Raw genomic sequence first — 55,022 nt, 5'->3', positions numbered from 1 at the left:
CTTCAATTTCCCGACCACGGCCGAGTTCGATCCTGTAGCAACGGTGCCGGTGCTGATCGAAGGCGGACGCCTGCATCTCGGCGCCATCATCGCGCTTCTGGTCGTCGCTGGCGCATTCATCGTGCTGGGCCGGACCATCAAGGGGTTCGAAATCCGGGTGGTCGGCGCAGCGCCGCGGGCGGCGCGGTTCGGCGGCTTCAATGCGGACCAGTTGATCCTTCTGACCTTCGCGGTCTCCGGCGCCCTTGCCGGCCTCGCCGGCATCATCGAAGTGGCCGGACCTGTCGGGCACCTCCAGCCTGGCATTTCACCGGGCTACGGCTTCACCGCGATCATCGTTGCGTTCCTGGGACGGCTCAACCCGGTTGGAATATTAATTGCAGGATTGTTTCTCGCTTTGACTTTCATCGGAGGCGAGCAGGCCCAGATCACTATGAAGATCCCACTTGATGTGACGAAGGTATTCCAGGGCATCCTGCTGTTCTACGTGCTCGCCTGCGATTCCCTGATTCTCTATCGCTTCCGGCTCATCTCCGCGTCACGACAGGTGCACCGTGGAGCTGGTTGAGGCGATCATCCTCTCGGTGCTGGCGGCATCGACGCCGCTGCTGATCGCGGCCACCGGCGAGCTGGTCACCGAGCGCTCCGGCGTGCTCAACCTCGGTGTCGAGGGCATGATGATCGTCGGTGCCGCCTGCGGCTTCGGTGGCGCCTGGCTGTCCGGTTCGATCATCGTGGGCGCCCTCTGCGGCATTCTTGCGGGAGCCGCATTGTCGCTGATCTTCGCGCTGATGACCTTGGGGCTCGCGGTCAACCAGGTCGCGACCGGGCTCGCGCTCACCATTCTCGGGATCGGATTGTCGGGCCTGATTGGCGCGCGCTTCGTCGGCGAGCGCATCTCGACCGCGCCACATCTCCACATTCCCGGCCTTAGCGACGTCCCGCTGGTCGGCCGGATCCTGTTTGGCGAAGATGCCTTCGTCTATTTGTCGATCGCTCTGATCATCGGCGTCTGGTGGTTTCTGTACCGGACGCGCGCGGGCCTGGTCTTGCGCGCCTGCGGCGACAATCATGTCTCGGCGCACGCGCTCGGCTATCCCGTGCTGGGCATCCGGCTCTCAGCAGTGCTGTTCGGGGGCGCCTGCGCGGGCCTTGCCGGTGCTTATCTGCCGCTCGCCTACACGCCGTTCTTCATCCCGGGCATGACCGCCGGCCGCGGCTGGATCGCGCTCGCGCTCGTCGTGTTCTCGTCCTGGCGGCCGGCGCGCCTGGTGATCGGCGCCTATCTGTTCGGCGCGGTCACGATCCTGCAGCTGCATGCACAGGGCGCCGGAATCGGCATCCCCTCGCAATTCATGTCGGCCCTGCCCTATCTCGCGACCGTCATCGTGCTGGTGCTGCTGTCGCGGACGCGGACCGGCGGCTCGACCGCGCCGGCCGCGCTGGGAACCGTGTTCGTGCCGGATCGATAAACACTATTCGGAGCGCATGCGAACGGGGCTGCATGTGCTCTCCAAGTCCACCCCCGACCGTTTGGGAGATTGATGATGGCGAACAGACTTTTGGCGGCGGCTGCCGCGCTTATCCTTTCCGTTGCCGTTGGCGGCACGGCGCTTGCGGCCGACAAGCTGAAGGTCGGCTTCATCTATCTCGGCCCCATCGGCGATCTCGGCTGGACCTATCAGCACGAACTGGCGCGCCAGGCGCTGGTGAAGGAATTCGGCGACAAGATCGAGACCACCTATCTCGAGAATGTGCCGGAGGGGCCGGACGCCGAGCGCGCCATCGAGCAGCTGGTCCGCGCTGGCAACAAGCTGATCTTCACGACGTCGTTTGGCTACATGGACCCGACGTTGAAGGTCGCCAAGAAATATCCCAATGTGCATTTCGAGCACGCCACCGGCTACAAGCGCGACAAGAACATGTCGACCTATTCGGCCCGCTGGTATCAGGGCCGCTACATCCAGGGCCAGATTGCGGCGAAGATGTCGAAGGCGGGTGTGCTCGGCTATATCGGCTCGTTCCCGATTCCTGAGGTCATCTCCGGCATCAATGCCACCATGCTCGGGGCGCAGTCGATCAATCCGAATATCAAGGTCAAGATCATCTGGGTGAACACCTGGTTCGACCCCGGCAAGGAGGCCGATGCGGCCAAGGCGCTGCTCGACCAGGGCGCCGATATTATCATGCAGCACACCGACAGCCCTGCCGCGATGCAGGTTGCCGAGGAGCGCGGCAAGCTCGCCTTTGGCCAGGATTCGGAGATGATCAAGTTTGGTCCCAAGGCGCAGCTGACCTCGATCCTCGACACCTGGGCGCCCTACTACATCGCGCGCGTCAAGGCCGAGCTCGACGGCACCTGGAAGGAAGAGAACACCTGGGGTGGGCTCGATTCCAAGATGTTCGAGATGGCGCCTTATACCAATATGCCTGACGACGTGAAGAAGCTGGCGGAAGATACCCAGGCTGCCATCACCGCCGGCAAGGCGCATCCGTTCAAGTGCCCGGTCCTCGGGCAGGACGGCAAGGAAGTGGAGTGCAAGGGCGGCGATCACCTCGACGACAGCCAGATCCTGAGCATGAACTTCTACGTGAAAGGCGTCGACGACAAGCTGCCTGGAAAGTAGCGGACTAACAGCGTATGCCCGACCTCTCTCCGCTATTTGCGGGGAGAGGTTGGATTGTTTTTGGCGATGCGAGGTGTCACCAGATCATCTGCATCGAACTTCGATGATGCGCTACCCTGACACCATTGACAGCCGTAACACCCGATAGCAAGGTCGTGCAGGCGTCATTGGCGCGCCTGTGTCAACCGCCTCAACAGAATTCACTGGGAGTTCCAGCTGTGGACAGATCAATCCTGCTTGCTGCCATCTGCGCTTCGACGCTGGTGGCCGCTCCGGCCGCTTCCGCCAAGACTTTGATCTTCTGCTCGGAAGGCAGCCCGGAGAATTTCTATCCTGGCGTCAATACGACCGGAACGTCATTCGATGGTAATGAGCCGATCTACAACCGCATCGTCGAGTTCGAGCGCGGCAGCACGCAAGTGGTGCCGGGCCTCGCCGAAAAATGGACGATCTCGCCGGACGGCACCACCTACACATTCGACCTGCGCAAGGGCGTGAAATGGCATTCGACCAAGTCGTTCAAGCCGACGCGCGATTTCAATGCCGATGACATCATCTTCTCAATCGAGCGGCAATGGAAGGAAGACAATCCATATTTCAAGGTGACGAGCCCGAACCATTCCTATTTCGGCGACATGGGTTTGCCGAAATTGTTGAAGTCGGTCGAGAAGGTCGATGATTACACGATCAAGGTCACGCTCAATCAGCCGGAAGCCCCTTTCCTCGCCGACCTCGCGATGCCGTTCGCGGCGATCCAGTCGAAGGAATATGCCGATGCAATGCTGAAGGCCGGCACGCCCGAAAAGATCGACCAGGATCCGATCGGCACCGGCCCGTTCTATCTGGTGCAGTATCAAAAGGACGCCGTGATCCGGTACAAGGCGTTCCCCCAATATTGGGGCGGCAAGGCGAAGATCGACGACCTCGTCTATTCGATCACGCCGGATGCATCGGTTCGCTGGGCCAAACTCCAGAAGGGCGAATGCGACGTGATGCCCTATCCGAATCCGGCCGACATCGACACGATCAAAAAAGATCCGGACGTCACGGTCCTGGAACAGCCGGGCCTCAACGTTGGCTATCTGGCCTTCAACACGCAAAAGAAGCCGTTCGATGATGTGCGCGTGCGCAAGGCCATCAGTATGGCGATCGACAAGAAGGCGATCATCGACGCTGTCTATCTGTCGACCGGAATCGCCGCCAAGAACCCGATCCCGCCCTCGATGTGGTCGTACAACGACGACGTCAAGGACGACCCCTATGATCCCGAGGCGGCCAAGAAGCTGCTCTCCGAGGCCGGCTTCCCGTACGGTTTCGAGACCGATCTCTGGGCGATGCCGGTGCAGCGGCCCTACAATCCGAATGCCAAGCGCATTGCCGAATTGATGCAGGCCGATCTCGCCAAGATCGGCGTCAAGGCCGAGATCAAGACGTTCGAGTGGGGCGAATACCGCAAGCGGTTGCAGGCCGGCGAACATCAGATGGGCATGTATGGCTGGACCGGTGACAATGGCGATCCCGATAATTTCCTACATACCCTGCTCGGCTGCGCCTCGGCGCAATCGGCATCGGGATCGAATATCGCCAAGTTCTGCTACAAGCCGTACGACGACCTTGTCATGAAGGCCAAGACCATCAGCGATCAAGCCGAGCGGGCCAAACTCTACGCGCAGGCCCAGGTGGTCTTCAAGGAGCAGGCGCCCTGGTTCACCATCGCGCACGCGGTGCAGTTGAAGCCTATCCGCAAGCGAGTGGTCGACTTCAAGCTGTCGCCATTCGGGCGACACACCTTCTATGGCGTCGACCTCAAGGATTAGCGAGAGATGAGGGCGGAGCGGCGCGCGCTGCTAGCCTTTTATGCAAGGGCGGTAGGCTCCCTCTCCCCGTTCTTCACGGGGAGAGGGCTGGGGTGAGGGGCAGACGCCCGTACGGTGCAAGTGGCTAGACCTGTACCCCCTCACCCGGATGTCATCTTCGATGACATCCGACCTCTCCCCACAAGCGGGGCGAGGTAATCCCCCAGTCCGCGCGACATGTGTGCACCACGGTAGCCCTTCATGGGGCGATGACAGAGAACGGCATGCTCCGGTTTATTCTTACCCGGCTGAGCCTCGTGGTTCCGACTTTCATCGGGATCACGCTGCTCGTTTTCGTGCTGATCCGCCTGATCCCAGGCGATCCGATCGAGACGATGGCGGGCGAACGCGGCATCGATCCGGCCCGCCTCACACAATTGCGCAAGGACTACGGCTTCGATCAGCCGGTGCTGGTCCAATACGGCCTCTATCTGTCGCGGCTGGTGCACGGAGACCTCGGCCGCTCCATTGTTACCCACGAGCCGGTGATTGCCGAATTCCAGACCTTGTTCCCGGCAACGATCGAGCTGTCGGTTTGCGCGATCCTGTTTGCCGTATGTCTGGGATTGCCGGCCGGCATCATCGCCGCTGTCAGGCGCAACTCGATCTTCGATCACGGCGTGATGGGGATCTCGCTCACCGGATATTCGATGCCGATTTTCTGGTGGGGACTGCTGTTGATCCTGTTGTTTTCGGTCCAGCTTGGATGGACCCCGGTCTCGGGCCGGATCGCCGTGCAGTACTTCATCGAACCGGTGACCGGCTTCCTGCTGATCGATACGCTGCTGGCCGGTGACTTTGAAGCATTTCGTTCGGCCTTGTCACATCTGGTGTTACCTACGATCGTGCTCGGTACGATACCGCTCGCCGTCATCGCGCGCATGACACGGTCGGCTATGCTGGAGGTCCTGGGCGAGGATTACATCCGCACCGCCCGCGCCAAAGGCTTGCCGCGTTTCCGGGTGATCGCAATTCATGCGTTGCGCAATGCGCTGATCCCGGTGGTCACGGTGATCGGCCTTCAGGTCGGCGTGCTGTTTACCGGCGCCATCCTCACGGAGACCATCTTTTCCTGGCCGGGCGTGGGCAAATGGCTGATCGAGGGCATCAACCGCCGCGATTACCCGGTGCTGCAGGGCGGCACGCTCTTGATCGGCGCGATCGTCATGACCGTCAATCTGCTGGTTGACATCGCCTATGGGCTGATCAATCCGCGCATCCGGCATACAAGATGACCACTGAAGTCCTCGAAACCCGCGTCGACGCGGCGAAAGCGGACGCCCCGCCGCATCCGCTGTTGGAATTCTGGCTCGATTTCAAACAAAATTTCGGCGCCGTGGCGGGTCTTGTCGTGATCGCCATTCTCATTCTGCTCGCGCTCTCAGCCGATCTGGTCGCGCCGCATTCGCCTGTTCTGACCAACAACACGGTCTTTCTCAAACCGCCCTTCTGGCAGCAGGGCGGATCAATGGCCTATCCGCTCGGCACCGATGCGATCGGCCGCGATATCCTGTCTCGTCTCATCCACGGCGCGCGGCTTTCGCTGCTGATCGGCATCGCGGTGGTGACGTTGTCGGTCATATCAGGGACGATCCTCGGTCTGGTCGCGGGCTTTTTCCGTGGCGTGATCGAGATCGCGATCATGCGACTGATGGACATCACGTTGACGCTGCCGAGCCTTCTGCTCGCGATCGTGATCGTCGCGATCCTCGGGCCGGGCCTGATGAACGCCATGCTGGCGGTCGCGATCGTGCTCCTGCCGCACTATGTGCGGATCGCGCGCGCCGCCGTGATCAGCGAGGTCGCAAAGGACTACGTCACTGCGGCCAAAGTCGCAGGCGCCGGCCGGCTTCGCCTGATGTTCAAGGAGGTGCTGCCGAATTGCGCGGCGCCCCTGATCGTGCAGGCGACACTGGGCATTTCCACTGCGATCCTGGACGCGGCTGCGCTCGGCTTTCTCGGCCTTGGCGCGCAACCACCCTCGCCCGAATGGGGGACCATGTTGGCAGACGCGCGCGAATTCGTGCTGCGGGCCTGGTGGGTCGTCACGCTTCCGGGGCTGGCGATCCTCGTGACCGTGCTGGCCTTCAACCTGCTCGGCGACGGACTGCGCGACGCGCTCGATCCCAAGCTCAAACGATAATGGATCGAAGGCGATCGGATGCCGCTCCTCGAAATTGAAAACCTATCGGTTGCGTTTCCATCAAGAGCCGGAATACTGCGCGCCGTGGATGGCGTCAGCTTTGCGCTCGAGAAGGGCGAGGTGCTGGGGATCGTCGGCGAATCCGGATCGGGCAAGAGCATGGGCATGCTGGCCCTGATGGGGCTGGTGCCCTATCCGGGACGGGCCGAGGCCGACAGGCTGTTGTTCGAAGGGCGGGATCTGCAGACTCTGTCCGACCGCGAGCGGCGCGCCCTCAGCGGCAAGGACATCGCGATGATCTTCCAGGAGCCGACGACATCGCTCAATCCCTCGTTCACGATCGGCTATCAGCTGGCTGAGACATTGCGCATCCACGAGAGGATGGATCGCAAGGCGGCGCGGCGGCGCGCAATCGACCTGCTCGAGCAGGTCGGCATTCCGGCTCCGGAAAGCCGGCTGTCGTCCTATCCGCACCAGCTTTCGGGGGGCATGAACCAGCGCGTCATGATCGCGATGGCGATCGCCTGCAATCCGAAGCTCCTGATCGCCGATGAGCCGACGACGGCGCTCGACGTCACCATCCAGGCCCAGATCCTCGATCTTCTGCTCTCCCTGCAGCGCGATCGCGGCATGGCCCTGATCCTCATCACACACAACATGGGCGTGGTCTCGGACACGACCGAGCGAACAGCCGTCATGTATGCCGGCCAGATCATGGAGCGGCGCCCGAGCTCGAGCCTGTTCGCGTCGCCGCAGCATCCCTATACGGCCGCCCTGCTGGCGGCTCGCCCGGAGGCGAGCGACGGCGGACGGCTCGCCACCATCCCGGGCGTGGTGCCGGGCGCTTACGATCGCCCGTCAGGATGCCTGTTTCGTCCACGCTGCATCCATGCGACGCCGCTGTGCGACGATTTGCGTCCTGATCTGCGACCCTGGCGTGATGGCCTGATCCGTTGTCACTATCCGCTCGGCGATCCGACACGGGATGAACGCATCGCGGCCGATGGCGGAGCGCCGATCCTCAACTCCGAGGCCGTGTCATGACAGCGCTCGTCACCGCCACCGGTCTCAAGCGCAGCTACGAGATCAAGCAAGGCTGGTTCCGCGCGCCGGCACAGCTGCAGGCCGTGGGCGGCTTGTCGTTCGCGCTTGATGCCGGCAAGACGCTGGCGGTCGTCGGCGAATCCGGTTGCGGAAAATCGACTCTTGCAAGGCTCGTGACTCTCATCGAGAAGCCGAGCGCCGGCACGCTGGTTCTCGATGGGCTTGATGCGGTCAATCCTCCGGCTAGCGCTGCGCAGACATTGCGCCGTACCGTGCAGATCGTGTTTCAAAACCCCTACGGCTCGCTCAATCCGCGCAAGCGGGTCGGCGCCATCCTCGAAGAGCCGCTGATCATCAACACCAGGCTCTCGAAGCAGGAGCGGCGGGCGCAGGCGCTCGACATGATGACGAGGGTCGGGCTGCGGTCGGAGCAATATGGCCGCTATCCGCACATGTTCTCGGGCGGCCAGCGCCAGCGCATCGCGATCGCGCGCGCCTTGATGTTGCGGCCGAAGCTATTGGTTGCCGACGAGCCGGTCTCCGCGCTCGACATGTCGGTGCAGGCGCAGGTTCTCAACCTCCTGGTCGATCTGCAGCGCGAGTTGGGGCTGGCTTACCTGTTCATTTCGCACGATCTCGGCGTGGTCCGTCACATCGCAGATGATGTGATGATCATGTATCTCGGGATAGCCATGGAGCACGGGCCGAAGGAGCGCATCTTTGCGCAGGCCTTGCATCCCTACACACGGGCGCTGCTTGACGCAACGCCGGGCCTGGGCCGCAAACGCCAGCGCATCCTGCCGAAGGGCGAGTTGCCCTCGCCGCTCGATCCGCCGAACGGCTGCGTGTTCTCGACCCGCTGTCCTCACGTGACAGACCTCTGCCGTGCGCAGCGTCCACCCTTGCGCCCGCTCGACGAGCGCCTGGTCGCCTGCCATTACGCCGAGCGTTTCCTCGACACGCAGGCGGTGATCGGTTAGTAACACCGGCTCACCCTGCCTGCATCTTGCTTGCCGCGGCGCTGTGGCGCCGGATCAAGTCAGCGACATCGAGCCCCGGAATGGCGCCGTCGATGACGCGCCAGTGGCCGCCGACCATCACCCGGTCGGCACGGTACGCACCGCAGAGCACCAGCGCCGCAAGCGGATCGCCCGCACCCGAAAAACGCAGCTCGTCGAGCTTAAACAGCGCTAGGTCGGCGGCCTTGCCGACCGCAATCACGCCGAGCTCGGGGCGGCCGATGCAGGCGGCTGAGCCTTGGGTGGCCCAGCGCAGAGCATCCTTGTAGCTGACTTTTCCTACGCCATAGCGCGCCCGCTGCAACAGGAACGCGGCGCGCACCTCCTGCATCAGGTTGGACCCATCGTTGGACGCGGAGCCATCGACGCCAACACCGATCGCAACGCCCGCCTCTTCCATCTCGCAGACCGGACAGCAGCCGGAGGCCAGGAGCTGGTTGCTGCAGGCGCAGTGCGTAATGCTGGTCTTCGCCCGGCCCAGTCGCGTCATTTCCTCCGCTGTAAAGAAGATGCCGTGCGCAAGCCAGGTGCGCGGCCCGAGCCAGCCGCATTGTTCGAGATAATCGAGTGGCCGGCAGGCGTGGATCTCCTGGCAGAAGGCGTTCTCGTCCTCGGTCTCCGCCAGATGCGTGTGCAGGCGCACGTCGAGCTTCTCGGCGAGATCCGCGGTCGCCCGCATCAGCGAGGTCGTGACCGAGAATGGCGAGCATGGCGCCAGCGCAATCTGCACCATCGCGTCCGGTCCGCGCTGATGATGCTTGCCGACGACCCGCGCACTATCGGCCAGAATCGTGTCCTCGTCCTGCACCACGCTGTCCGGCGGCAAGCCGCCATCCCGCTGCGAGCGGTTCATGGAGCCGCGCGTCAGCGACACCCGCAAGCCCAGCCGCTTTGCCGCTGCGACCTCGATGTCGACGGCGTCCTCGAGCCCTGCGGGGAACACATAATGATGGTCGGTGGTCGTGGTGCAGCCGGACAGCATCAGCTCCGCCATCGCCAGCGTCACGCCAAGGTCGAGCGCCTCCGGCGTCAGCTTCGCCCACACCGGATAAAGGGCCTGCAGCCAGGGGAACAGTTCGCGGTCCATCGCCGGCGGGAACGCCCGGGTCAGCGTCTGGTAGAAATGGTGATGCGTGTTGATCAGGCCGGGGATCACGACATGCGCGCCGGCGTCGATGACCGCGGCACCTGTGGTCACAGGTTCGCGCCCCGCCCCAACCAATTCAACGATGCGGCCCTCATTGACGACCACGCCGCGTTCGGCGCCGTCGGCGAGAATGGCAAGAGGGTCCTTGATCCAGATCGGCTGCGTCTTGCCCATGCTCCAACTCTCGTTGCCCCCGCCTGTCGGCCGCTCACAGAAAATTACACCTGCACGTCAGGTTACACCTGCAATTGGAAGGCCAACACCGTCCTATTGCCAGTTGGCGCCGGTCTTGCAAGGATTTCGGCGGCAGTGGTCGCCTCACGAGCGTCAGTTGATCATGGATCTGAACACCATCACCGAAGTGGTTCGTCCGCAGAGCCGAGCAGACCTGCCGGCCTGGAAGGCTGGCGATGCCTGGCTCGCGGGCGGCACCTGGCTGTTCTCCGAGCCGCAGGCGCATCTGTCGCGGCTGATCGACCTCACCGATCTTCGCTGGCCCGCGCTGGTGGTCGGCGACACCAGCCTGACGATCGCCGCGACCTGCACGGTCGCCCATCTCGATGCGTTCCCCTGCCCTGCCGACTGGCAGGCCGCGCCTTTGATCGATCAATGCTGCCGGGCCTTTCTTGCCTCCTTCAAGATCTGGAAGACCGCGACCGTCGGCGGCAATCTCTGCATGTCGCTTCCGGCCGGACCGATGATCTCGCTGCTGTCGGCACTCGAGGGCATCTGCACGATCTGGAAGGCCGATGGCAGCCAGCAGAAGATGGCCGTTGCCGAGTTCGTCACCGGAAATCAGCGCAACATGCTTGGCCCGGGCGATCTGTTGCGCCAGATCGACGTGCCGCTTGCCGCATTGAAGCGCCGCGCGGCGTTCCGCCAGATCTCGTTGACGCCGGTCGGCCGGTCGGCCGCATTGGTGATCGGCACCATCGGACGCGACGGCGATCTGCTGCTGACTATCACGGCCTCCACCGTGAAGCCGGTCCAGTTGCGCTGGCCCACAATGCCCACGCGAGACGCTGTGCGTGACTCGATCCTGCGCGACATTCCAGATGGCCTCTATCATGACGACGTGCATGGCAAGCCTGCCTGGCGCAAGGCGATGACCCTGCGGCTTGCCGAACAGATTCGCGGTGAATTGACAGGTAGCGCGCAGGCATGAGCTTTGTGATCAACGGCAAAGACGTATCGGCAACGCCGCGCCCCGGTCAGTGCCTGCGTACTTTTCTGCGCGAGACCGGCCATTTCGGCGTCAAGAAGGGCTGCGATGCCGGCGACTGCGGCGCCTGCACCGTGCTGCTCGACGGCGAGCCGGTACATAGCTGCCTGATCCCGGCGTTCCGTGCCGAGGACCATGCGATCACCACGATCGAAGGCCTGGAATCCGATGGTGGGCTGCATCCGATGCAGCAGGCGTTCGTCGATGCGCAGGGCTTCCAATGCGGCTTCTGCACCGCCGGCATGATCCTGACCTGCGCCTCGCTCAACCAGGCGCAGCGGCAGGATCTCGGTGCTGCGCTCAAGGGCAATATCTGCCGCTGCACCGGCTATCGCGCCATCGAGGATGCGCTTGATGGCATCTGCAACGTCGAGGACGTGCCGGCCGGCGAGGCTTTCGGCCGCAGCCTGCCCGCGCCCGCCGGCCCGCAGATCGTACGCGGCCAGGCCCGTTACACCTTCGACACTGCGGTCGATGGCCTGTGCCACGTCAAGCTCGCACGCTCGCCGCATGCCCATGCGAAGATCGTTGCGATCGACAAGACCGCCGCCCTCGCCGTGCCCGGCGTGATCGAGGTGCTGACCCATGAGGATGCGCCCAGCGCGCTGTTCTCGACCGCGCGCCACGAGAAGGCCTGGATGGACCCTGACGACACGCGCGTGCTCGACGATATCGTACGCTTCATCGGGCAGAAGGTTGCGGCGGTCATTGCGGAGAGCGAGGCGGCGGCCGAGGAAGGCTGCCGGCGGCTCGTGATCACCTATGAGCTTCTGCCTGCGGTGGTTGATCCCGCCGAGGCGATCGCGCCGGGGGCGCCGGTGATCCATCCCGGCCGCACGCCGCAGGATCGCGTCGCCAACGCCGCCCGCAACATCGTCGCGGAAGGCCACGGCGAGTACGGCGATGTCGTGGCCGCGCTTGCCGCCTCCGCCGTGACCTATAAAGGCACGTTCACGACACAGCGGGTCCAGCACGCCGCGCTGGAGACCCACGGCGGGCTGGCCTGGCTCGACGCGTCAGGCGTTCTCAACATCCGCAGTAGCACGCAGGTGCCGTTCCTGACCCGGCGCGCGCTCTCCGACATCTTCAACCTGCCGCCGGAGACAATCCGCGTGTTCTGCGAGCGCGTGGGCGGCGGCTTTGGCGGCAAGCAGGAGATGTTCGTCGAGGATATCCTGGCGCTGGCGGCGCTGAAGACCGGCCGACCGGTGAAGCTCGAGCTCACCAGAGAGGAGCAGTTCATCGCCAGCTCGACGCGGCATCCGATGCGCGTCACGGTCAAGGCCGGCGCCGACAGAGACGGCAAGCTGACGGCGCTGCAGCTCGACGTGCTCTCCAATACCGGCGCCTATGGCAACCACGCTGGTCCCGTGCTGTTTCATGCCTGCGGCGAGTCGCTCGGCGTCTATAATTGCCCGAACAAAAAGGTCGATGCCGTCGTCGCCTATACCAATACGGTACCGGCAGGCGCCTTCCGCGGCTATGGCCTGCCGCAAAGCCTGTTCGCCGTCGAAGCTGCCATCGACGAGCTGGCGCATCAGCTCAACATCGATCCGTTCGAGATCCGACGGCGCAATGTCGTCAAGCCCGGCGATCCCATGCTGTATCCACCGGACAACGGCTATCGCGATGTGATGTACGGTTCCTACGGGCTCGACCAGTGCCTCGACCTGGTCGAGCGAGCAATGACGAACGACACGACCGAGCCTGATCTCTCCGCGGAATGGCTGACCGGCGACGGCATCGCGCTGACCATGATCGACACGGTGCCGCCGGACGGTCATATCGCCGACGTCGCGATCGCACTGCGAGACGACGGCGGCTTCGCTCTCACCGTTGGCACGGCGGAGTTCGGCAACGGCACCAGCACCGTGCATCGGCAGATCGCGGCGACGATCCTGGCGACGACAGTCGATCAGATCACTCTCAAGCAGTCCGACACCGCGCATGGCGGCCACGACACCGGCGCCTATGGCTCGGCCGGCACTTTCGTTGCGGGACGTGCCACCCAGGCGGCGGCGGAGCATCTGGCCAACGAACTCAAGACCTTCGCCGCGCAGCTCTGGACCGTCGATCCCAATGCCTGCGCGCTGGCGGATGGCAGCGTCATGCATGGCCGGCAGCGCCTCTCCTTTGCCGAGCTTGCGCGGCAGGCAGGAGCGGAAGGTGTGAGACTGTCTGCCACCGGCAGCTCGCAAGGCACGCCGCGCTCCGTCGCCTTCAACGTGCAAGGCTTTCGCGTCGCCGTGAACAAGCACACCGGCGAGATCAGGATCCTGAAGAGCGTGCAGGCCGCGGACGCCGGCCGCGTCGCCAATCCGATGCAGTGCCGCGGCCAGGTCGAAGGCGGCGTGGCGCAATCGCTCGGCGCCACGCTTTACGAGGAGATGGTGATCGACGCGACCGGCCGCGTGGCCAATCCCAAATTCCGCGACTATCATCTACCGTCCTTCGCCGACGTGCCGCGCACGGAGGTGCTGTTCGCCCAGACCAGCGACGCGCTCGGCCCCCTCGGCGCGAAATCGATGAGCGAAAGTCCCTACAATCCCGTGGCAGCGGCGCTCGGCAACGCGCTGCGCGCCGCGACCGGCATCCGCTTCACTTCGGTTCCGTTCAAGCCGGACCGGCTGTTTCCGCTGTTGCAGGAGAAGTACGGCGATTGAGCAGCGGCAAGACGATCAAGCTATTGCTTCGGCCTGCGGTCATAGGACAGACCGAACAGGCCCGAGCGCTCCGTCTCGGGCTCCGGCTCCGCGGTGGGGGCAGGCTTTGCCTCGGCCTGCGGTGCCGCTGCCGGCGCGGGCGGCTTCGGCAATGTCTCGCACTTCATCGAATAGACCAGCTTGCCGTCCTCGGTCCGTCCGATCGGGGCGCAATTGTCGGCGCGCTTGGCGGCATCCTTCGCGACCGGCTTCATCTGCGCCCAGGCGGGCTGCGCCAGCAGCAGCATGACAACAACCAGCTTCTTCATCGAACCGCCTCGTTTCGTCCTGGCTTATTGAACTTGATCGGACGCAGGAAGTCCACCGCCTGCCAACCGTACGACTAATGGAGACGATATGTGGGGATCGATCATATCGGAGTGGCTGAGCCTGATCTTCCGCTGGCTGCATGTGGTGGCCGCGATCGCCTGGATTGGCAGCTCGTTCTACTTCATCCACCTCGACCTCAGCCTGAAGCCGCGACAGGGGTTGCCCGACGGTGTGATGGGCGAGGCCTGGCAGGTGCATGGCGGCGGCTTCTATCACATGGTGAAGTATCTCATCGCGCCGGCGCAGATGCCGAGCGAGGTGACCTGGTTCAAATGGGAGGCCTACACCACCTGGCTGTCCGGCTTCGCACTGATGATCGTGGTGTACTATCTCAATGCCGACCTGTTCCTGATCGATAAGTCGATCCTCGATCTGACACCGCTGCAGGCCGGCCTGTTCAGCTTCGGCTCGCTCGCCTTGGCGTGGCTGCTCTATGAAGCGGCGTGCCGCAGCGGACTCGCGCGCCACGAACTGCCGTTTGCGATCGGCGGCTATGTCTTCCTGGTCGCGCTCACCTATGCTTTCACGCATGTTCTGAGCGGACGCGGCGCCTTCAACCAGATCGGCGCGATCATCGGCACCATCATGGTCGCCAATGTCTTCGCTTTGATCATCCCGAACCAGAAGAAGATCGTTGCGGCATTGCTGGCGGGCGAAACACCGGACCCCAAGCTGGGCAAGGCCGGCAAGGAGCGATCCGTCCACAACAACTATCTGACGCTGCCGGTCGTCGTGCTGATGATCAGCAATCATTATCCGCTGCTGTTTGCCACCCGCTACAATTGGGTGATTGTCGCGATCGTGCTCGCGCTCGGACCGGTGATCCGGCACTTCTTCAACGAGCGGCACAAGGGGCGGCCCTCGCCCTGGTGGGTATGGGGCATTGCCGCCGCCGGCATGATCGCGATCGCGCTGTTATCAGCCGCAGGTCCCCGCGACGCCAAGGGCGAGGCCAAGGCCGCCTCGGCGCCGGACACCCCCACTTTCGCGCAGGTGGAAGAGATCGTGCTGTCGCGCTGCAGCATGTGCCATGCCGCCGAGCCGGTCTGGGACGGGATCATCACGGCGCCCAAGGGCGTACTGCTCGACAGCCCCGAGCACGTCAGGCGCAATGCACGTCTGATCGCCCGCAACGCCGCCTGGTCGAGCGCCATGCCGCCCGGCAACATCACCGAAATCACGCCCGAGGAGCGCGCCGTGCTCGCCGCTTGGGCACCGAACCGAGATTGATCTGAGGGGCTTCGGCTTTGCCGGAACGGCAACGCCGTGAGCTAAGTCATTGAAAAGATTGGAGCGGGTGAAGGGAATCGAACCCTCGTATTCAGCTTGGAAGGCTGCTGCTCTACCATTGAGCTACACCCGCATCGGGCTGTCTCCCTAACACGCCGCAACGCCCGCCTCAACCTCTCCCGATGTGCCAGAGTGTGTCCTGTGGGAACCAGAGGCCGCTTCTGATCACCCACAGCACGCCGCCACCCTTTCCGCGCCGGGCTCGACCCCCTATATTCAGTATTCCATCAACAACGAAAGGAGGTGATCCAGTGTCTTTCACCAAGCGCTGTCACCTCGCTGGGATCGCCCGCTGAGCCTGTTTTGAGGGCATGATCCGTCCGGGATCATGCGCCGGCTCGGCCTACGGGGCGGTCTCGGCCCTGGACCAGCGAGTTTCAAGATCGGAACGCGGCGGGTGCGAGCCCGCCGCGTTTTGCGTTTGCCGTCAACCATCGTTGACGGAGACATCGTCCCACCCGGACTCAGCGCGCACGAAGCGCCGCGCCACCAGCCCGCCGAAGCCGAGCAACCAGCAATATTGCGCATATTCGGGAAGGAACGCCGCGATCACCGTGCCCGGCACGAACACCGAGATCGGAAAGATCGCGCCCACGACCTCGGAGCGCAGCCGGCCATGGCCAGCGATCCACCAGAGCAGCGCATTGAGCGTGGCGATGATCGTCAGGTGGGTGCCGTACAGCACCGCGACCGCGCTGCTCAACCGATAGTTGCTGTAGAGCCCGTTGGTGACCGGCAGCAGGACGATCGAGAGCAGAAAGAACAGATTGAGAATGACGGTCCCGCGGCCGGCATAGGGCTGGCGGGCCAGCCTGCGGTGATGGCTGATCCAGAATACACCGGCGATGATGAAGCTCAGGATCAGGCCGGCCAGCCGGCCGGAATAGACGTGAGCCAGATCGTCCCAAGTCGGCAGTTTGTCAAAACTGGCCTTCGGCATGTCATAGGCCAGCAGCGTCATCGCCACACCAAAAATGGTGTTGGACAGCGATTCGAGCCGGCGCATCTCGAACAGGTCGGACTGAGTGTCGCTCATGGTCGGACGGCGGAGTGTGCGCAGCAGACGTTCCGGCCGCTGCAGGGATGGGAGGCCTCACCCTATAGCAAACTGCGGCGCAGGCGCCGAAGCTTCACGCGGCTCCGCCATGATGTAGAGCTGGGAGAGTGGCCGCCGACAGCGCCTGCTTGCTTGGAGTCCCCGGAAGCGACTTCGCGCCGATTGTCCAGATATCATCGGAGGACTGAGGCGGTCTCATCCTTCACGCCATGCACCGCTGATCGCCTGTCAGCGGTGCAACCAGAACTGCGTCGTCAGCGCGGTGGCGAACGCCAATAGCGAACTGCCGATCAATGGCAGGCGTACATATGGCCGTCGTAGCCGAGATAGCTCTTGGTCGTCGGATTGTAGCTGCGGAAGTGGGTGCAGGCGGGACCGGCGGCCGCGGTGCGGAGCTTCGCCTTGCTGTCAGCCAGCTGCTTCACCGGCGCAGGCTGTGTCGTCGGTTTCACCATCGCCAAGCGCTTGGGTGCCGGTCCAGCTGCGGCCGGCTTGATGTTGCTTTCGCCCTCCTTCGCGGCGTGACGGCTCGCCTTCTTCGATCCTGCCGTTTGCTGAGCGGGCTTCTTCGCAGGCGGCGCGGCCGGCTTGTCGGCAGCCGGCTTCGCAGCCGCCGTATCCGTCGCAGCCTTGGAAGCCGCCGTTGCCGTTGTTTCTGTCTCTGTCGTGGAAGGCTTCGGCATCTCGGCCTTCGCAGCAGCCTCGCTCTGAAGCGGGGCCGGCTTCGCCTCGGGCGTGCTGGTCTCCGACGCTACAGCCGGCTTGTCGGCCACGGCGGGCTTGGCTTCGGCACCGACCTGCTTGTCGGCGGCAGGAGACTTCTCATCCGACGCTAGCGGCGTCTCCGCTGCCTTCTTGATGGCCTTTTTGCACTCCAGGGGGAAAACCAGTTCGCCGGACGCGGTCAAACCGATCGGCTCGCAACCGCCGAACGGACCGCTGTCCTTGGCCGTCTCGCCTGTCGATGCCGGCGCGGCCGCGGCGCTCGACGCATCTGCGGTCTCGGCCCACGCCGCCCCGCATGCAACCTTAAGTAGAATGATGCCGCCAATCACCCCGGCAAGGCCGGCCTTCGGACTCGACTTACGCATGACACTGTACTCAACGAATTGCCTGGAACCAAAGGCCATCACGGCATTGGGGCAAGTCTGTGAACGCAAGAATAAATTTGTGAGCCAGAATCGCGATCGGCAGGCACTGTGCTGTATCTGCAATAGCCATGCTGGCGTATGCTCTGCAACCCAGCGGACTAATCAGGGTAATATATTGCAGCTGCTATCACTGCGTGCCGCGGTCACCCCCCATTGCTATGGATGGTGACCTTGAGACAGCTTTCCTATCGCCCCGATATCGATTGTCTGCGAGCCTTCGCTGTCATTTCGGTGATTGCCTACCACTACGACATCTCGCCGTTCCGAAGCGGCTATGTCGGTGTGGACGTCTTCTTCGTGATCTCCGGCTTTCTGATTACGAGAATCCTGCGGACAGAGATTCTCGCCGGCACATTTTCCATCGCGAACTTCTACCGGCGACGAGTGCGCCGCATCCTGCCAGCCGCGTTCGCAATGCTGGGCACGGTTTTGGTCTGCTCGAGCGTCCTGCTTCTGCCGCAGGACACCGTCTCCGTCGCCCACCAGGCGCTGGCCGTCGTGACCTTTTCGTCCAACGTTCTGTTCTGGTCACAGCAGGGCTATTTCGACGCGGCTTCCATCACCAAGCCACTGCTCCACACCTGGTCGCTCGCTGTCGAGGAGCAGTATTACCTGCTGTTTCCGGCCGCGGCGGTGGCGGCGTTTGCGCTGCGCCGTTCGTTGACCCTGCTCAGCTTCGTGATCGCAGCTCTTGCTTCCTTTGCGATTTGCGTCCTGCAAACGCCCTTACAGCCGGCAAGCGCATTCTACCTGCTGCCGGCGCGCATCTGGGAGTTCGCGCTCGGCGCCCTGCTGGCGATCGAGGCGCTGCCGGAGCCTGCCATGGAACGGCTCAGGATCGTGGCGGCAGCCGCCGGATGGATTGCGCTCGGCGCGTCCGCGAACGTGTTCTCGCCGCGAACACCCTATCCGGGGGCAGCCGCATTGCTGCCTTGCCTTGGCGCAGCGATGGTGATCTGGGCCAATCCGACACCGAGCAAAGCCGTGCTGACGGCCACGAAGCCCATGATCACCGTCGGGCTCTGGTCCTATTCGCTCTATCTTTGGCACTGGCCGCTGCTGTCCCTCACCTATGCGGCGTGGGGTCCACCGACGTCAGGCTTCGACAAATTCGTGCTTGTCGCCTGCTGCACGGCTCTGTCGATTGCAAGCTACCATCTGATCGAACAGCCGGCCCGACGGGCAGAGTGGCGGATCACCTGGCGGTCGCTTGGCGCGACCGGGATCGCAGCGGTCGCCTTCGCTGCCGTTATGATCTGGTCCGCAGGCTTTCCGTTCCGCTTCTCTCCGCAGGAGCTGACGATCGCAGGCTTTCTCGACTACAACTACCGACCGGTTTACGAGGAGCGCACATGCTTCCTGGATCCGGCCCAGTCGGTCGAGGATCTCGCACCGTCCTGCGTCGCCCCCACCACCAAGCCCAACCTTTTCGTGTGGGGCGACAGTCACGCTGCACACCTGACCCACGGCTTGCGACAAGTCCTCCGGCCGGATGCCGTGCTCAGGGCGACCATGGCCGGATGTCTGCCCGCCCTGAGCTACGGTCAGCCGGCCCGATGTGCACCTTTCAATCGGCGGGTTCTCGCGCTGATCGACGAGATCAAGCCGGACGTGGTGTTGATCTCGGGCGACTGGGCCCGCTCGGTGGAAGCGCAGCAAACGCGTCAAAGCCTGCTCGCCGCGATCGGATCGATCACCGCGTCAGGAAGCCGGGTCATCGTGGTCGGGCCCGGCCTGCAATATGACGCAGCGATGCCGCGCCTTGTCGTGTCAGCGATGCATTTCGGCGCGGCGCCGGACAGCCATCTGCTGTCCTTCGTTCGGAGCTCGGACGATATCCTGCGCAATCTGCTCAAGGACATCCCGGAAACGGAGTACATCTCGCCGGTTCGGCTGTTGTGCCCGAACGCAACCTGCCCCACGCTGGCGTCAGGCGCGCCGATTGCGTGGGACCAAGGTCATTTGACGGCGCAAGGCTCCGTGCTGCTGGCAACGCAGATTGTCGAGACGTCGGCGAGCTTGAAACTGCTCCTGGAGCCCCCGCCGACTACCGAGTCCCCGTGAGGCTAATCGTCCGCGAGAACCCTTGCGAAGATGGCGCTGGCGCGCTCGCCCATGCGCTGCGCGCCTGCCACCGTGAAATGGCCGGCATCCTGGAATAGCCACACGCCGTGCTCGACGACCGGACAATCCTGGTCGCAATAGACCTCGGATGGCCTGAGCAGCTCGACCTTCGCAAACGGCCTGATCGCCTCCGACAACACCGCATCGATGATCTGATTGGCGGCGATCGCCTCAGTTTTCGGGACGGGATCGCACGGCTTGGCCGGCGCGTGCCAGCGTGGTCCCGGCAGCATGCGCAGCTGATCGAAGCCGCAGTTCACGGGCCGGACCTGTCCGCCGATGATGAGGAAATGCCGGCCCGGCCGGTCGAGCAGGCGGATCGTCTCGGCGAGATCCTCGGCCACGGCAGCATTGTGCGTCCGCGCCTCCGGCCCGTCGCCAAGGTCGAGATAGTGTTGCCAGGCTTGACCGATCACGACGAAATCGGCCTGCGACTGCTGGATGCGCGGAAGCTCGCTATCGCGTAGTTCCGCGCACACCTGGGCGCGCGGCCCCTTCGCAGTCAGACCGGCGAGCGTCGGACAGCCGCTCATGGTCGAGACATGGCCGATCATGCCACGCGCCTTCAGCGTGGTGTCGAGCGCGGCGACATATTGCTGGACAAAGGAATCGCCGAGCAGTTCGACCCCCCGCGTGCCATCGAGATCGCCGAACGCGCACAGACGGCCGACGGTCCGGCCACACTTGTTCAAGCCGAAGCCCTGCAGCTGGAAGAGCGCGAGCTGATCGGGCGGCAGCCGCGAGACGACGCCGTCGGCGAGGAACGTCGCGTGGGTGAGAGCGGCGCAGACGAGCAGCGCGGTCGCAAAGCCCGCCGCCTGGCTCCAGCGCGGCCAGGGCAGACGACGCAGCGGCTGCTCGACCAACGCGTACATCAGCGCGGTGAATGCCGCCATCAGCACGCATTGCAGGCAAAGGCCAGCGGCAGTCTCAGCCGCATCGCCAAAGATGAAACGGATGAAGAAGATGACAGGCCAATGGACGAGATAGAGCGAATAGGACACACGGCCCACGGCGCGTACCGGCTCTGACGTCAAGAGCGGTGCGGGTACGTTGGCAGCGATGATGATGACGGCGGCGATGCACGGCAGCAGTGCGGCGAGGCCGGCATAGGCCTGGTAGCGGCCGATGACGAGCAGGCTGCCGAACAGGACGGCGGCGCCGCAGGCGGCGGCAATGGAGCGTGCGCGAGGCAACGATCCGAGACGCGCTTCAAGCGGAATGGCAAGCGCGCCGAGCCCGAATTCGAACACCCGGAATGGGGTCAGGAAGAATACGGCTTCCGCATCGTGCGGGAGCCACACCGCGGCGGCAGCGAAGGAGATCAGACCGATCGCCGCGATGGCGCTGAACACATGCCGGCTCCGCCCAACCCACATCAGGACCAACGGCGCCAGCGCGTAGAACTGAATCTCCAGCGACAGCGACCACAAATGCAGCAGCGCCAGCTGATCGGAGCTGGGGGCGAAATAGTCGCTCGCTTCCCGCCAATACTGGACGTTGGCGATCGAGAGCAGCCCGTGTGTCGCCTCCTTGGCCAGCTGGCGCATGGCTTCGGGCGACAGAAAGAGCCAGCCGACGGCGAAGCTCGCCGCGATCGTCACGATCAACGCCGGGAGGATGCGCCGCGCCCGCCGCAAATAGAAGTCGGACAGCGAGAAGCGTTGCGCCACGACGTCGCGCAGAATCTGTCCGGTGATCAGATAGCCGGAGATGACGAAGAAGATGTCGACGCCGGCAAAGCCGGCTTCGAAGCCCGTGATCCTCAGATGGAACAGAACGACGATGACGACGGCGATCGCCCTGAGGGCATCGATATCGGCACGATGACTGCGTCCCAATGTGGTCCACCCCGCGCATTCTTCGAGGCGCACGAGATGCACAGACACGGATGGCAACAGCGGGAAACAGTCATGACGTCATCGGACCCATCCGGTGACGTCTGGCCGGCACTGGGGTGGCAGAATTGCTTCGACACGGCCCACAATGCCGACACGATCGCGCCCCCGATCGCGTGAGACCAAGCTCATCTGACGGCTGTTGGCTCGTGTTGCCGGCAAGGCGGATTGTGGAGACATCAGCAATCTTGAAGTCGGTTCTGCCTCCCGACTGCCAGGTCCGGTGACGCTATTCGCCCGAGAGAATCTTGGCGATGATCGCGCTGGCCCGTTCGCCCATCCGTTCCGCGCCGGCGACGGTGAAATGGCCGGCGTCCTGGAATAGCCAGACGCGGCCTTGCACCACGGGACAGTTCTCGTCGCAGTAGACCTCGGACGGTCTTAAGAGCATGACATTGGCATAGCGCGCGAGCGCCTCGGCAAGACTCTGGTCGATAGCGCCCCCATCCGCGACGGCCGAGTTCTTCGACAGCGGCTCGCAGGGCTTCGGCGGCCGGTGCCATAGCGGTCCCGGCAGCATGCGCAGACGATCGAAGCTGCAGCCGAGCGGGCGGACCTGCGCACCGATCACAAGAAAGCGGCGCCCCGGCCGATCGAGAAAGCGGATGGTGGCGGCCACGTGCTCGGCAAGTGCGGCAGCCGGCGTCAGCCCGTCCCGCATTCTTGAGACTTCAACATAGACCTGCCAGGCCTGACCAATCACCACGACATTGGCCGGCGATTGCTTGACGCGCTCAAGTTCGCGGTCCCGATACTCGGCGCATTGCCGTTCGCGCGGTCCCGGCAGCGAGACGCCGATCAGCACGGGGCACCCGCTGACCGTCGAGGTGTGACCCGCAAGCGCGCGCGCCTTCAGCGGCGCGTCCAGCGCCGCGACGTATTGCTGGACGAAGGAATCTCCCGTCAGTTCGAGCGAAGGTGATCCATTGATGTCGCCGAATGCGCAGTCGCGATCCGTCCTCTTTGCACATGCCTCCAGGCCGAAGCTCTGCAACTTCAGCAATGCAAGGCGGTCGGCCGGCATCCGCGCTATGACGCCATCAGCCCGAAAGCTTCCATAGGTGATCACCACGCAGGCGACGATCACGGCGGCGAAGCCGGCCGCCTGCTTCCATTTGGCGAGATGGAGCCGCCGTAGCGGCTGTTCGATCGTGACGAACTGAACAGCCGTGAGGACCGCCATCGCCGCGAGCTGCGCCGCAATCCCGCCCAACGTTTCGGCTGCGGCTCCGAAGATGAAGCGGGCAAAAAAGATCACCGGCCAATGCACAAGGTACAGTGAATAAGACGAGCGGCCGACTGCCAGCACGGCCGGATTGGCGAGCAGGCGCATCGGCCGGTTGGCCGCGATAATTGCCGCTGTTGCCAGACACGGTGGCAGCGCCGCGATGCCGCCCGCCCCCTGGAAGCGGCCGATGAACAACAGGCTGCCGATCAGCAGCACGTAGCCTGCTGCGGCGGCAATAAAGCGGCCCGCCGATGACGCTGCGAGTCGCCCTTCGAGCGGGATGGCGAGCGCCCCGAGCACGAACTCAAACACACGGAAGGGCGTGAGGAAGAACACGGCTTCAGGATCATGTGGCAGCCAGACAAGCCCTGCGAGCAGCGACAGAAGCCCGGTCAGCGCGATCGCCGAGAACACGTAACGCGTGCGGCTCAACAGGACCAGCACCAGAGGCGAAACAAGATAGAATTGCGCCTCGACCGACAGCGACCATAGATGCAGCAGCGCAAGCTGGTCGGCGCTCGGCGCGAAGTACTGGTCGGCCTCGCGCCAATATTGGATGTTGGAAATCGACAGGAGGCCGTGGGTCGCCTCCTTGGCGAGCTGGCGCAGAAACTCTGGCGCGAGATAGAGCCAGCCGGCAAGCAAGCTCAGCATGATCGTCGCGATCAGAGCCGGCAGGATTCGGCGCGCCCGCCGCAGGTAGAACGCGGCGAAAGAAAATCGCCGCGCGGCGATATCGCGCAGGACGTGGCCGGTGATCAGATAACCGGAGACGACGAAAAAGATGTCGACGCCGGCAAAGCCAGCTTCGAGTCCCGGGATCCGCAGGTGGAACAAGACGACCAAACCGACCGCGATCGCCCGCAGGCCATCAATATCCGCCCGATACCCGCGTTCCACGTCCCACCATCACGCATTGCAGCGCGGTGGGTAAGCACATTGAGATACATACAGCAATATCCAGATACAGTCTAACCGATCAGCGGCAGCTGCATACCGGCTGCTGCGGCGGGCTTACCGAGCACCGGTATCCGCCACGACGAGAGATTGGGGAAGCTTGGTCTAAAGCTGTCAGTAGGGATGGTGGGGGAGGCAGGACTCGAACCTGCGAAGCCATGAGGCGGCTGATTTACAGTCAGCTCCCTTTGCCACTCGGGACACTCCCCCGCTTCAACGGCATTGCCTGTCCTCCGCGAAAGCGGCGTACGGACCATCAGCGCCATCAAGACGGTAAGACCGCGGGGCCCTTGGAAGCGGGCGCGCGCGGCCGGGGCCGTTATGGTCGAAGGCGGCCCGCAAAGTCAACCAAGGGAATGGTCATTTTCCGCTCCCGCACTGCCAAATTGCCAGAATCTGGCCCGCATGACACAAGCTGTTTCATGAGCGAACGCGATCGAAGGTCCCCTGCCCGGCGTCCGGGCGGCAAATCGGCCGGCAAACCCTTTGGAAAACCGGGCGGTTTCGGCCGGCCGCCCGCCTGGCGGGAGCGCGAGACCGGCCACGACGGTCCGGTGATCCTTTATGGCTGGCATACGGTGACCCTGGCGCTCGCCAATCCGAAGCGGCGGATCCGCAAGCTTTACCTGACCGAGAATGCGGCGCGCCGGCTCGCCGAGGAACAGATCGCGACCCGGGTGACGCCGGAGATCGTCCGCCCCGGCGATATCGACCGGCAGCTCGGGCCGGACGCCGTCCATCAGGGCCTGCTTGCCGAAGCCGATCCCCTGCCCTCACCCGACATCGAGACGCTCGAGACGCACGGCATGATCCTGGTGCTCGACCAGATCACCGATCCGCACAATGTCGGTGCCATCCTGCGCTCGGCCGCGGCGTTCGACGTGAAGGCGATCGTCACCACCGCGCGGCACAGCCCCGAAGCGACCGGCGTGCTGGCCAAGTCCGCCTCGGGCGCGCTGGAGCTGGTGCCCCTCATCACCGTGCAGAACCTCGCCCGCGCGCTGACGCGGCTGAACGAACGCGGCTTCCAGACCGTCGGCCTCGACAGCGCGGGATCTGCGAACCTCGCTGCGATCGAGTTGCGCCAGCCGCTTGCGCTGGTGCTCGGCGCCGAGGGCAAGGGCCTGCGGCAGCTGACGCGCGAGACCTGCAGCGCCGTGGCCCGGCTGGATTTGCCCGGCGACATCAAGAGCCTCAACGTCTCCAATGCCGCGGTGCTTGCGCTCTATATCGGTGCGAGCCGCCTCGGGCTCTTGACCTGAACAGCAAAACGCCCGCTCGCAGCAAGCGAACGGGCGCAGAAGCCAAAGCGCGAAGCGCGATCAGTAGTAGCGGCGCAGCACCGGGCGACCATGATAGTAGCGCGAGTGGCCCCAGCGATAGGCGGTGCGATGGCCGTAGACGGCGGGACCAGCGACGCCAGCACCGTGATAGTAATGGGTGTAACCGTAGACCGGCAGCGCACTTTCCCGATAGGCCGGATAAGGCGCAAAGGCGCCGGGGCCGCTATAGGTCGGTCCCTGGTTCACGTAGTAGTATTGCGTGGTCGGCTCGACCAGCCGCTCGTAGGCCGCGCCGCAGCTCCCGCAGTAAGTGTAGGGATATGCTGGCTGATAAGTATAGGCGGGCTGATAGTAATAAGCGGGTGACCCGCATGGGGTATATCCGCAGGCCGCTGCGGGCGCAGCGCCCGCGACAGCCAGGCCGAGAACGGCAACGGCTCCTGAAATGATCTGACGCATTACTCTCTCCTGTTCGATCAGACTTTTTATTTTGGTTTGAACGTCTTTCGGCTAGCGGCGATGATCCGGGGACGGCCTACGGAAATCACGATGGTCTCCGCCTTCGCGCGGCGCCAGGATCACCTCCGGTGGATACATCGGCACTTGCGGCTGGGCCGGCTGCATCATGGACTCGGCGCCCCACGATCGATGATAGCTCTCGGCCGGCCTGGGAAGCTTGCGGTCGGCGGGTGGCTCGATCTCCATCCGTCCATAGCCCGGCTTCACTCCGAGGCTTGGGTAGTAGTGGCCGACATTGGGCTCGGCATCGATATAACGTCCGCCATAGATGGTCGGCTGCATCTGGTAGCCACGGCCAAGGCCGAATTGACCTTCCACGACGGCGTAGGACGCGTCGATGCCGTTGATGATCACCGGTACGCCGGGACGCATCGGAATGACGATCTCAAACCCTTCGCTGGCGAAGGATGCGGATGCCGTTCCAACAAGGATGGCCAGAGCTGTTGCGAAGCGCATGAAATTCACGTGGCGGTTGTCCCCTCACAATACCCGAACGCGCGCCGGCAAAGGTTAAAGCCACGCGTCAGTCTTCCGGTAAGCCTAACGCGCGCAGCATTCGTCTTCGTTAATGCCACCGATTGTCGCAGCAATCCGGTTGCCAGGTGATTGCCATGTCGATGAAACGTGGTTGCGACAATCCGCGGGGCTGCGCTCGTGGACGAACCGTCTCAGGCGAAGGCCGTCATCAGGATGGTGCGGACGCCGATCCCGATGGTGACGGCTCCCACCGCAGCTTGCAGGACATGATTGGCCACGGAGAGCCCACGCGCCGAAATCGCGAACGGCACCGCAATCACCGCCGACAGCGCCGCCATCCCGATCATCGATCCCACACCGAACAGCAGGATGTAGATCAGCCCGGCCGCCGGAGTCGGAGCCTCGGCGACCGCGAGCACCAGCAGGGCTGCGGATCCCGCCATGCCGTGCATCAAGCCAATGAACAGGGTCCGCCAACGGAAGCCGTGCGTGTGGGCGTGGACGGCGCGGGCATGCGGGAGTGTTTCGCCGGCGTGGCTATGGGCATGGAAATGCGCGGTACCGTCGCGATGGCTGTGCCGGTGGAAATGCACACGGTCGCGCCACAACCGCCATATCAGGTGCGCACCGAGGCCGATCAGCATGATCCCGACCGCCGTCTCGAGCCGGCGGGACAAGAGCTCCGGAATGACATGGCCGACCAGCAAGGCCGCGCCGGCGCACACGAACAGCGTCAAAGTGTGCCCCAGCCCCCAGGTCAGACCGTGCTTGACGATATCGCTGACGTCGCTCCGACGGGCTGCGATACTGGATACGGCCGCAACATGGTCGGCCTCCAGCGCATGCTGCAAGCCCAGCACAAACCCCAGTGACAAGATCGCCAGCATTCGCCCCGCCCGATATTCGCGACAGCCTAACACCTCGACCGTCCCCGGCAAGCCGAAGCGGGGCGGCATCGTGCGCCTTATGTTCCTGCGTCTCACGCCAGTTTGAATAACGGCGTACCGGTCTGTGGAACCCTCTCCCGATATCGGGCTTAGCAGGCGGGGCACAACAACGGAGTTTCCCATGAAAATGATCGCTATTGTTGGGGCAGCGGCAGTGTTGGCGACTGCCTTGTCAGGCCCGGCGCTGGCCAAGCACGTCAAGGGGCACCACGGCGTCATGCGTGAGCAGACGATGCCGCAGCAGGCCGACGCCGGCTGGAACAATGGCTGGAATAACAACGGCTGGGACCGCCGCAACAGCGGTTTCTGGCCGGGTGATGTCGCTGCGGGCGCGGTGGGCACGGCCGCCGGAATCGCGGGTGCTGCGGTCGGAACTGCCGGCGCACTCGCCGCCGCTCCGTTCAGCGCAGCCGACGCCTATGCCTATGATCCCGGCCCGTACCACTACAGCCAGCCGACGTTCGACCGCGGCGCGAACGGTTACTACGGCAATTGGGACAGCTATGCCACCCGCAACGGCATCTCCTGCCGACCGGGCACGATGTTCAAGGGCGCCGATGGCGCGATGCACCTCTGCCAGTAACGAGCATTCAACGTATTCAGCAAAGGGCGGCCTGCGAGCCGCCCTTTTTTGGTTGCCATTGCGCCCAAACGCAATCAACCGTCGTCGAAGCAACGCCTGCGCAGGCCCTTCGGTCAGAGCTTTCTCGATAGCGACATTTTCTCGACAGCGACGTGCGGTGGTGCCGGCTGAGGGGATTGAACCCCCGACCTTCGGTTTACAAAACCGCTGCTCTACCGCTGAGCTAAGCCGGCGAACGCATCGTCAGGATCGCACCGCCTGCCGGGCACGAATGAAGCTGACGGAGGCGCGCGGCGCCGTTCCTACCAGAGTTGTCCTGTCGAGGCTACTGCTGTCCGGCGCTCGGTTGCGTCGTTCGGAGCGCGGCTGCGAGACCTCAGCGGGCGCGCGCCTTGGTGGCCGTCGCGGCCGGCTGCCGTGACGCGGCCCATTCGGGGTCGGCAACGGGTCCTGCGGCATCGCCGGTTACGCCCACCAACTGCCCGATCGCCGCATCTCGCGTCTGTGTCCAGCTTTGCGTTGCGCAGAACAGCCCAAGCAAACAGCCTTTCACCGCCAATTGGCCCGCGCTGTCGCGCCACACCGAGACGCCATAGGTCTTGCCGTCCTCGGCATTGTACACTTCGCCGGCGTAGCGGCCGTCGGGTCCAGATTTTAGTCCCAGGAGAATCTGGTGGCCAAGCAGCGCCCGTGAACGCCTGGTCGGATCAGGATTGAGCCGATCGCGAAATGGCTGACCTTTGGCGTCCGCCATCTCCTTCATCCAGACGATGTAGCCGCAGATGCGCTCGGGCGCGGCGCCGCATCGCTCGACCCGGACCCGGGCGCGGCCATCTTCCGTCAGCCAGGTGCCGCTGGGATCGACAACCGTCGCGGCCTGCCCGCGCCCCTCGGCCACCGAGAGCAGCGTGCTCAGCACGAGGCGCAGCACCAGGCGAAACAGGAATCTCAATCTCATCTGGATGCACCTCGTCATCGTGTAAGCCTCCAGCCAAGCGCTGCCCCGCATGCAGGTCACCTGAGCTGCGCCACCAGGGCATCGGCCCCTTTGTCGATGCCTGCTTCTGCGGCTGCGAGCGCACCGACGCTGGCCTTCACGTCGTAAGGGCTAGGGTATTGCTTGCTGACAAAGGCGCTCAGGAGCCGTCCGCTCGGTGCATCGAGAACCTCGACGACGTAGAGCACCGATCCGGTCAGCAGCCCTTCACCGTCGCGCGCCGTCTGCACGCCGTTGTAGACCGCGCCCGCCAGATCGAAGCGGGACATGGTCCCCAGCACGGGCGTGTTGGTCACCGCCCCGGTCAGGGTGAGCCGCACGCGCAACGTGTTCGGCTGACGCTGGCCGACGACCGCAAACCGCGTGCTCAGGCTTTCCAGGAAGCGCGATCGCATATAGGCGGCAAGCTTCACCTTGTCCTGCTCGGACATGTCGCCGAACTGGTGGTCGCGGCCGCGATAGATCACGACCGGATCAAGCATGATCTTGTCGTAACTCCGCCAGTCGACCGAGCTGGCATAGCGATAAGGCACTCGTCCCGACGAATCGGATGTGTTCGGTGCGAGGTAGTGTGACGAGGCGACCTCGGAATACGCCACGGGCGTCACGGTATTGCATCCCGCAACGGCACTCGACCACAGCAGCGCCAGCACGCCGCGATGGTGGATCGGAAAACCCATTCTTGCCCTCCAGAGCGTAACGCCGTCCTCCCTGGAGGAGGCGTTCTGATGCAGCATAATAAAACCGACTAGACGGTTTGTAAAGTGGAGATGCAGACCGCTGGCGACAGGTCGGAGACATTCGAGCATCAGATCAGGTTTTCGAAGCCCCCTGAGGGACGGTCTTCCCTTCGGCCTGCTCCAAAGCAGCCCATCGGCTGTCGTCTGAGAGGCGCGCGAACAGCCGCTCCAGGTCGTCGCCGGCGATCGGAGAGATTCGGAGCATGGCCATCAGCGCCAACCCGCGGGCCGCGGCCCAGCGAAGGACAGCCAGATCCGGGTCGGATGCTTCCGCCTTGATCTCCGCAATCCGTTCAGCGTCGCCTGCGCGCGCATCGGCCAGCAGCCCGGGATCCTGGGCCAAGGCGCCCAGCATGGCCTGCGCCACCGAATATTGCTGTGCGATGAGCTCGCGCGAGGTCGCGATTTGCGTGGCGAGCTCAGGCTGATCCGAGGAGTTGGCCGTCTTGCTCCTGAATTCCTTGGAGAATTCACCGAAATGGACGAATTGCTGTTCGAGCAGCGCCCTCAGCACGGCTTCCTTGTTTCGGAATTGGTGCATCAGCCCGCCCTTGCTGAGCCCGCTTTCGCGCGCGATCGCATCCAGCGTCAATCGACCCGGCCCGTCGCGTGCGATGATGGTGAGAGCAGCGGACAGAGCCGCTTTGCGCGACCGTTCAGAACGGGAGGGATTATCCATGATCCAGCTTGGGTGGATGGCGGCGCATTCGTTGTGCGAACTTCGGATTCGAAGGACACCAGGGCCATAGGCGGAAATCCCGTTGCCCCTGTCAAGCCGCGACAGCCCGAGCCATTGGTGTCCCCCCGGCGGCGCAGGTTTGGACCTACGCGGACTCGCGAAGGTTTGATCCGATTGGGGTCGCTGGGCGGCGCAATCGAGGGCAAAATGCGGCAGTGGCGCTGTCGTATTTCATCCGCGACTTTCAATCATCCCCAGAACCCACTGGTGGCCCTACTTGATCTGGGTTGGGGACTTGCTGCAATCATTGGCGAGGGCTGAGGGGTAACGCGCCATGGGCTGGAAAGAAGAACGTGACGCCTTGATTGCGCAGACGCTGGCTTTCGTCGAGCAGGTCACGGGCAAGCCCGCTGATTTTTCCAAGCTGGCTCCCGCTCCGGCCGCCGCCACGCTGCCCGGAGCGCAGGGCACCCGCCCCTCCGCAATTTCCAACGCCGCACCGGCCGGCGCGAAGGATACCCACCCTGCCCTTGCCGCAACTGCATCCGACGAACTCGAACTCGAGCGCGACATCGCGCTCGCAGTTCTTTCCCTCGAGCCGGCCGCAAATGGGACCAGCGAGACGGCCTCTGGATCACCGGTGCAGGCGGCGGCAAGCCCGGTGGCAGAGGAGCAGCTTGGCCGGGCCGAAGACGAGGCGTCTCCTGCCAATTCATTTCGGGCAGAGCCCTTCAAGAGCGCCGTCTCGCCGGCTCTCGCCGCGCAGCTTGGAATGCAGCGGGACATGCAGGACGAGATCCGCACCCGCGTCGCGAAGTTTCGCGCCCATCAGGAGCGCTTCAATCGCGAGCGGCAGGAATATTTCAGCTCGACCTTGGCACGGCTGCGCGCCTCGATGGAGCGGACCTCGCGCGACGACAAATAGGCCGCGCGCCGCGCCGACATTCTCCCATCCCGGCGAGATGAACGAAGGCATTCCGCGCACCTAGAGCATGATCCGGAAAAGTGCGGGGCGGTTTTCCCTCGCGACAGACGCGGAACGCGTTTGCGCAGAGATCATGCTCAATCAAAACCTAGAGCCACGCGCACAGCAGCACCACATTGGCGATGAAAGCCAGCAACAGCCCAAAGCCGAGCACGAGCTGGATACACCCGCAAAAGATGTGGCGATCGGTCCTCATGGGGTTAACCATCCGGCGATTCTAGCCCCGGAGTCCCACGGATTCTTTTTTCCAAAGTTGAGGACTCGTTTACGACTCGCGGACGGAAAACGCCGCTTTCCTGCCAAAGGGCCGCCTGCGTCTCGGCGCAAGCCCTGTTCATCCTCGGTTCATCATCGAGTCGACTGGAGCCGTTCGGAATGCCCTACGCCCTGTTTTGCAACGATGCCAAATTGAGCAAGGCCTATCCGACCGAGGCCGACGTCTGGAGGCTGGCGCACCAAAGCGGGCTCGTGGTTGATGTTACGACGAGCGCGCGCCGCTCCGACGTGCATCTGCGTCTCGATAACGACTACGAGATCAAGCCGTGCGCGGTGGAGCCGGAAGAAGATCCCTGGCAGAACCGCGCCGATGCCGAGCGGCAGTTGCAGCTCGGCATCCTATTCTCTTCCTGAGCACTGAGTCCGCTAACAGCGCAGAGACGACTTTAACGCTCGCGGGCAGTGAGACTGCCCGCGATCAGTGGGTCGACCGAGGCCGCGCCTTATGGCGTCGCGATTGCAAGCGACGCCTGCTCGGCGGGAAGCGCCACACAGGCACGCTTGCGGCTCAAGCCCCGGATTGCGCCCGTCACCTTCAGCACCTTGCCCGACGGGCACGACGTGGTCTGAACGAGGGCCACCTCATAGGGCGCCAGCATCAACGGCTCGGACTTGAGGATGGTTTGAGCAGAGCACGGCAACGCCGCCGCAGATAACAACAGCACCGACACCAAGATACGCATGGGGGATCATCCAACCAGACCGGCGAACGCATAATAGCAATCGTGGGCGAAAGTTTCACGAAGCTTTGAAAATATTTTTGATCCGGTGAGTCCGCGATAGCGGCAGCAGACTGAGCAAATCACAAGCAGCAACACGCCCGCAATTGAGGCGGGCGTGTGCATTGTTTGAGCTTTGATGCCGCGCCGATCCGATGGCTCAGCGGTCGATCATCGCGATCTTGCGCGTCAGTATTTGCTGGCGACCGGTCCGCCCCAGCCGAAGCGGTAGTTCACCCCGACCTTGACCGTATGCTCGTCGCTGTTGAAGCGGCTGCCAACGATCGGCGCCGGGCCGGCCGTGAAGGTCGTGTTGCCGAAATTGTAATACTGATACTCGGCCTTGGCCGACCAGTTCGGCGCGAACATGTATTCGAGCCCGGCCCCCACGGTGTAGCCGTCCTTGTGGTTGCCATTGGTCGTGAAGGCCGCGGGCGTGCCCGCAACGGAGACGCCGACACCATTGCCGTCGCGCCAGGCGTAACCGCCCTTGGCGTAGAGCAGCGCCGGTCCCCAGGTGTAGCCGATCCGGCCGGTCACGGAGCCAAGCTGGTTGGCGCCGGTCGATGAAATCACGGTCGCGCCAGGGAAGCCGAAAGTGGTGGTGTTGCGATCCATCCAGCTATACTGGGCCTCGATGCCGGCGACCCAGCTCGGCGCGAACTGATAGTCGAAGCCGCCCTGGACACCGCCAAGGAAACGCCCGTTATTGCCTTCAAGGCTGTTCCCGCCGGCAAACGCGCCGCCGACGTGGCCACCGATATAGAAACCCGTCCAGTTATAGATCGCCTGCGGCGGGGTATAGACCGGCGCCTTGGTATAGGTGCGCGCGGGCATATCGGCGGCGAATGCCGGGGCTGCCAAAGCCGTAAATGCGACGGCGCTCAACAAAACTCGTTTCATCGAAGTCCCCGTTATTCAGTTGCGACATCTATCGAACATCGTGGCCGCATTTGGGTTGCCCGATGGCGCTGACGCAGCTGTGATTGGGCGGCGTCTGTCACCAGGGGGCAACAAAGGCCTTTTGTTCCATAGGCTTCCCGAATTTTTCGTGAAGCGCGCGCCTGGCCTTAGACCTTGCCTTAGATTTGGTCCGGCGAGGGCAGGACTTGTTCATCCCCTCCCCTAATTGTGATGGCACATGGGCGCCCGCAAGGCGCGAAGCTGCAAATCCGGGTCGGGCCGCCGACATCCGCAGACGAACCTCCCCAAGGAGGAAAGCGGATCTCGGCTCCGGAACTAGCGCGTCAAGGTTGCCAGCTCGGGAAAGGGTCCGTAGGCAACCCCGGCACAGAGCTCGCCCGCATCGTCGACGACGCGGTCGAGGCGTCCGTCGACATAAACGATGGCGCGCTCGCGCGCCGGGCGATAGGAGCCGTCGGTGTCCCGGGCGGCATACCTGATACAGCTGACATAGCGCAGCCGACCGCCCACCGTCCGCTGCACCGGCTCCGCCATTGCCGTATCGTGCAGACCGACCGGGTTGTTGAGGTAGGTCCGCATGAACGCCAGGATTTCCGTACGATAGTTGTTCGGGAACGGCTGAGCGGCAACCCCACGATCGGCGGTGAAAGAGATGGGGCGATTGTCCTCAGTGCTGAGGAGGTTCCCAGTGGCAGTGGAGCAGCCCGCTAGCGCAAGCGAGAGCAGTATCGCCAAGCACCCTTTCGAGCCCCCCTTCGAGTTCCCCACGGCCCTGCTCTTTCCGAAGTCCCACCAAGCATCGCCTTCTAGACAATTTGGAGCGCCGAGCAAGTGTGCCCGCGCGGTCAGCCCGGCGGCAGGCCCGCCTCCGTCCGGTTGTCTGCATGTTCGGCGCAGACAAGGCGGCAGGCGGGCCGGCATTTTCGCGGCTGAGCTTCAGCCGCGGCGCAGAGCGGGCGTGGTCCGCTTGAAGCTGACCTTCTGCACCGGCTTCTTGTGAGTGCTCTTGTTGAAGCCGATCTTCGCCTTCGGAGCGGCATGCGACTTCACCGAAGCGTGCATCGCCTTCACCTTCTTGTGATACCGATGAGCGTAGTGCCGATGGGCGCGGTGATGGCGAGTGATCTTGGCCGAGCGGAGATGCGACTTGGCAACCGTCGGCTTGGCTTCAGAAGTCTTGGCCTCGGAGGTCTTGGTCTTGGCCATCCCGGTCGTGAGCTGAGCGTTCGGCGTGCTCTGGGTCTGACCGGCGGACGTGTCCGGCTTCACTTTACCGCCGGCAGCGAGCGCAGGTGCAGCCAGAATCGACGCGGCGAGCAGGGCAACTGACATCTTCTTCAGCATGGTCATCTCCTTCGGATGGGATCTGGAGGGACCGGCCGATCGGCCGGCCTCGTCGATCATGTGAAGGAGCTTAGGGGCCGGGCGCTGAACCCATCCTGAAGCGAGTTCCAGCTTAGCGTTCATCTCGATGACTGACTTGTTACCTAAACGACCGTCCTGTCACCTTCCCGCCGGTATATTGCACAGATCGCGGCGCAAAATCCGCGCAAATGGCCGGGAATATTTTCGCACTGCGAAGGTTCAAGTCGCAGTTGTTACCGTTGGATCGCCAATCGAACTCGGGAGATATGAATGAACAAGTCTGCGATCAGGATTGCCACGCTGGCGCTGTTTTCGATGGCAGTGGCCTCCGGGCCAATGCTTGCATCGAAAGCTTTTGCCGCGGGCAGCGACACGCCGTCGTCGCCGCCGGCTTCTGATTCGACCAAGAGCAAGAAGAAAGGCGACAAGAGCTCGAGCATCGAGGATCCGAAATTCCTTGCCGCCTATCGGACTGCCTACACCACGATCTACGACCGCGGCGACTATGCCACCGCGATCGAGCAGCTCAAGGCGCTGCATCGGGAAGACGTCGCCGACGTCGTCAACCTGATCGGCTACTCCTACCGCAAGCTCGGCAACTACGAAGCCTCCAAGCAGTATTACGAGCAGGCGCTGGCGGACGATCCGAACCACGTCCGCACCTGGCAGTATTACGGCCTGTGGCAGCTCGAACAGGGCAACCGCGAACAGGCCCAGTATCACCTCGACAAGGTGGCACAGCTCGCCGGCACCAACAGCGCCGAATATCGCTCGCTCGCTGCAGCCCTCGAGAAGCAGCCGGGCACCGGCCTCGTCTACTGATCGGCAATCGCTCGATCATCATCTTGAAACAGAATGGCGCAACCTCCAGGGGTTGCGCCATTTGCTTTGGCGCATCATGATACCCGGACAATTGTCAAAAGCTGTTTTGATGGTGGGCTTCGGGGGAGGATTGCGGGGTGGACGCATGGCTTCGTGCTGCGCTTGATTACGTCCGTGACTGGCTGGAATTTCAGGTCCAGGTCTCGCAGCAGCCCGGCTGCATCATCGCCATCGCCCATCGCGGCGATATCGTTGCGGAGCATGCCTTTGGCCATGCCAACCTCGACACCGGCGAGAAGCTGACGCCTCGCCACCGCTTTCGGGTCGCCTCGCATACCAAGGCATTCACGGCGGCTGGGATCATGCGATTGCGCGAGCGCAAGCGCTTGAGGCTCGATGATCCCGTCGGACAATATGTCAGCAAGCTGCACCCGGACGTCGCTGCTTGCACGATCGCGCAAATGCTGTCGCACACAGCCGGCCTGATCCGCGACGGCGGCAACTCCGGCCAGTTCACCGACAGCCGCTCCTATCTCGCACCCGAGGAGTTGCTCGCCGAGCTTGCGCTACCTCCCGCGATCGATCCGAATACGCGGTTCAAATATTCCAACCATGGCTATGGGCTGCTCGGCCTGGTGATCGAAAGCATCGTGGGCGAGCCCTATTCCGCCTGGATCAGGCGCGAGATCATGGAGCCCGCGGGGCTGCGCGAGACCGTGCCGGATATCACGCTCTTAGCCAAGTCCGCACCATTTGCGCGCGGTCATTCGCGACTCGCGCCACTCGGCCGCCGCATCGTCATCCCCGGCGACAATCCCACCCACGCGATCATGCCGGCCGCGGGCATCGTCGCGACCGCAGCCGATACTGCGCGCTTCTTCGCCCAGCTCGCCCCTCACGCAAAAAACAGCGTGCTGTCGGCCGCGAGCCGGCGCGAAATGACTCGCCGGCACTGGCGTGTTCCGCAGGAGGTCGAGGAAGCCTATTACGGCCTGGCATTGGCGAGCGGCACGACAGCAGGCTTCGACTGGTTCGGCCATGGCGGCGGCTTCCAGGGCTATATCTCACGTACATCAGTTATTCCGGCGCGCGAACTCGCCATCACCGTGCTGACCAACAGTGTCGATGGCTGGGCGCCGGGCTGGGTCAATGGCGTCAAGTTCATCCTGCAGGCATTCGCGACCCATGGCGCACCGTCGCGCCGCACGCGTGACTGGACCGGACGCTGGTGGACGCTTTGGGGCGCGATCGATCTGCTCCCGTTCAACGAACGGGTGATGATCGCCAGTCCCTACCTCATCAACCCCTTCATGGATGCGGCACAAATCGAGGTGGCAGGCCGAGACAGCGGCCGGATCAGCGAGGCTGCCGGTTTTGCGAGCCACGGCGAGGCGGTGCGGCGCGTGCGCGCGAAGTCCGGCGCTGTCAGCGAGATCTGGCTCGGGGGTACGCGCGTCCGCCCCGAGCGCGTCGTCAGCGCCGAGATGGAGCGCAACTATCCGAAGGGCCGCACGCGCCGAAAAGGCGCGTGAGGCGCTCCGCCCTACTTCATCAGCGCTTCGACCTCGCTGCGGAAGGCTTTTCGCGAGTCGTCACGCGAATAGAACATGTGGCCGCCCGGGTAGACCACGAGCTTCGTTCGTGGCGGCTGCGCGAAGGCCGGCAGCTGATCGAGCTTGATCTTCGATCCGTAATAGGGCGTCGCGAGATCGAACAGTCCGTGACCGACCAGGAGCTTCAATTTCGGGTCGAGCGCAAGGATCTGCCGGAGCTCGCCGATCGATTCCGCAGGTCTCAGGCCGCGGCCGAAATCCCAGGCCTTGTTCACCGAACCGCTCAACAGTTCATAGGAGCCGTCCGGCCGCCAGTTGAGCTTGCCGGTGGTGAGGTCAACGATCGCGCTCGTCATCGGCGCGGTCAGCCCGTCGCCCGAGGGATCGCTGAAATGGTAGAAGCTCGAATCCGGATAAGGATCGGGTGCCAGGACCGAAGCGTCGTAGCGCCCGGTGATCCTGCCGTCGCGGCGGTCGAATTCGCGGCGGAATTCCGCGATGTCGAACCGGCCGGCAAGCCGGCGGCTGATCGACTGATCGATCCCGGTCAAGCTCGCAACCTTATCGGCGAGCCGATTGGTCGCCTCGACATCCGCCGCGCCCTTGACGAGATCGAGCAGGAAGTCACTGCTGGCGTAGTGCTCGACATCGGCGAGATCAGCGCGTGTGACCGGCCCTTTTTGCTGCCGCGCCACCGCCGCAAATGTCGGCAGGCTCGCGACATATTGCAGGAGGCTCGAGCCGCTATAGTCGCGGAAGTCGAGCACCGGTGAAATCAGGATCAGTCCGTTGACGCCGACGCCCTGCTCCATCTGCAGATTGCGCACGAGCTTCGGGCCGCGGATGCCACCATAGCTCTCGCCGACGACAAACTTCGGCGACGACAGCCGATCATGTTTCTCCAGCCAACGCCGCACCACAAGCGCCAGCGAACTGACGTCGCCATCCACCGAGAAGAACCTCTTGCGAGCATCTTCGTTCGTGGTCACGAAACGGCTGTAGCCGGTACCGACGGGATCGACAAAGACGAGATCGGTAAAATCGAGCCACGTATCGGCATTGGGCTGAAGCGTCGGCGGGCTCGATGGGGTGACGTTGTCCGCATTGATCGGCAGCCGCCATGGTCCGCTGTTGCCGAGCTGCAGCCAGGCCGAGGCAGCGCCCGGCCCACCGTTGAAGAAGAACGTGACCGGACGGCTGCCACGATCGGTACCGTCAAGCTGGTAGGAGGTGTAGGCGATATCGGCCTGCGGCTCGCCCTTGTCGTCAAACAGGCGGATCGAGCCCGCGGTGGCGGTAAAGGCGAGCGTGCGTCCGGGCAGTTCGACCGTCTGCTTGGTCGTGGAATCTGGCGGCAGTTTGTGCTGCTCGGCGGCGGCCGGCGATGCTGGCGTATTCGCAGCGCGGGCGCCGGTTGAGCCCGCGCGGGGTCCTGCCGGGGTGGTCGCCTGCTGCGGCTGGGGCGGCGGCGGTTCCTCCGCGCGGACGACGCCTGCCCAGGCCAGCAGAACACAGCCGGCGGCCGCAACACGCAACGAACTCAGCACTCTCATTCCGTCTCCTCCCACCGGCCGCTCGACCGCCACAAGGCTGTGCTGCGGCCAGAACTGACCATTTTTTGCGACACGAACATGAAGTCGCGCAGCCAACCTAGACCATGTTATCAGCGAAATGGTTCACATCGCGGCGAGTGCCTGTTCCGGCCAACTGTGCTATGCGCTCGAACCAATCGGCCCTCCGCTGCGTCTACATCAAGGGGGCATCGGGGACGCTGCGCCGCCACTCATGGAGTTCACGCATGAAGACACCACCGCTCATCGTCGCGGGATGGATCGCCTTGGCAGCGCCGGCATTCGCGGCGCCGCCGGTTGCATTGGTCGAGGAGATCCAGGGCGATGTGACCGGCGCGGAGCTGATGGACTACGTCGTCCCCGGACAGACGATCAGGCTGGGGCCGGACTCCACGCTGGTGATGAGCTACCTGAAGTCCTGCCGCCGCGAGACCGTCAACGGACCCGGCAGCGTCACCGTGGGCCCCGGCGAAAGCAAGGTCGAGGGCGCCACGCTCAAGAACGACGTCGTCAATTGCGATGCCGCGCATGCCCAGGCGACCGCACGGGAGACCAGCGAGGTTGCCGCCACCATCGTCCGTGGCATCGGGCCCGACAACCCGCCGGTTGCGCAGGCGATCATCTATGGCGCGTCGCCGATCTTTGAGGTCAGCGGTCGCGGCACGCTGGTGGTCGAACGGCTCGATCAGCCTGGTGACCGCCAGCAAATCGAGCTGAACGGCCGCCAGTTCAAGGGCAGGTTCTACGATTTCGCCGGCACCAGCCATCCGCTCACTCCAGGCGGCACCTATGTCGCGAGCTTCGGACCCTCCCGCGTGGTCTTCCGTGTGGATGCGCAGGCCAAGGCCGGTCCCGGACCTGCGGTCGGCCGCCTGCTGCGGATGAATTGATTGGCAGCGCCGTGACGATCGGGCGACGGACGCGCGACGCGCTCGCCGTTCTTGCGATTGCAGTCGTGAGCGCGGCCTTGTTCGTCTCTCCTGCATTCGAGCGCGGCCGTGGATTGTCGCTGGACATCCTGACCTGGCTGCGCTTCGAGGCGTTCGGCAATCGGCAGGCGCCGGAGCAGAGCCCGACGGTGGTGGTCGCGATCGACGAGGAAAGCTACGCGACGCCGCCGTTCAACGGCTCGCCGCTCCTGACCTGGACCGGCGAAATTGGCCGCGTGCTCGGCGCCGTGCTGGACGGCGGCGCGAAGGTGGTCGGCTTCGACATCGTGTTTCCGACCTCGATCGAGCAGTCCGAGATCCCGCTGGGCGACAGCACGCTGGGCGACAAGACCCGCGGTTTCGATCGCGATTTCCTGCGCGCACTCGCTGCAGGCGCCGCAACCGGCAAGGTCGTGCTCGGCGAGGTCTTCGCCGAGCAGCCGGTCATCCCCGCGCCCGGCCAGCGCATCGCCGTCCGACAGCAACAAAATTTGCGTCCGCTCAACACCTATACCGACAGCGACGACGTCGTGCGTCGTCATCCCCTCACCGTCGCCGTCGATGGCCACCCGGTGCCGTCAATGGCGCTGGAGCTCGCCGCACGCGCGCGTGGCACCCCGCTGACGATCGATCCGGACGGCACCGTGCGGTCCGACGACATCAGCACCGCCGGTCGCATTGCGAATACCGTCACGCTCAATTTCGACGGTGGGGCCGACGACATCCCGACCTATTCCTTTGCCGACCTGCGGGCCTGTGCGGTCAAGGGCGACAAGGACTATTTCCGTCGCGAGTTTGCCGGCAAGGTGGTTCTGATCGGCACGGTCGGCATCGAGGACCGCCGGCTGACCTCGAAGCGCTTCGCCACCCGAGCCGAGGGCGCGCGACGGCCGCGCTGCGTCCTGGGCGAACGAAAGACGACAGCAGCATTCGCGCGCAGCACCATTGCAGGCGTGTACATCCATGCCACTGCCATCAACAACCTGGTCAGGCACGACGCGGCGATCGAGCTCGGATGGCGTGCGACGGGCGCACTCGCCCTCGCCTTTGCGCTGGCCGCGGCGACGCTCGCGCGGCTCGCCAGGCCTGCCACCGCCGCGGCAGCACTGCTGGCGCTCGCCCTGCTCTACACGGGCCTGGCGACGGTGCTGTTCAACCAAGCCTTCGTGTTGCCGCTGGGCGAGCCGCTCGGCGCCGCGGCGCTCGCGCTCGCCGCCACCATCGGCTATCGGTTCATGGTCAGCGACAAGGACCGCAGGCTGCTGCAGAAGGGCTTTGCCTATTACCTCGCGCCGCATCTGATCGACCGCATGCTCGCCTCGCACAAGCTGCCTCAGCTCGGCGGCGAGACCCGCGACATCACGGTGTTCTTCTCCGATATCGAAGGGTTCTCGGAGATTGCCGAGCGGATGACGCCGTCAGCGCTGATGGCGCTGACCAATGAATATCTGTCGGCGACGACGGACGTGATCGAGAGCCATAGCGGCTATGTCGACAAATATATCGGCGACTCCGTCGTCGCCGTGTTCGGCGCGCCCCTCGACGATCCATTTCACGCCACCAATGCGGCGCGTGCAGCGCTTGCGTGCAAGGCCCGGCTCACCGAGCTCAATCGGACGTCAGCAGCGTTCCAGGGGATCAAGGTCGCCCAGCGCATCGGCATCAACAGCGGCGAGGCGCTGGTGGGTAATTTCGGCTCGCAGCGCCGCTTCAACTATTCCGTGATGAGCGATGCGGTCAATGTGGCCTCGCGCCTGGAAGGCGCCAACAAGTTCTATGGCACGACCATCATCGCCTCCGACAGCACTGTCGCGCGGGCCGCCGATGAGTTTGCCTGGCGCGAGCTCGACACGGTCAGGGTCAAAGGCCGCGAGCAATCCTTGAAAATATTCGAGCTGCTGTGCCTGACAGAGGAGCTCGCGCCGGACCAGCAACGCGTGCTCACCGACTATGCGGAAGGCCTGGCGCTTTGGCGCGCCGGTAAATGCGAGGCGTCCGCGGCGTGCTTTGCGCGCGCGGCCACAATGGACCGTCCGAGCGCCCTGTTCGCCGAACGGGCCCGGGCCGCACAGCACGACGCCCCCTCTGCGGCCTGGGCGGCGGTACGGAGCCTGCAGGAGAAATGACGAGCGTGTAACGAGCTCATCGCGCCGCCACCGGCCTCGCACCCTGGGCAGCCCAACATTCCGCAACCCAGCCTCATTCCCGGCCAGCAGGCCACGCAATACTGCCCGATGGTCGTGAAACAACGATTCGCAAGCCGGTCATCTCGACAACCGAGGCCAAGGTCGGTTAGACGAAACTCCGTACCGCCAAAAGCCGACCAATTGAGCCTCGCGACTGCATGACAACGCCCAAGCACTATGATCGGATCGCCTTTGTCGCGAGCCCGAGCGCCGAGGCCCAGGCTGCGCTGAAGCAGCTCGCCGAGCTCTACGGCAATTGCAATCCCGCCACGGCCGATGTGGTGGTTGCGCTCGGCGGTGACGGGCTGATGCTGCAGACCCTGCACGACCACATGCGTTCGGGAAAGCCGATCTACGGCATGCATCGCGGCACGGTCGGGTTCCTGATGAACGAGTTCAGCACCGTGGACCTGCGGGAACGGCTGGGCGCGGCGCAGGAATCCCTGATCCATCCGCTGCTGATGCGCGCAACCGACGTGAACGGCACCGTTCACATCCACCACGCCATCAACGAGGTCGCCCTGTTCCGGCAAAGCTACCAAGCCGCGCGGCTGCGCATCCTGGTCGATGAGCGCGAGCGCATGCCTGAGCTGGTCGCCGACGGCGTGCTGGTTGCGACGCCGGCGGGCTCCACGGCCTATAACCTCTCGGTGCAGGGCCCGATCTTGCCGATCAATGCGGCGCTGCTGGCAATGACACCGATCAGCGCCTTCCGGCCGCGGCGCTGGCGCGGCGCCCTGCTGCCGAACACCGCCTATGTGATCATCGAGGTGCTCGAGGGCGACAAGCGTCCGGTCGCGGCCGTTGCCGATCACGACGAGGTGCGCGACGTCCGCCGCGTCGAGGTGCTGTCCGACAAGACCATCTCGATGCGGATGCTGTTCGATCCCGGCCACAGCCTGGAAGAGCGTATCCTGCGCGAGCAATTCGGCTATTGAGCGTAAGCCGCTTTCCTGGCCGGCAGCAACCGTTCCTTAACCCGCAAACCTTTATGGTTAATGCAGGTCTACCGCCTCAACCGGTGACCCCTGCAGGCCGGCTCAATGTACCGCATCGATTTCAACAAGCTGCGTTTCCTCGTTTGCGACGACAATCCGCACATGCGGCGCATCCTGCGGACGCTGCTGCATTCGTTCGGCGCGCGCGAGGTCTATGAGGCCGAGGACGGCGCCACCGCGCTCGAAATGTACACCCACTACGTCCCGGACATCGTCATCACCGACTGGGCGATGCCGATCTTCGACGGCCTCGAATTGGCGCAGATGATCCGCCAGCCGGAAGCCAAGGGCAATCCTTACGCGCCGATCATCATGCTGACTGGACATTCCGAGAAGCGCCGCGTCACCGTGGCGCGGGACGCCGGCGTCACCGAATTCCTGGCCAAGCCGATCTCGGCCAAAGGCCTCTATCAGCGCATCCTCAACGTGGTCGCCAATCCCCGGCCTTTCATCAAGACCAAGACCTATTTCGGTCCGGATCGTCGCCGCAACACCAATACGGCCTATATCGGCCCCGAGCGCCGCGTCGGCGGCGAAGCCGAGATCGTGCAGCAACCGTCACTTCTGGATAAAGCGCGTTCCGCGGTTTAGCGCTGAACCAGTGAGGGCTCATTAACGCAAACTGGGAATCGGCGCTCCCGCGTCGGCGTAACTCAGATATCAGGGTACGAGCAGTCGAACGCGTTCTTGGAAGACGCAGCGCAGGAAATTCCGATGGCGAAACAGAAAGCTCCGGCGGTCGAAGTCACGGCTTATGCCAATCATCACGTCATCACCCAGCCCAATCCGCTGAAGAAGGTGCTGCGCCACGCCGACGACAAGGATCTCGACGATCCCGTCGCCCGTGCGGAAGCCGCACTTGCGGACCTCTCCGGCGAGTTCAAGTCCTGGATGGTCGTGGAAGCCGAACGTCTGTCGAAGGCTTACGCGATGATCCTGGAGGACGGCTTCCACCAGGAGGCCTGCGACGAGTTGTTTCGTGCGGCCCATGACATCAAGGGCGATGCAGCGACCTTCGGCTATCCGTCAGCCGGTGCAGCCGCCGACAGCCTGTGCCGGATCATCGAGCACGCGCCGGATCTCGACAGGGTGCCGCCGGAGCTGTTCACGCATCATATCAACGCCGTCAACGCCATCGTGCACGATCACACCAAGCTCGACAGCGTCACCGTGGCCCGCCAGCTCAGCCGCAAGCTGCGCAAGGTTGCCGACGAATATCTGATCCACGTCAACCGCGATCGTCCTGAACATCTCGAAGCGCTGCTGGCGCCGAGCATCGTGCCCGGCGATCAGCCCTGAGCTGGCCTCCGAACGGCACGACGGCCATTCCCGATCAGTCGCTTGATCGCTTGTAGCGGAAGTCGCAACGGGGCGCGCCCTGCATGATCGTCTGCGACCGCGCCAGATCCACGTCCGAGCCGAATCCCTCGATCATGTCGAAGTCTGCGCTGCAGACCAGCAGGAAGCCTAGCTCCGGCTCGCCCAATTCCTGGTAGAATTCGGCGTAGCGGCATCTGGTGACGTCGATCGCGTAGCTATCCGCCGATTGCTCGACAACCTGATAGTCGAGCGCGTCCTCGCGCGCGTAAGTCGCGAATGCCGACGCCATCGCCTGTCCCAGGTCGTTCTCGCGCCGCGTCCGCCGGAACGCTTTGCCTTGCGCGCGATAATGCGTCCCGAGCGCCTTTCGCACCAGCGCATTCGCGCGCGCCTCGCCGAGCTCCGCCTGCAATACCTTGATGAGAGGCACGAGGACCTGCGCCTGAATCCTGGCCTGCTCGATCACGGAAACGCCCATGGCATCCTCCCTGGTCTTGAGGGAGGATGATAGCAGCTCCAGCGCGGCCGTGCCGGGCTCGATTGCTTAGGCTGCGATCAGCCCGAACTCGATCCCGGCAACGAAATCCTCGGCCATCACCTCGTCGCAGAGCATACGAGCCTCTTCACGCGCGGACTCAGTGGCAAACCGGCGCAGCAGGATCAGCAGCGGCTCGGCCGCGTCGCGATCCGTCGCGCAATGGGTGAGCACCCGCTCCACCATCCGCCGCCGCAGCCGCGCCGCGCCGCTCGCCGTATCGGCAAAACCGGTCTCGTGGCAGGCGTCGAGCGCGACGCGGAAGGCATCGAAGGTCGTCTCCGGAATACCGGCCCGACGCAGCAGCGCGTGCAGGCTTGCCGTGCCGCGGTCCTTGAGCAGGCCGGACACCCGCGCGCGCGGCAGGTCGGCGAGTTCGGACAACGCCGTCTCGAACAGCTCGACATTGCCGGACAGCAGCGCGCGCAGGATCAGGCCCGCGGTGAGCTGCGACGTCGTTCGCAGATGCTGCACCAGGCCGCGCAGCTCTTCGCCGCGCGAGCGCGAGGCGATATTGATGGTCGAACGGTCGCGCGCTTCGCAGGCGACCTGCCCTGCCCGGTCGGCGCTGAGCCAGTTCTTGGCAACGACGAACTGCGCCAAGGTCTCGGAGAGTTTGTCGACCAGGGCGGCGCGCGTCGCAGCCGGCAGGTCGTCGAGCACGAGCATCGCTTCCCGGATCGCGGCAAGATGGCCGTGACGTTCGACGATGCGATCCCAGGAAAAGGGCGCCAGCTCGGCATAGGGATTTTCGATCAGCTCGAGCGCGGCCGCGGCGCTGCCGACTTCGGCGATGGCGGCGCACACCGGGGCCGGCACCTTGATGCGCCGGGCGATCGCACATTGCGTGTCCGAATTGCCGGTCGCGACGATGTCGACGAGGTCGGCATCGATGAGAAGCGGCGAATGTTCGAGGATCGGCGCTGCGACCGAGGGCTGGTCGGACGACAGCGCCTGAACGATGGCGGCCGGAGCGTCGTTCGACCGGGCAAAGACCTCGGCCATGGCCTGCCGCACCAGCGGCGAGGGATCGTCCAAGAGCATCAGCAGCGCGCCTTCGGCGGCGCCCCGATCCTCATCCGTAAGGTCCGAGATCAACCAGGCCCGCGCCAGGGCCCGGGTGGCGTCGGCCCGCTCACCGGCGGGTGCTGTCCTAACCCAACTAAGAAACTGCCGAACGATCATGGTCTTTCCGGCTTACGCAACTGTCCAATGAGACCGACCTGGTCTCAACAGCACCGAAAATAAACCACGACGCTTAACAAAGCGTTCACCATAAGTGACTGGGATTATTGATGTTTTGTTAAATCAGCCGCATTTATCTGTATCCAAATACCAGAAGACCGTCACTTCTACGCACTAATACGGGCAAAGGGCGACCAGCTCGCGCACCCTGGTACGCCGGGCAGCGCAGGGCCGTCAGCGAAAACGCAGCTGCCGAAATGACGAGGGATGCGGCCGATTCGCGGGCGTCAGCCGGAGAATGTCCCGTTGGGATCGCTGAACAGATCAAGCGGGCGCGCGCCGCTGCCCTGCCCGGCCGGCGAGGTGCTGGCAGCGGGCGAGGTGCCCCACAATTCGCGCACTGAGGATGACACGACCTGCGGCGACTGACCGTCGACCTGGAACAGCGAGCGGAACATCGGATCGGCGGAAGCGCTACCCGTGCTCGCATTGTCAGCGGTGGTGGTTGCGGCCTGCGCGGAGTTGCGCACGTCGGGGAACATCGACAGGAAGGTCGCCGTATCCGTCGCCGGCAGCGTGCTCGAGCCGCCAGGGGTGGATGACGAGCCCCCATAAAGCGCGAGCGCGCCGCGCGTTGTCGACGAGTTGGCCGCGCCGGAATAGCGGGTGGTCAGCACCGAATAGACTTCGGACACGCTGCGGGCGCGACCGTCGTGGTCGTAGAAGATGGGGCGATTGGCGGCAGCGGCGTTCGGAAACAGCCGCGCAGCGGAGGCTTGTGGGCTGTCCTGCGCGCTGGTGATCAGCCTGGCTGCCCCACCGACCCCCATGAAATGGGCCATATAGAGCTCGGCATCGCTCGGCCGACGGCCGATCATGCCGGTGAGCTGGAAGCTGTTGGACTGGGTCAATGCAGCAGCCATCGCGGATGCCGCCTTCGGATCGTCGCGCAGCTTCATGATCGACTGGCGCATCGCGGGATCGCTGACCGTGTAGTCGCCCGACGATGTCTTGGTAATGGAATCGGCATAGTCGCTGTAGCCGAGCTGGGGACCTGCCTCCTTCACGGTGCCGAGCCAGGTCTGGTCGATGAATTGGTACAGGCCGCGCGCCGAGGAGGTCGAAGCGCCCGCGCTCGGATTGAAATCCGACTCCATCTTCGCGGTCGACAACAGATATTCAAAGCTGGTGCCGACCGTATCGGCAGCCTGCTTGATGGCGCCGGCGACTCGCGCCCGGACCGTATCGAGGACTCCGGTGGATGAGGAATTGGATGCGTCGACCGACATCAGGTGACCCGCTTTTCGCAGAGAATCTTGGCAGACGAACGCGCCGGAAATGTCCGGCAAACTGCGACGGGTATGGTTAACGGGGAGTTAAGATTGCCCTCACAGCAGGCCAATGACCGAGCGGCCGCGGCGCGCGCAGGGAGGGCATTGGCTTACTTGCGATAGACCTCGGCGGGATCGAACAGCCGTTCGGCGTCGACAAAGGCGAGCCGCGCCGAGCCGTCGCCAGCATTCTCCACCTTGCGATAGAAGCAGGAGCGGCGGCCGGTATGACAGGCGGCCCCACGCTGCTCGACCCGCAGCCAGACCGCGTCCTGATCGCAGTCGGTGCGCATCTCGACCACGCGCTGGGTCTGACCCGATGTCTCACCTTTGCGCCACAAGGCGTTGCGCGAGCGGCTGAAATACCAGGCCTCGCCGGTCGCCACCGTCCTGCGCAGCGCCTCGTCATTCATGTGCGCGACCATCAGCACCTCGCCGGTCGCGACATCCGTGGTGACGCAGGTGACGAGGCCGGAGGCGTCGAATCGCGGCTGGAAGGAGAGCCCCTCCTCGCGCTCATTATGATCTGACATCGCGAACCCGGAAAGCCTGCCAACGCATTGGCACTAGTAACGTTGTGGCGCACGCACCATGGACAGGAAGCGCGCCTGCTCGGCCGGATTGTCCCGGAACATGCCGGTGAAGCGGCTGGTGAAGGTCATGGCGCCGTGCTTGGCGACGCCGCGCACCGACATGCAGGTATGCTCCGCCTCGATCAACACGGCCACGCCGCGGGGTTTGAGCACCTCGTCGATTGCGGCCGCAATCTGCGCGGTCAGATGTTCCTGGGTCTGCAAGCGACGCGCGAAAATATCCGTCAGCCGCGCGAGCTTCGACAGGCCCACGACCCGCTCGACCGGCGTATAGGCGATATGCGCCTTGCCGTAGAACGGCATCATGTGATGCTCGCATTGCGAAGTGAACTCGATGTCGCGGACCAGCACGAAATCGTCATAGCCCGCGGTCTCGCCGAAGGTGCGGTCGAGCACCTCGGCGGGGCACTGGTGATAGCCCTGATAGAGCTCGTCGAAGGCCTCGACCACCCGGCGCGGCGTGTCGAGGAGGCCCTCGCGGGTCGGCTCCTCGCCGATGTAATTGAGCAGCGTATAGACGGCCGCTTCGGCTTCCGCGCGCGAAGGGCGCGCGCGATCGGCCCGCACCGCGGCTGCAAGGAATTCCGTCGGATCGAGCTCGGCGGGACGGGCCTCCGGCAGTTTCGCCTCGGGTCCCTTGTTGTCTTGCTTGTTGGTTCGCAGGGTTTTGATCAAAGCGTCCATCTCAACTCCGTTCGACCGGTCGGCAATCCGACCGGAGTGTCACCGGCAGACGGGGCGCCTTGGCGCCGGACGCCTGAAGGATATGGCTGGTTTTTCCGCCAATCGTTTCCATATAGTCCCAATATAGGGCGATGAAACCGGCCCGCCAAGGCCGCCTTACATGGGTATTCCGGGACGGAAGGCACATGCTGAACGACATCTACAACAAGCGAATCATCGAGCTGGCCGGCAACATTCCGCGGCTCGGACGGCTGGACAACCCGGATGCCAGCGCCACCGCTCATTCCAAGCTGTGCGGCTCGACGGTCAAGGTCGACCTCAAGATGGATGGGCCGGTCGTGACCGATTTTGCCCATGACGTGAAGGCCTGTGCACTGGGACAGGCCTCCTCCTCGATCATGGCGCGCCACGTCGTCGGTTCCAACGCGCAGGAGCTGCGCGAGTTGCGCGAAACCGTGCGCAAGATGCTGAAGGAGAACGGCGCGCCGCCGCAGGGCAAATGGGCCGATATCGCGCTGCTCGAACCGGTGCGCGACTACAAGGCGCGCCATGCCTCGACCCTGCTGACCTTCGACGCCGTAGTCGATGCGATCAACCAGATCGAGGCGAAAGCGACAGAAGGCAGAGAGCCGGCGGCCGCTCAGGGCTGATATGATCCCGGCGCTCGATGGCGCCGGGTCGAAGGCCGGCTATTGTGCCGGGGTCGTTGCGCCCGTGCTGTTCGTCGCCGTCGCCTCCGCGGTCCGCGTCGACTTGGCCGACGGCTTGTCGCCTTGGTCGGCTGCCGGAGCGAAGCGCTCCTGTCCCTTCGGCGCAAGCTCAGCCATCGGAATTGCCGGCTTGGCCTGCGGCAGCACGTCGGCGGCGACCTCCGTGGTCACGAGGTTGGTCTGCCCGAGTTCGCCGCGCGACAGCTCATGCAGATCCTCCCACGGCGGCACGTTGAGGGCGAGCGACAGGAGATCGCCGGCGCCGCCCATGTCGAAGGTGTATTTGGCAAGGCGGCCGATATCGCGCTCGACGATCATCATGTCCTGCGCCGAATAGCTCGCGGCCTTGGCGTCATCGGCGCGATCGCCCATCCAGATCTGATGCACGCGGACATGCGCCCGATCCGGCACGTAGCGCGTGGTGCCGCCGAGCAGCAGGAACACGCACATCGATTCGCAATAGGCCTCCGGCGCGATGCGCGCCGATTCGCCCGGCCGGCGGGCGCGAAGGCTGATGCCCACCGTGGTCCGCAGCTTCAGGTCCCGGAAACGACGGCCGAGCGTGATCGCGTCATTGACCGACCCGCCGCTCGAATCCAGCACCACGGTGGCGCCGCTCAGATCGCGGCTTCTGGCGAAATCCTCGAAGTCCTTCGGGCTATCGCCGGTGATGATCCCGACGGCGCTGATCCAGCCGCAATTCGGCTCGCAGGCGACCCAGCCGAAGCGCATCGGAAGTTTGCGCTCCTCAAGCGAGGACCCGGCATGGGCGCTGTTGGAAAATGAGAGGATCGCGCCGCCGAGCGCGGTTCCGATCGCTGCGACGCCGAGAAGCGTCCAGCGCAATAGTCGCGACCGCAGCAGCTTCACCTCCAATTGTTCCCCCTACCCAACCTCAGATCCAAGACGCGCCGTGTGATGCGTGGCCAGTCAAGTCGTGGCAAGCTTTGCCTCAATGCATTATTATTCTGTCATACCGTCGTCAGGAAAAACTATCCGGGCAACTCCCCACCGTCCAGGTACGTGTCGCTGCACTGCGCCGAAAAACGTGTGATAGTTGCATCACCTTGGCACAAAAATGCGCGAGCACGGGTTCCCCGCTCAGGAACCGTGCAGCGCTCCGCCCACCACTCCAGCATCCGCCCATGAAGCACGCATGTTCTCATTCTCACGTCCACCAGGTGCCGGCGGCGCTGTCCCGTTTGCCGCGCCGCCTGGCCCACGGGCTGATCTGGATCTATCGGCACACGCTGTCGCCACTGGTCGGGTACAACTGCCGTCATCTGCCGACCTGCTCGGCCTATGCTGACGAAGCCATCGAGCGGTTCGGCCTGTGGGCCGGCGGCTGGATGACCTTAGCGCGGCTGCTGCGCTGTCAGCCGTTCGGCACCTCCGGAATCGACAATGTTCCGCAGACCGCGCCTGCAGGCGCAACCTGGTATCTGCCCTGGCGCTATGCGCGCTGGCGCGGCGTCAACGCCGAGAGCTGATTCTATCTTCTCTCTGCTGCGGCGCACCTCGGGTCGCGAGACGGTAGGCGGAACCTCGCTGTTTCGTTCGCATTAAGTTGATACTTCCCGCTGGGAGGAAAACAACAATGCGCTGGAAAATCAGCCCCAAACATTGGCCCGGCAACCGCGACGCGAGACAGATCGATCTCATCGCCATCGCCGCTTTGCTGATCGTGATCGTTGCTGCATGGCGTTATCTCGACGACTCCACTGCCCTGCCCCCAAGCAGCACGGACTTCATCGTCCCCAGCCAGAGCACGCATTGGTGAGGCTTTCCCAAAGACCTTTTCGTCACCACCCTGGCCAGAACCAGAATCCGCCGCGCCGTGGCGGTGGGTAAGCCGGGATCGGCTCCGGTGGCCTCGGCCCCCGCCGCGCACGCGCAGGCTGGTAAGCCGGTTCGGCCGGAAGCATGGCTTCAGCCGACGATGTCGCATCTGCTGCTGGCAGCCTGACCGCGAGCAGCAGATTGGATTCCCGCGTGCGCCAACGATAGCCGATGCCGAACTCCAGCGGCTCGGCACGCTCGAACAGGTCGGCGTAGCCGTACTGATACATACTGGGGAACTTGTCGATCGGACCGGCATAGCGCCCGAACGGGAACAGCCGCCAAGCCTTTGAACCAAAGCTGGCAAGCGGGACTCCGGAATCGTCCTGGACGATGCTTGCGCTGTTCTTCAAGAGCCAGCTGCGTACGACCGAAAAATTGCCGGAGTGCAGCAGATAGGATGCGCTCTTGAGCAGGCTGTTGCCGGGCGCCAGCGGCTCGCAGAATTTCAGGAAGCCGCTGGTCTTGACGCCGGAATTCGAGAGGTCAGTCGAGAAGTAATAGAGCGTCCTCTCCACACCATCGCTGCCGGCGAAAGTGATGCGCGCCCCGCGCGTGGCATTTGGTGGCGGCGGTTCGGCCGCCTCATGCAGTCCGCCATTGTCGTCGAGCCAAATCAGCCCCGCATCGTGGACCGTCTTGCCGCTCCGCGCCAGGAAAACGTAGAGCAGCGGCAAGCTGCCATCGATGTCGCCCTCGTGCAGGTCGACCTTCATCTGCTTGGTGATAAAGAACGAGAAGCTCAGGATCGATTGCAGCGAGCGCTCGACATAGGAAAGCTCCGGACCCACGCTGCCACGCGGCAGCCGTGTCAGGTCGGGTATCGGGCCGGTCGGTTCGAGTGCGGCCATCACATAGGTGGTCGCCTTGGAGTAGAATGCGTCTGCGTACAGAAAATCCGGTCCGGAGAAAAAATAGAACATCGTCGGCCGCGGCGCCGCGAGATTGGTGTCCGACCAGGCATGTATCTTCGCAAGCTGACCCTGCTGCAGCTCGCCGAACGCGTGATCGAAGAATTTTGCGTGGCGCTGCCACGACGGATCCTGCGTCAGGGCAGCCAGTGGCGAGCCGGCCGAGGGCTGCATTCCCGCAAGGACCCGCGCGGTGTCATCGGGGGTGGCCGTTTGCGCAAGCGCAGAGCCGATCGTCAGAAGAGCGATCCACACTGCCTGCATCAGCATATTGGCAAATCGCGACATCTCAATCTGCACCTGGCAATGCTGTCGCGGCGCTCCGGCCCGGCCGCTTGTGAGCGATGAGATAGATCAGGACGCCGGACATCATCGCCGCCGCGCCGAGGCCGGCCTGCAGCGGCCGCTCCGCAAACAGATAGGACATCATGAAGCCGGTTACGAGCAGGAACAGCAAAGGCGTCAGCGGGTACCCCCACGCCAGATAGGGCCGCGGCAGCTCCGGCCGTGTGACGCGTAGTTTGAACAGGCCGAGCACGGTGAGGAACGAACACGCGAGCAGCGCGAACTGGATGAAATCGAGCACGGCCTCGAAGCTCTCGGTGAACAGCATGAGATTGGCGATCGCGAGCTGGAACAGGATCGCGTAGACCGGCGCGCCGTTCTGCGACCTGCGGGCAAACAAGGAGAGCGCCGGAACATCTTCGCCCATCGTCATCAAGACGCGCGGACCGATCCACATCATCGCCGCGATCGAAGGCACCAGACCGATGCAGATCATGCCGGCAACGATGCGTCCGCCGGCGGTGCCGAAGATGTAGCTGCCGGCGATGCTTGCGACCTGCAGCTGACCGGACAGCCTGTCGATCGGCGCGGCAAGCAGGAACACGGCATTCAGCGCGACATAGAGCGCAAGCACGATCAAAGTGCCCGCGAGCAGCGCCCGCGGCAGCGTTCGTTGCGGCGTATGCAGCTCACCGGTGATATAGGTGGCGGCGTTCCAGCCGGAAAACGCGTACATCACGAAGACGAGCCCGATCGCAAACGGTCCACTGATGACGTAGCCGATATCGGCCCTTGAGGGGACAAAGCTCACAGGCTGCGGAGAGGAGACTGTGAAGCCTGCGACCAGGAAAGCGACGATGAGCCCGACCTTCAGCAGCGTCGAAATCAGTTGAAAACTTGAGGACAGCCTGATGCCGCGAAGCTGCACCGCGGTGACGAGCCAGACCGCGCCGACCGCGAGCACTAACGACGGTGCGCCCGGGAAGACGGCCCTGCCATATTCGCCGAACGCCATCGCCGCGAGCGCAACCGGCGCCGCGAAGCCGACCGTTGCGGACACCCAGCCGGCCATGAAGCCGAGCGCCGGATGAAAGGCGCGCGAGAGGAAATTGTACTCGCCGCTCGAACGCGGAAACATGGCGCCCAGCTCGGCGTAAGAAAAGGCGCCACACAGCGCCACGACACCGCCGATCGCCCACAGCAGCAGGATGGAAGAGCCGGAAGGAATATCCTTCACCTGGAAGCCGAGACTGGTGAAGACGCCGACGCCGATCATGTCGGCCACGACGATCGCAGTGGCGACCAGCACGGACACCGAAGGAGCGGCGCTCTCGAGCAGCCGGCCGGGCCAGGACGCATCGTGTGTTTCGGATGCAGCCATGTCGCATGGGGGCGCCCAACGCCCCTTCCCTTCGCTCCGGCCCAAAGGTCTCGCCTAAGCTCCGGCCCTAGGTTTCCAGGCAAACCATTCAAACATGGTTAACGGGGACTAAATATGGCCTAGCTAAAACGGTATTTGGAAACCTTTATTCAGCCCCGGCAGCGTACGGCATTGCGTCACCGCCCGTGCAGTCCCACAATCGCGACACGATCTCGTGCTGTGTCGCACGAATGGCGCGGTTGTGGCGCATCGAGGGCGCACAACCGACAGTGATAGCTCCGGATATCGGGGGTTGTTCCGGCGCTTAGGAGTAACGCGACCTCAACAGCGGCGGCCCAGAGAGTTGGTGAGGGAGCCGAAGGTCGCGATTTTGGTAGCCATGTTGGACTTGGGGGGTGTCGGGGCGGATGCTCGGACCGAATCCGAAATGCCTGACCTGTCGCCACGTGCACCGGGCGGAACGGTTTCGCGCGCGCGCGCGCAGCGTCCCCAGTTCTTCTCGCCGTGCGATCTCCGCCACCGTTGCCCTGCTGCTGTCGCTTCCGCTCGCCCATTGCGGCAGGGCGCCAAGCCCCGGCACGCTGGCGGCCAATGCCACTCCGGCACAATCTGCAAGCTTCGACGAGCGCTTCCCGGCACCGCAGTTCCGCGATCGCTTTCCGTCGTCTGCCGAAAGCTTCGAACTCCATAGGCCCTCGGATTTCGCGGCGCAGCCGGCATCCTATCAGGTCGCCTCGCTCGAGCCGCAAGGGCCCGCCACACGCCCGTCTCGCGAGCCGCTGACCACGCTGGTCAGCATGAAGTCCTCGGCATTCCCTTACTACGGCAACAACCCGGCCTCGGACGCCCCCTTCCTTAATGTCACCAGCGGCGACCGGCGCGGCCACCGCAGTTTCTCGGGCCGCGTCTACTGGCAGGACCAGACCTACAATGACAGCCGCGTGCTCGTGCACGTCCCCGAACATTTCGACGTCCGCAAACCCGGCATGATCGTGGTGTTCTTCCATGGCAACGGCGCGACCTTGGAACGCGACGTCCGCGACCGGCAATTGGTGCCGCAACAGATCAGCGACTCCGGCGTCAATGCGGTGTTGCTGGCGCCGCAAATGGCGGTCGACGCCGCCGATTCCAGTGCCGGCAAGTTCTGGCAGCCCGGCGGCTTCAAACGTTTCATGGACGAGGCCGCGGGCAATCTCGCCCAGCTGACCGGAGATCCCGCCGCAGCGAAGGCGTTCGCGACCATGCCGATCGTGATCGTCGGCTATAGCGGCGGCTTCCTGCCGACCGCCTGGAGCCTCGAGGTCGGCGGCGTCACGAACCGCGTCCGTGGTGTCGTGCTGCTCGATGCCGTCTACGGCCAGCTCGACAAGTTCGCGGGCTGGATCGAACATAATCGGTCCGGCTTCTTCATCTCGTCCTACACGCACTACACCGCCCGTCACGACCAGGAGCTGATGGCGACGTTGCGGGATCGCGGGATCGCCATCTCCGAAGACATGGAGGGGCCGCTCAAGCCCGGCAGCGTGGTGTTTGTCGAGACGCCGGAAGGCGTCACCCACCGGGACTACGTCACCCTGGCCTGGACGCGCAATCCCATCGAGGATGTGCTGGGGAAGATGGCGGCGGCCCAACCGCCGATCCGCATTGCGGCTGGTAGTTCAAGGGCGACCAACCGCTGAGCCGGCGCGCGGCTGAGGCCGCAAGCCTCATAGTGATGTTGATGGCAGCTTGAAGTATCGGCGCCGCGCATTGTCCGCTATCAGCACCCGCCTTAAGATGAAGCATTGTTTGATTGCGATATTGGGGACGAACATTGCGCGATGGGCTTTACAGGGTGGAATTTCACACCGTTCACGGCACCGGATCCGGCGTCGTCTATGCCTGCAGCGGCAAGCTTCGC

54 protein-coding genes and 3 tRNA genes (2 of these 57 only partly in view) are annotated in these 55,022 nt (G+C 64.0%); 28 read left to right on the top strand and 29 right to left on the bottom strand.

The features are described from left to right. The 8 genes from ACQR1W_RS33500 to ACQR1W_RS33465 all read left to right on the top strand — a co-directional run. On the top strand, positions 1-568 hold the 3' portion of the coding sequence (locus ACQR1W_RS33500; RefSeq protein WP_434854749.1) for an ABC transporter permease. It extends 524 nt beyond the left edge of the window; the window shows 568 of its 1,092 coding nt (coding positions 525-1,092); the start codon falls outside the window, past its left edge; the stop codon is at positions 566-568. Beyond that, positions 555-1,472 carry an ABC transporter permease gene (locus ACQR1W_RS33495; protein WP_434854748.1) on the top strand — a complete coding sequence of 306 codons (918 nt, stop codon included), beginning with the start codon at positions 555-557 and terminating at the stop codon, positions 1,470-1,472. The genes ACQR1W_RS33500 and ACQR1W_RS33495 overlap by 14 nt, the downstream gene beginning before the upstream one ends. A gap of 75 nt (positions 1,473-1,547) precedes the next feature. Further along, positions 1,548-2,627 carry a BMP family ABC transporter substrate-binding protein gene (locus tag ACQR1W_RS33490; protein ID WP_434854747.1) on the top strand — a complete coding sequence of 360 codons (1,080 nt, stop codon included), beginning with the start codon at positions 1,548-1,550 and terminating at the stop codon, positions 2,625-2,627. A gap of 293 nt (positions 2,628-2,920) precedes the next feature. After that, the gene (locus tag ACQR1W_RS33485; protein ID WP_434854853.1) at positions 2,921-4,444 is read left to right on the top strand and encodes an ABC transporter substrate-binding protein; all 1,524 of its coding nucleotides are present in this window, start codon (positions 2,921-2,923) and stop codon (positions 4,442-4,444) included. 263 nt (positions 4,445-4,707) lie between these two features. Further along, entirely contained in the window at positions 4,708-5,718 is a 1,011-nt protein-coding gene (locus tag ACQR1W_RS33480; RefSeq protein WP_434854746.1) for an ABC transporter permease subunit, read from the top strand. Next, positions 5,715-6,626: an ABC transporter permease subunit gene (locus ACQR1W_RS33475; RefSeq protein ID WP_434854745.1), complete on the top strand. Its 912-nt coding sequence runs from the start codon at positions 5,715-5,717 to the stop codon at positions 6,624-6,626. The genes ACQR1W_RS33480 and ACQR1W_RS33475 overlap by 4 nt, the downstream gene beginning before the upstream one ends. A gap of 18 nt (positions 6,627-6,644) precedes the next feature. Further along, positions 6,645-7,670, top strand: coding sequence for an ABC transporter ATP-binding protein (locus ACQR1W_RS33470; RefSeq protein ID WP_434854744.1), 1,026 nt, complete (start codon positions 6,645-6,647; stop codon positions 7,668-7,670). Continuing rightward, the gene (locus ACQR1W_RS33465; RefSeq protein ID WP_434854743.1) at positions 7,667-8,650 is read left to right on the top strand and encodes a peptide ABC transporter ATP-binding protein; all 984 of its coding nucleotides are present in this window, start codon (positions 7,667-7,669) and stop codon (positions 8,648-8,650) included. Before ACQR1W_RS33470 ends, ACQR1W_RS33465 begins: the two co-directional genes overlap by 4 nt. A 10-nt stretch (positions 8,651-8,660) precedes the next feature. On the opposite strand, the gene ACQR1W_RS33460 is transcribed toward ACQR1W_RS33465, so the two are convergent. Then, the gene (locus tag ACQR1W_RS33460) at positions 8,661-10,010 is read right to left on the bottom strand and encodes an 8-oxoguanine deaminase (RefSeq protein ID WP_434854742.1); all 1,350 of its coding nucleotides are present in this window, start codon (positions 10,008-10,010) and stop codon (positions 8,661-8,663) included. Between the two features lie 163 nt (positions 10,011-10,173). On the opposite strand from ACQR1W_RS33460, the gene ACQR1W_RS33455 reads away from it, so the two are divergent. Both ACQR1W_RS33455 and ACQR1W_RS33450 read left to right on the top strand, forming a co-directional pair. After that, entirely contained in the window at positions 10,174-11,001 is an 828-nt protein-coding gene (locus ACQR1W_RS33455; RefSeq protein ID WP_434854852.1) for an FAD binding domain-containing protein, read from the top strand. Next, positions 10,998-13,721, top strand: a complete 2,724-nt coding sequence (locus ACQR1W_RS33450; protein WP_434854741.1) for a molybdopterin-dependent oxidoreductase — start codon at positions 10,998-11,000, stop codon at positions 13,719-13,721. Before ACQR1W_RS33455 ends, ACQR1W_RS33450 begins: the two co-directional genes overlap by 4 nt. A gap of 20 nt (positions 13,722-13,741) precedes the next feature. On the opposite strand, the gene ACQR1W_RS33445 is transcribed toward ACQR1W_RS33450, so the two are convergent. After that, positions 13,742-14,029: a hypothetical protein gene (locus tag ACQR1W_RS33445; protein ID WP_434854740.1), complete on the bottom strand. Its 288-nt coding sequence runs from the start codon at positions 14,027-14,029 to the stop codon at positions 13,742-13,744. Between the two features lie 88 nt (positions 14,030-14,117). Between ACQR1W_RS33445 and ACQR1W_RS33440 the strand changes: the two genes are divergently transcribed. Continuing rightward, positions 14,118-15,320, top strand: coding sequence for a urate hydroxylase PuuD (locus ACQR1W_RS33440; RefSeq protein WP_434854739.1), 1,203 nt, complete (start codon positions 14,118-14,120; stop codon positions 15,318-15,320). A gap of 59 nt (positions 15,321-15,379) precedes the next feature. Here ACQR1W_RS33440 and ACQR1W_RS33435 read toward each other — a convergent pair. The 3 genes from ACQR1W_RS33435 to ACQR1W_RS33425 form a co-directional block, all read right to left on the bottom strand. Further along, positions 15,380-15,453: transfer RNA gene (locus ACQR1W_RS33435), tRNA-Gly, on the bottom strand. Positions 15,454-15,807: 354 nt separating this feature from the next. Then, positions 15,808-16,416 (bottom strand): TMEM175 family protein, encoded by a 609-nt coding sequence (locus ACQR1W_RS33430; protein ID WP_434854738.1) that lies wholly within the window; start codon positions 16,414-16,416, stop codon positions 15,808-15,810. A gap of 311 nt (positions 16,417-16,727) precedes the next feature. Further along, positions 16,728-17,528 (bottom strand): hypothetical protein, encoded by an 801-nt coding sequence (locus tag ACQR1W_RS33425; RefSeq protein WP_434854737.1) that lies wholly within the window; start codon positions 17,526-17,528, stop codon positions 16,728-16,730. Positions 17,529-17,750: 222 nt separating this feature from the next. Between ACQR1W_RS33425 and ACQR1W_RS33420 the strand changes: the two genes are divergently transcribed. Then, positions 17,751-19,652: an acyltransferase family protein gene (locus ACQR1W_RS33420; RefSeq protein ID WP_434854736.1), complete on the top strand. Its 1,902-nt coding sequence runs from the start codon at positions 17,751-17,753 to the stop codon at positions 19,650-19,652. A 2-nt stretch (positions 19,653-19,654) separates the two neighbouring features. On the opposite strand, the gene ACQR1W_RS33415 is transcribed toward ACQR1W_RS33420, so the two are convergent. The 3 genes from ACQR1W_RS33415 to ACQR1W_RS33405 all read right to left on the bottom strand — a co-directional run bounded on the left by ACQR1W_RS33415 (position 19,655) and on the right by ACQR1W_RS33405 (position 24,005). Further along, the gene (locus ACQR1W_RS33415) at positions 19,655-21,553 is read right to left on the bottom strand and encodes an acyltransferase family protein (RefSeq protein ID WP_434854735.1); all 1,899 of its coding nucleotides are present in this window, start codon (positions 21,551-21,553) and stop codon (positions 19,655-19,657) included. A gap of 286 nt (positions 21,554-21,839) precedes the next feature. Next, complete coding sequence (locus tag ACQR1W_RS33410) at positions 21,840-23,738, bottom strand: acyltransferase family protein (RefSeq protein ID WP_434854734.1); 1,899 nt, start codon at positions 23,736-23,738, stop codon at positions 21,840-21,842. Between the two features lie 181 nt (positions 23,739-23,919). Then, positions 23,920-24,005, bottom strand: a tRNA-Tyr gene (locus tag ACQR1W_RS33405). Positions 24,006-24,217: 212 nt separating this feature from the next. On the opposite strand from ACQR1W_RS33405, the gene rlmB reads away from it, so the two are divergent. Then, entirely contained in the window at positions 24,218-25,057 is an 840-nt protein-coding gene (gene rlmB / locus ACQR1W_RS33400; RefSeq protein ID WP_434854733.1) for a 23S rRNA (guanosine(2251)-2'-O)-methyltransferase RlmB, read from the top strand. 60 nt (positions 25,058-25,117) lie between these two features. Here rlmB and ACQR1W_RS33395 read toward each other — a convergent pair whose 3' ends face one another. The 3 genes from ACQR1W_RS33395 to ACQR1W_RS33385 all read right to left on the bottom strand — a co-directional run bounded on the left by ACQR1W_RS33395 (position 25,118) and on the right by ACQR1W_RS33385 (position 26,961). Continuing rightward, complete coding sequence (locus ACQR1W_RS33395; protein ID WP_434854732.1) at positions 25,118-25,537, bottom strand: hypothetical protein; 420 nt, start codon at positions 25,535-25,537, stop codon at positions 25,118-25,120. Positions 25,538-25,588: 51 nt separating this feature from the next. Then, on the bottom strand, positions 25,589-26,053 hold the full coding sequence (locus tag ACQR1W_RS33390) for a hypothetical protein (protein WP_434854851.1): 465 nt from the start codon (positions 26,051-26,053) through the stop codon (positions 25,589-25,591). Between the two features lie 212 nt (positions 26,054-26,265). After that, complete coding sequence (locus ACQR1W_RS33385; protein WP_434854731.1) at positions 26,266-26,961, bottom strand: urease accessory protein; 696 nt, start codon at positions 26,959-26,961, stop codon at positions 26,266-26,268. A gap of 181 nt (positions 26,962-27,142) precedes the next feature. On the opposite strand from ACQR1W_RS33385, the gene ACQR1W_RS33380 reads away from it, so the two are divergent. Next, positions 27,143-27,604, top strand: a complete 462-nt coding sequence (locus tag ACQR1W_RS33380; RefSeq protein ID WP_434854730.1) for a hypothetical protein — start codon at positions 27,143-27,145, stop codon at positions 27,602-27,604. A 158-nt stretch (positions 27,605-27,762) separates the two neighbouring features. Here the strand turns inward: ACQR1W_RS33380 and ACQR1W_RS33375 are convergent. The 4 genes from ACQR1W_RS33375 to ACQR1W_RS33360 form a co-directional block, all read right to left on the bottom strand. After that, positions 27,763-27,837: transfer RNA gene (locus ACQR1W_RS33375), tRNA-Thr, on the bottom strand. Positions 27,838-27,980: 143 nt separating this feature from the next. After that, entirely contained in the window at positions 27,981-28,562 is a 582-nt protein-coding gene (locus tag ACQR1W_RS33370) for a DUF2147 domain-containing protein (RefSeq protein WP_434854729.1), read from the bottom strand. A 56-nt stretch (positions 28,563-28,618) separates the two neighbouring features. After that, positions 28,619-29,281, bottom strand: coding sequence for a DUF3313 domain-containing protein (locus ACQR1W_RS33365; protein ID WP_434854728.1), 663 nt, complete (start codon positions 29,279-29,281; stop codon positions 28,619-28,621). Positions 29,282-29,414: 133 nt separating this feature from the next. Beyond that, positions 29,415-30,020, bottom strand: coding sequence for a TetR/AcrR family transcriptional regulator (locus ACQR1W_RS33360; RefSeq protein WP_434854727.1), 606 nt, complete (start codon positions 30,018-30,020; stop codon positions 29,415-29,417). 334 nt (positions 30,021-30,354) lie between these two features. Here ACQR1W_RS33360 and ACQR1W_RS33355 point away from each other — a divergent pair, with 334 nt between their 5' ends. Next, complete coding sequence (locus ACQR1W_RS33355) at positions 30,355-30,945, top strand: hypothetical protein (RefSeq protein WP_434854726.1); 591 nt, start codon at positions 30,355-30,357, stop codon at positions 30,943-30,945. Positions 30,946-31,093: 148 nt separating this feature from the next. Here ACQR1W_RS33355 and ACQR1W_RS33350 read toward each other — a convergent pair whose 3' ends face one another. Continuing rightward, positions 31,094-31,201 (bottom strand): hypothetical protein, encoded by a 108-nt coding sequence (locus ACQR1W_RS33350; protein WP_008967011.1) that lies wholly within the window; start codon positions 31,199-31,201, stop codon positions 31,094-31,096. 179 nt (positions 31,202-31,380) lie between these two features. Here ACQR1W_RS33350 and ACQR1W_RS33345 point away from each other — a divergent pair, with 179 nt between their 5' ends. Continuing rightward, complete coding sequence (locus ACQR1W_RS33345) at positions 31,381-31,635, top strand: hypothetical protein (protein WP_008967009.1); 255 nt, start codon at positions 31,381-31,383, stop codon at positions 31,633-31,635. An 89-nt stretch (positions 31,636-31,724) separates the two neighbouring features. Here ACQR1W_RS33345 and ACQR1W_RS33340 read toward each other — a convergent pair whose 3' ends face one another. From ACQR1W_RS33340 to ACQR1W_RS33325, 4 genes are all read right to left on the bottom strand, one after another. Then, complete coding sequence (locus ACQR1W_RS33340; RefSeq protein WP_035980563.1) at positions 31,725-31,964, bottom strand: DUF6719 family protein; 240 nt, start codon at positions 31,962-31,964, stop codon at positions 31,725-31,727. Positions 31,965-32,189: 225 nt separating this feature from the next. Beyond that, the gene (locus ACQR1W_RS33335) at positions 32,190-32,903 is read right to left on the bottom strand and encodes an outer membrane protein (RefSeq protein WP_434854725.1); all 714 of its coding nucleotides are present in this window, start codon (positions 32,901-32,903) and stop codon (positions 32,190-32,192) included. Between the two features lie 336 nt (positions 32,904-33,239). Next, a complete protein-coding gene (locus ACQR1W_RS33330; RefSeq protein ID WP_434854724.1) occupies positions 33,240-33,659 on the bottom strand; it encodes a hypothetical protein in 420 nt (139 codons plus the stop codon). A gap of 201 nt (positions 33,660-33,860) precedes the next feature. Then, positions 33,861-34,268, bottom strand: a complete 408-nt coding sequence (locus ACQR1W_RS33325) for a hypothetical protein (protein ID WP_434854723.1) — start codon at positions 34,266-34,268, stop codon at positions 33,861-33,863. A 291-nt stretch (positions 34,269-34,559) separates the two neighbouring features. Between ACQR1W_RS33325 and ACQR1W_RS33320 the strand changes: the two genes are divergently transcribed. After that, entirely contained in the window at positions 34,560-35,111 is a 552-nt protein-coding gene (locus tag ACQR1W_RS33320; RefSeq protein WP_434854722.1) for a tetratricopeptide repeat protein, read from the top strand. A 137-nt stretch (positions 35,112-35,248) separates the two neighbouring features. Beyond that, complete coding sequence (locus ACQR1W_RS33315; RefSeq protein ID WP_434854721.1) at positions 35,249-36,643, top strand: serine hydrolase domain-containing protein; 1,395 nt, start codon at positions 35,249-35,251, stop codon at positions 36,641-36,643. Positions 36,644-36,654: 11 nt separating this feature from the next. Here ACQR1W_RS33315 and ACQR1W_RS33310 read toward each other — a convergent pair whose 3' ends face one another. After that, positions 36,655-38,217 (bottom strand): S10 family peptidase, encoded by a 1,563-nt coding sequence (locus ACQR1W_RS33310; RefSeq protein WP_434854720.1) that lies wholly within the window; start codon positions 38,215-38,217, stop codon positions 36,655-36,657. 245 nt (positions 38,218-38,462) lie between these two features. On the opposite strand from ACQR1W_RS33310, the gene ACQR1W_RS33305 reads away from it, so the two are divergent. The 5 genes from ACQR1W_RS33305 (at position 38,463) to ACQR1W_RS33285 (ending at position 43,647) form a co-directional block, all read left to right on the top strand. Continuing rightward, the gene (locus ACQR1W_RS33305; protein WP_434854719.1) at positions 38,463-39,125 is read left to right on the top strand and encodes a hypothetical protein; all 663 of its coding nucleotides are present in this window, start codon (positions 38,463-38,465) and stop codon (positions 39,123-39,125) included. A gap of 11 nt (positions 39,126-39,136) precedes the next feature. Continuing rightward, positions 39,137-41,290: a CHASE2 domain-containing protein gene (locus ACQR1W_RS33300; RefSeq protein ID WP_434854718.1), complete on the top strand. Its 2,154-nt coding sequence runs from the start codon at positions 39,137-39,139 to the stop codon at positions 41,288-41,290. A gap of 218 nt (positions 41,291-41,508) precedes the next feature. Further along, positions 41,509-42,288: an NAD kinase gene (locus ACQR1W_RS33295; RefSeq protein WP_434854717.1), complete on the top strand. Its 780-nt coding sequence runs from the start codon at positions 41,509-41,511 to the stop codon at positions 42,286-42,288. 105 nt (positions 42,289-42,393) lie between these two features. Continuing rightward, positions 42,394-42,939 carry a response regulator gene (locus ACQR1W_RS33290; protein WP_035980560.1) on the top strand — a complete coding sequence of 182 codons (546 nt, stop codon included), beginning with the start codon at positions 42,394-42,396 and terminating at the stop codon, positions 42,937-42,939. 123 nt (positions 42,940-43,062) lie between these two features. Continuing rightward, on the top strand, positions 43,063-43,647 hold the full coding sequence (locus ACQR1W_RS33285; protein WP_008966997.1) for an Hpt domain-containing protein: 585 nt from the start codon (positions 43,063-43,065) through the stop codon (positions 43,645-43,647). Positions 43,648-43,681: 34 nt separating this feature from the next. Here ACQR1W_RS33285 and ACQR1W_RS33280 read toward each other — a convergent pair whose 3' ends face one another. From ACQR1W_RS33280 to folE, 5 genes are all read right to left on the bottom strand, one after another. Further along, entirely contained in the window at positions 43,682-44,146 is a 465-nt protein-coding gene (locus ACQR1W_RS33280; protein ID WP_434854716.1) for an L-2-amino-thiazoline-4-carboxylic acid hydrolase, read from the bottom strand. 66 nt (positions 44,147-44,212) lie between these two features. Further along, entirely contained in the window at positions 44,213-45,388 is a 1,176-nt protein-coding gene (locus ACQR1W_RS33275) for a DUF2336 domain-containing protein (RefSeq protein WP_434854715.1), read from the bottom strand. A gap of 287 nt (positions 45,389-45,675) precedes the next feature. Next, a complete protein-coding gene (locus tag ACQR1W_RS33270; protein WP_434854714.1) occupies positions 45,676-46,677 on the bottom strand; it encodes a transglycosylase SLT domain-containing protein in 1,002 nt (333 codons plus the stop codon). 152 nt (positions 46,678-46,829) lie between these two features. Continuing rightward, complete coding sequence (gene hisI, locus ACQR1W_RS33265; RefSeq protein ID WP_434854713.1) at positions 46,830-47,252, bottom strand: phosphoribosyl-AMP cyclohydrolase; 423 nt, start codon at positions 47,250-47,252, stop codon at positions 46,830-46,832. A 33-nt stretch (positions 47,253-47,285) separates the two neighbouring features. Continuing rightward, positions 47,286-47,996, bottom strand: coding sequence for a GTP cyclohydrolase I FolE (folE, locus tag ACQR1W_RS33260; RefSeq protein WP_434854712.1), 711 nt, complete (start codon positions 47,994-47,996; stop codon positions 47,286-47,288). A 185-nt stretch (positions 47,997-48,181) separates the two neighbouring features. Here folE and ACQR1W_RS33255 point away from each other — a divergent pair, with 185 nt between their 5' ends. Beyond that, entirely contained in the window at positions 48,182-48,646 is a 465-nt protein-coding gene (locus ACQR1W_RS33255) for an iron-sulfur cluster assembly scaffold protein (protein WP_008966990.1), read from the top strand. Between the two features lie 39 nt (positions 48,647-48,685). On the opposite strand, the gene ACQR1W_RS33250 is transcribed toward ACQR1W_RS33255, so the two are convergent. After that, a complete protein-coding gene (locus ACQR1W_RS33250; protein ID WP_434854711.1) occupies positions 48,686-49,582 on the bottom strand; it encodes a hypothetical protein in 897 nt (298 codons plus the stop codon). A gap of 269 nt (positions 49,583-49,851) precedes the next feature. On the opposite strand from ACQR1W_RS33250, the gene yidD reads away from it, so the two are divergent. Continuing rightward, a complete protein-coding gene (gene yidD, locus ACQR1W_RS33245; RefSeq protein ID WP_434854710.1) occupies positions 49,852-50,196 on the top strand; it encodes a membrane protein insertion efficiency factor YidD in 345 nt (114 codons plus the stop codon). 107 nt (positions 50,197-50,303) lie between these two features. Next, complete coding sequence (locus ACQR1W_RS33240; protein ID WP_008966987.1) at positions 50,304-50,486, top strand: hypothetical protein; 183 nt, start codon at positions 50,304-50,306, stop codon at positions 50,484-50,486. Between the two features lie 22 nt (positions 50,487-50,508). Here ACQR1W_RS33240 and ACQR1W_RS33235 read toward each other — a convergent pair whose 3' ends face one another. Beyond that, the gene (locus ACQR1W_RS33235) at positions 50,509-51,744 is read right to left on the bottom strand and encodes a hypothetical protein (RefSeq protein WP_434854709.1); all 1,236 of its coding nucleotides are present in this window, start codon (positions 51,742-51,744) and stop codon (positions 50,509-50,511) included. 1 nt (position 51,745) lies between these two features. Then, positions 51,746-53,122, bottom strand: a complete 1,377-nt coding sequence (locus ACQR1W_RS33230) for an APC family permease (RefSeq protein ID WP_434854708.1) — start codon at positions 53,120-53,122, stop codon at positions 51,746-51,748. A 407-nt stretch (positions 53,123-53,529) separates the two neighbouring features. Here ACQR1W_RS33230 and ACQR1W_RS33225 point away from each other — a divergent pair, with 407 nt between their 5' ends. Continuing rightward, positions 53,530-54,801, top strand: coding sequence for an alpha/beta hydrolase (locus ACQR1W_RS33225; protein ID WP_434854707.1), 1,272 nt, complete (start codon positions 53,530-53,532; stop codon positions 54,799-54,801). A 155-nt stretch (positions 54,802-54,956) separates the two neighbouring features. Beyond that, positions 54,957-55,022: the beginning of a hypothetical protein gene (locus ACQR1W_RS33220; protein WP_008966983.1), read on the top strand. Its footprint extends 240 nt past the window's final position; 66 of the gene's 306 nt are visible here — the first part of the coding sequence; it begins with the start codon at positions 54,957-54,959; its stop codon lies off the right edge, out of view.

Source organism: Bradyrhizobium sp. HKCCYLS1011 (assembly GCF_051167795.1).
GTDB lineage: Bacteria > Pseudomonadota > Alphaproteobacteria > Rhizobiales > Xanthobacteraceae > Bradyrhizobium.
This window is presented reverse-complemented; position numbering and strand designations above follow the sequence as displayed.

What these genes read in the sequence shown, in the direction of transcription:
- ACQR1W_RS33450 (WP_434854741.1), top strand. Translation starts at nt 10,998, where the DNA reads ATGAGCTTTGTGATCAACGGCAAAGACGTATCGGCAACGCCGCGCCCC.
- ACQR1W_RS33480 (WP_434854746.1), top strand. Translation starts at nt 4,708, where the DNA reads ATGCTCCGGTTTATTCTTACCCGGCTGAGCCTCGTGGTTCCGACTTTC.
- ACQR1W_RS33370 (WP_434854729.1), bottom strand. Translation starts at nt 28,562, where the DNA reads ATGAGATTGAGATTCCTGTTTCGCCTGGTGCTGCGCCTCGTGCTGAGC.
- ACQR1W_RS33460 (WP_434854742.1), bottom strand. Translation starts at nt 10,010, where the DNA reads ATGGGCAAGACGCAGCCGATCTGGATCAAGGACCCTCTTGCCATTCTC.
- ACQR1W_RS33465 (WP_434854743.1), top strand. Translation starts at nt 7,667, where the DNA reads ATGACAGCGCTCGTCACCGCCACCGGTCTCAAGCGCAGCTACGAGATC.
- ACQR1W_RS33235 (WP_434854709.1), bottom strand. Translation starts at nt 51,744, where the DNA reads ATGTCGCGATTTGCCAATATGCTGATGCAGGCAGTGTGGATCGCTCTT.
- ACQR1W_RS33230 (WP_434854708.1), bottom strand. Translation starts at nt 53,122, where the DNA reads ATGGCTGCATCCGAAACACACGATGCGTCCTGGCCCGGCCGGCTGCTC.
- ACQR1W_RS33490 (WP_434854747.1), top strand. Translation starts at nt 1,548, where the DNA reads ATGGCGAACAGACTTTTGGCGGCGGCTGCCGCGCTTATCCTTTCCGTT.
- ACQR1W_RS33355 (WP_434854726.1), top strand. Translation starts at nt 30,355, where the DNA reads ATGGGCTGGAAAGAAGAACGTGACGCCTTGATTGCGCAGACGCTGGCT.
- ACQR1W_RS33345 (WP_008967009.1), top strand. Translation starts at nt 31,381, where the DNA reads ATGCCCTACGCCCTGTTTTGCAACGATGCCAAATTGAGCAAGGCCTAT.
- ACQR1W_RS33320 (WP_434854722.1), top strand. Translation starts at nt 34,560, where the DNA reads ATGAACAAGTCTGCGATCAGGATTGCCACGCTGGCGCTGTTTTCGATG.
- ACQR1W_RS33440 (WP_434854739.1), top strand. Translation starts at nt 14,118, where the DNA reads ATGTGGGGATCGATCATATCGGAGTGGCTGAGCCTGATCTTCCGCTGG.
- folE (WP_434854712.1), bottom strand. Translation starts at nt 47,996, where the DNA reads ATGGACGCTTTGATCAAAACCCTGCGAACCAACAAGCAAGACAACAAG.
- ACQR1W_RS33365 (WP_434854728.1), bottom strand. Translation starts at nt 29,281, where the DNA reads ATGGGTTTTCCGATCCACCATCGCGGCGTGCTGGCGCTGCTGTGGTCG.
- ACQR1W_RS33360 (WP_434854727.1), bottom strand. Translation starts at nt 30,020, where the DNA reads ATGGATAATCCCTCCCGTTCTGAACGGTCGCGCAAAGCGGCTCTGTCC.
- ACQR1W_RS33240 (WP_008966987.1), top strand. Translation starts at nt 50,304, where the DNA reads ATGCGCTGGAAAATCAGCCCCAAACATTGGCCCGGCAACCGCGACGCG.
- ACQR1W_RS33270 (WP_434854714.1), bottom strand. Translation starts at nt 46,677, where the DNA reads ATGTCGGTCGACGCATCCAATTCCTCATCCACCGGAGTCCTCGATACG.
- ACQR1W_RS33280 (WP_434854716.1), bottom strand. Translation starts at nt 44,146, where the DNA reads ATGGGCGTTTCCGTGATCGAGCAGGCCAGGATTCAGGCGCAGGTCCTC.
- yidD (WP_434854710.1), top strand. Translation starts at nt 49,852, where the DNA reads ATGAAGCACGCATGTTCTCATTCTCACGTCCACCAGGTGCCGGCGGCG.
- ACQR1W_RS33340 (WP_035980563.1), bottom strand. Translation starts at nt 31,964, where the DNA reads ATGCGTATCTTGGTGTCGGTGCTGTTGTTATCTGCGGCGGCGTTGCCG.
- ACQR1W_RS33295 (WP_434854717.1), top strand. Translation starts at nt 41,509, where the DNA reads ATGACAACGCCCAAGCACTATGATCGGATCGCCTTTGTCGCGAGCCCG.
- hisI (WP_434854713.1), bottom strand. Translation starts at nt 47,252, where the DNA reads ATGTCAGATCATAATGAGCGCGAGGAGGGGCTCTCCTTCCAGCCGCGA.
- ACQR1W_RS33335 (WP_434854725.1), bottom strand. Translation starts at nt 32,903, where the DNA reads ATGAAACGAGTTTTGTTGAGCGCCGTCGCATTTACGGCTTTGGCAGCC.
- rlmB (WP_434854733.1), top strand. Translation starts at nt 24,218, where the DNA reads ATGAGCGAACGCGATCGAAGGTCCCCTGCCCGGCGTCCGGGCGGCAAA.
- ACQR1W_RS33380 (WP_434854730.1), top strand. Translation starts at nt 27,143, where the DNA reads ATGAAAATGATCGCTATTGTTGGGGCAGCGGCAGTGTTGGCGACTGCC.
- ACQR1W_RS33325 (WP_434854723.1), bottom strand. Translation starts at nt 34,268, where the DNA reads ATGCTGAAGAAGATGTCAGTTGCCCTGCTCGCCGCGTCGATTCTGGCT.
- ACQR1W_RS33225 (WP_434854707.1), top strand. Translation starts at nt 53,530, where the DNA reads ATGCTCGGACCGAATCCGAAATGCCTGACCTGTCGCCACGTGCACCGG.
- ACQR1W_RS33420 (WP_434854736.1), top strand. Translation starts at nt 17,751, where the DNA reads ATGGTGACCTTGAGACAGCTTTCCTATCGCCCCGATATCGATTGTCTG.
- ACQR1W_RS33470 (WP_434854744.1), top strand. Translation starts at nt 6,645, where the DNA reads ATGCCGCTCCTCGAAATTGAAAACCTATCGGTTGCGTTTCCATCAAGA.
- ACQR1W_RS33475 (WP_434854745.1), top strand. Translation starts at nt 5,715, where the DNA reads ATGACCACTGAAGTCCTCGAAACCCGCGTCGACGCGGCGAAAGCGGAC.
- ACQR1W_RS33310 (WP_434854720.1), bottom strand. Translation starts at nt 38,217, where the DNA reads ATGAGAGTGCTGAGTTCGTTGCGTGTTGCGGCCGCCGGCTGTGTTCTG.
- ACQR1W_RS33275 (WP_434854715.1), bottom strand. Translation starts at nt 45,388, where the DNA reads ATGATCGTTCGGCAGTTTCTTAGTTGGGTTAGGACAGCACCCGCCGGT.
- ACQR1W_RS33385 (WP_434854731.1), bottom strand. Translation starts at nt 26,961, where the DNA reads ATGCTGGCGATCTTGTCACTGGGGTTTGTGCTGGGCTTGCAGCATGCG.
- ACQR1W_RS33305 (WP_434854719.1), top strand. Translation starts at nt 38,463, where the DNA reads ATGAAGACACCACCGCTCATCGTCGCGGGATGGATCGCCTTGGCAGCG.
- ACQR1W_RS33425 (WP_434854737.1), bottom strand. Translation starts at nt 17,528, where the DNA reads ATGCGTAAGTCGAGTCCGAAGGCCGGCCTTGCCGGGGTGATTGGCGGC.
- ACQR1W_RS33285 (WP_008966997.1), top strand. Translation starts at nt 43,063, where the DNA reads ATGGCGAAACAGAAAGCTCCGGCGGTCGAAGTCACGGCTTATGCCAAT.
- ACQR1W_RS33395 (WP_434854732.1), bottom strand. Translation starts at nt 25,537, where the DNA reads ATGCGTCAGATCATTTCAGGAGCCGTTGCCGTTCTCGGCCTGGCTGTC.
- ACQR1W_RS33390 (WP_434854851.1), bottom strand. Translation starts at nt 26,053, where the DNA reads ATGCGCTTCGCAACAGCTCTGGCCATCCTTGTTGGAACGGCATCCGCA.
- ACQR1W_RS33255 (WP_008966990.1), top strand. Translation starts at nt 48,182, where the DNA reads ATGCTGAACGACATCTACAACAAGCGAATCATCGAGCTGGCCGGCAAC.
- ACQR1W_RS33455 (WP_434854852.1), top strand. Translation starts at nt 10,174, where the DNA reads ATGGATCTGAACACCATCACCGAAGTGGTTCGTCCGCAGAGCCGAGCA.
- ACQR1W_RS33430 (WP_434854738.1), bottom strand. Translation starts at nt 16,416, where the DNA reads ATGAGCGACACTCAGTCCGACCTGTTCGAGATGCGCCGGCTCGAATCG.
- ACQR1W_RS33350 (WP_008967011.1), bottom strand. Translation starts at nt 31,201, where the DNA reads ATGAGGACCGATCGCCACATCTTTTGCGGGTGTATCCAGCTCGTGCTC.
- ACQR1W_RS33290 (WP_035980560.1), top strand. Translation starts at nt 42,394, where the DNA reads ATGTACCGCATCGATTTCAACAAGCTGCGTTTCCTCGTTTGCGACGAC.
- ACQR1W_RS33445 (WP_434854740.1), bottom strand. Translation starts at nt 14,029, where the DNA reads ATGAAGAAGCTGGTTGTTGTCATGCTGCTGCTGGCGCAGCCCGCCTGG.